Annotated in this window: 48 protein-coding genes and 1 pseudogene (1 of these 49 only partly in view); 19 read left to right on the forward strand and 30 right to left on the reverse strand. The window is 72.8% G+C overall.

Features of this window, described 5'->3' with window-relative positions; all coding sequences use genetic code 11:
* Positions 1-189 carry the 3' portion of an ABC transporter permease gene (locus HFV08_RS10730; protein WP_168538227.1) on the forward strand. It extends 1422 nt beyond the left edge of the window, so 189 of the gene's 1611 nt are visible here — the last part of the coding sequence; the start codon falls outside the window, past its left edge; its stop codon occupies positions 187-189.
* A 251-nt stretch (positions 190-440) separates the two neighbouring features.
* Here HFV08_RS10730 and HFV08_RS10735 read toward each other — a convergent pair whose 3' ends face one another.
* From HFV08_RS10735 to HFV08_RS10755, 5 genes are all read right to left on the reverse strand, one after another.
* On the reverse strand, positions 441-1679 hold the full coding sequence (locus tag HFV08_RS10735) for a cytochrome P450 (RefSeq protein ID WP_168538228.1): 1239 nt from the start codon (positions 1677-1679) through the stop codon (positions 441-443).
* Between the two features lie 170 nt (positions 1680-1849).
* Positions 1850-2878, reverse strand: coding sequence for an alpha/beta hydrolase (locus tag HFV08_RS10740; RefSeq protein WP_168538229.1), 1029 nt, complete (start codon positions 2876-2878; stop codon positions 1850-1852).
* Between the two features lie 452 nt (positions 2879-3330).
* Positions 3331-4758: a kynureninase gene (locus HFV08_RS10745; protein ID WP_168538230.1), complete on the reverse strand. Its 1428-nt coding sequence runs from the start codon at positions 4756-4758 to the stop codon at positions 3331-3333.
* A gap of 34 nt (positions 4759-4792) precedes the next feature.
* On the reverse strand, positions 4793-5617 hold the full coding sequence (locus HFV08_RS10750; RefSeq protein ID WP_312885527.1) for a tryptophan 2,3-dioxygenase family protein: 825 nt from the start codon (positions 5615-5617) through the stop codon (positions 4793-4795).
* A gap of 605 nt (positions 5618-6222) precedes the next feature.
* On the reverse strand, positions 6223-6636 hold the full coding sequence (locus tag HFV08_RS10755) for a DUF3151 domain-containing protein (protein ID WP_168538232.1): 414 nt from the start codon (positions 6634-6636) through the stop codon (positions 6223-6225).
* Between the two features lie 94 nt (positions 6637-6730).
* Between HFV08_RS10755 and HFV08_RS10760 the strand changes: the two genes are divergently transcribed.
* Both HFV08_RS10760 and HFV08_RS10765 read left to right on the forward strand, forming a co-directional pair.
* A complete protein-coding gene (locus HFV08_RS10760) occupies positions 6731-6988 on the forward strand; it encodes a type II toxin-antitoxin system Phd/YefM family antitoxin (protein WP_168538234.1) in 258 nt (85 codons plus the stop codon).
* Positions 6985-7416: a PIN domain-containing protein gene (locus HFV08_RS10765; protein ID WP_168538239.1), complete on the forward strand. Its 432-nt coding sequence runs from the start codon at positions 6985-6987 to the stop codon at positions 7414-7416. Before HFV08_RS10760 ends, HFV08_RS10765 begins: the two co-directional genes overlap by 4 nt.
* A 112-nt stretch (positions 7417-7528) precedes the next feature.
* On the opposite strand, the gene fbaA is transcribed toward HFV08_RS10765, so the two are convergent.
* The 6 genes from fbaA to HFV08_RS10795 all read right to left on the reverse strand — a co-directional run bounded on the left by fbaA (position 7529) and on the right by HFV08_RS10795 (position 14289).
* Positions 7529-8560, reverse strand: a complete 1032-nt coding sequence (gene fbaA / locus HFV08_RS10770) for a class II fructose-bisphosphate aldolase (RefSeq protein ID WP_040250390.1) — start codon at positions 8558-8560, stop codon at positions 7529-7531.
* Positions 8561-8762: 202 nt separating this feature from the next.
* On the reverse strand, positions 8763-9311 hold the full coding sequence (gene pyrE / locus HFV08_RS10775) for an orotate phosphoribosyltransferase (RefSeq protein ID WP_040250393.1): 549 nt from the start codon (positions 9309-9311) through the stop codon (positions 8763-8765).
* A gap of 119 nt (positions 9312-9430) precedes the next feature.
* Complete coding sequence (locus HFV08_RS10780; RefSeq protein WP_312885507.1) at positions 9431-10243, reverse strand: aldose epimerase family protein; 813 nt, start codon at positions 10241-10243, stop codon at positions 9431-9433.
* Between the two features lie 273 nt (positions 10244-10516).
* The gene (locus HFV08_RS10785) at positions 10517-11656 is read right to left on the reverse strand and encodes an SRPBCC domain-containing protein (RefSeq protein ID WP_168538243.1); all 1140 of its coding nucleotides are present in this window, start codon (positions 11654-11656) and stop codon (positions 10517-10519) included.
* 251 nt (positions 11657-11907) lie between these two features.
* Positions 11908-13689 carry a polyamine aminopropyltransferase gene (locus tag HFV08_RS10790; RefSeq protein WP_168538244.1) on the reverse strand — a complete coding sequence of 594 codons (1782 nt, stop codon included), beginning with the start codon at positions 13687-13689 and terminating at the stop codon, positions 11908-11910.
* 81 nt (positions 13690-13770) lie between these two features.
* The gene (locus HFV08_RS10795) at positions 13771-14289 is read right to left on the reverse strand and encodes a DUF2617 family protein (protein ID WP_040250401.1); all 519 of its coding nucleotides are present in this window, start codon (positions 14287-14289) and stop codon (positions 13771-13773) included.
* Between the two features lie 1378 nt (positions 14290-15667).
* Between HFV08_RS10795 and HFV08_RS10805 the strand changes: the two genes are divergently transcribed.
* The gene (locus HFV08_RS10805; protein ID WP_168538245.1) at positions 15668-16834 is read left to right on the forward strand and encodes a pyridoxal phosphate-dependent aminotransferase; all 1167 of its coding nucleotides are present in this window, start codon (positions 15668-15670) and stop codon (positions 16832-16834) included.
* 101 nt (positions 16835-16935) lie between these two features.
* Here the strand turns inward: HFV08_RS10805 and HFV08_RS10810 are convergent, their stop codons facing one another.
* On the reverse strand, positions 16936-18417 hold the full coding sequence (locus HFV08_RS10810) for a 3-hydroxybutyrate oligomer hydrolase family protein (RefSeq protein WP_168538247.1): 1482 nt from the start codon (positions 18415-18417) through the stop codon (positions 16936-16938).
* A 73-nt stretch (positions 18418-18490) separates the two neighbouring features.
* Positions 18491-19797: pseudogene (locus HFV08_RS10815) on the reverse strand (extracellular catalytic domain type 1 short-chain-length polyhydroxyalkanoate depolymerase); the annotation flags it as partial.
* Positions 19798-20466: 669 nt separating this feature from the next.
* On the opposite strand from HFV08_RS10815, the gene HFV08_RS10820 reads away from it, so the two are divergent.
* On the forward strand, positions 20467-21537 hold the full coding sequence (locus HFV08_RS10820) for an esterase/lipase family protein (RefSeq protein ID WP_168538251.1): 1071 nt from the start codon (positions 20467-20469) through the stop codon (positions 21535-21537).
* Positions 21538-21654: 117 nt separating this feature from the next.
* Here HFV08_RS10820 and HFV08_RS10825 read toward each other — a convergent pair whose 3' ends face one another.
* Both HFV08_RS10825 and HFV08_RS10830 read right to left on the reverse strand, forming a co-directional pair.
* The gene (locus HFV08_RS10825) at positions 21655-22302 is read right to left on the reverse strand and encodes a fasciclin domain-containing protein (RefSeq protein WP_168538253.1); all 648 of its coding nucleotides are present in this window, start codon (positions 22300-22302) and stop codon (positions 21655-21657) included.
* A 119-nt stretch (positions 22303-22421) separates the two neighbouring features.
* Positions 22422-24074 carry a molybdopterin-dependent oxidoreductase gene (locus HFV08_RS10830; protein WP_168538524.1) on the reverse strand — a complete coding sequence of 551 codons (1653 nt, stop codon included), beginning with the start codon at positions 24072-24074 and terminating at the stop codon, positions 22422-22424.
* Positions 24075-24340: 266 nt separating this feature from the next.
* Here HFV08_RS10830 and HFV08_RS10835 point away from each other — a divergent pair, with 266 nt between their 5' ends.
* From HFV08_RS10835 to HFV08_RS10850, 4 genes are all read left to right on the forward strand, one after another.
* Positions 24341-25684, forward strand: a complete 1344-nt coding sequence (locus HFV08_RS10835) for an NAD(P)/FAD-dependent oxidoreductase (protein ID WP_168538255.1) — start codon at positions 24341-24343, stop codon at positions 25682-25684.
* Between the two features lie 50 nt (positions 25685-25734).
* Entirely contained in the window at positions 25735-26457 is a 723-nt protein-coding gene (locus HFV08_RS10840) for a DUF1365 domain-containing protein (protein ID WP_168538526.1), read from the forward strand.
* Positions 26458-26525: 68 nt separating this feature from the next.
* The gene (locus HFV08_RS10845) at positions 26526-27929 is read left to right on the forward strand and encodes a class I SAM-dependent methyltransferase (RefSeq protein ID WP_168538257.1); all 1404 of its coding nucleotides are present in this window, start codon (positions 26526-26528) and stop codon (positions 27927-27929) included.
* Positions 27926-28780, forward strand: a complete 855-nt coding sequence (locus HFV08_RS10850; RefSeq protein ID WP_376770601.1) for a DUF1295 domain-containing protein — start codon at positions 27926-27928, stop codon at positions 28778-28780. Before HFV08_RS10845 ends, HFV08_RS10850 begins: the two co-directional genes overlap by 4 nt.
* A 375-nt stretch (positions 28781-29155) precedes the next feature.
* Here the strand turns inward: HFV08_RS10850 and HFV08_RS10855 are convergent, their stop codons facing one another.
* From HFV08_RS10855 to clpB, 6 genes are all read right to left on the reverse strand, one after another.
* Positions 29156-29908 carry an anti-sigma factor gene (locus tag HFV08_RS10855; protein WP_168538259.1) on the reverse strand — a complete coding sequence of 251 codons (753 nt, stop codon included), beginning with the start codon at positions 29906-29908 and terminating at the stop codon, positions 29156-29158.
* Positions 29905-30429 carry a sigma-70 family RNA polymerase sigma factor gene (locus tag HFV08_RS10860; RefSeq protein ID WP_210430137.1) on the reverse strand — a complete coding sequence of 175 codons (525 nt, stop codon included), beginning with the start codon at positions 30427-30429 and terminating at the stop codon, positions 29905-29907. The genes HFV08_RS10855 and HFV08_RS10860 overlap by 4 nt, the downstream gene beginning before the upstream one ends.
* Positions 30430-30826: 397 nt before the next feature.
* Positions 30827-31390: a type III secretion system chaperone family protein gene (locus HFV08_RS10865; RefSeq protein ID WP_312885508.1), complete on the reverse strand. Its 564-nt coding sequence runs from the start codon at positions 31388-31390 to the stop codon at positions 30827-30829.
* A 224-nt stretch (positions 31391-31614) separates the two neighbouring features.
* Positions 31615-32130: a hypothetical protein gene (locus HFV08_RS10870; protein WP_168538261.1), complete on the reverse strand. Its 516-nt coding sequence runs from the start codon at positions 32128-32130 to the stop codon at positions 31615-31617.
* A gap of 103 nt (positions 32131-32233) precedes the next feature.
* The gene (locus tag HFV08_RS10875; protein WP_312885509.1) at positions 32234-32818 is read right to left on the reverse strand and encodes a hypothetical protein; all 585 of its coding nucleotides are present in this window, start codon (positions 32816-32818) and stop codon (positions 32234-32236) included.
* 135 nt (positions 32819-32953) lie between these two features.
* Positions 32954-35563, reverse strand: a complete 2610-nt coding sequence (clpB, locus tag HFV08_RS10880) for an ATP-dependent chaperone ClpB (RefSeq protein ID WP_168538263.1) — start codon at positions 35561-35563, stop codon at positions 32954-32956.
* A 184-nt stretch (positions 35564-35747) separates the two neighbouring features.
* On the opposite strand from clpB, the gene HFV08_RS10885 reads away from it, so the two are divergent.
* Positions 35748-36182 carry a pyridoxamine 5'-phosphate oxidase family protein gene (locus tag HFV08_RS10885; protein ID WP_168538265.1) on the forward strand — a complete coding sequence of 145 codons (435 nt, stop codon included), beginning with the start codon at positions 35748-35750 and terminating at the stop codon, positions 36180-36182.
* Between the two features lie 176 nt (positions 36183-36358).
* Here the strand turns inward: HFV08_RS10885 and HFV08_RS10890 are convergent, their stop codons facing one another.
* Positions 36359-36697: a Rieske (2Fe-2S) protein gene (locus tag HFV08_RS10890; RefSeq protein ID WP_168538267.1), complete on the reverse strand. Its 339-nt coding sequence runs from the start codon at positions 36695-36697 to the stop codon at positions 36359-36361.
* Positions 36698-37061: 364 nt separating this feature from the next.
* Here HFV08_RS10890 and HFV08_RS10895 point away from each other — a divergent pair, with 364 nt between their 5' ends.
* The 6 genes from HFV08_RS10895 (at position 37062) to HFV08_RS10920 (ending at position 43071) form a co-directional block, all read left to right on the forward strand.
* Positions 37062-38045, forward strand: a complete 984-nt coding sequence (locus HFV08_RS10895; protein WP_168538269.1) for a helix-turn-helix transcriptional regulator — start codon at positions 37062-37064, stop codon at positions 38043-38045.
* Between the two features lie 105 nt (positions 38046-38150).
* A complete protein-coding gene (locus HFV08_RS10900; RefSeq protein WP_168538271.1) occupies positions 38151-39125 on the forward strand; it encodes a helix-turn-helix transcriptional regulator in 975 nt (324 codons plus the stop codon).
* Positions 39126-39233: 108 nt separating this feature from the next.
* Complete coding sequence (locus tag HFV08_RS10905) at positions 39234-40208, forward strand: helix-turn-helix transcriptional regulator (RefSeq protein WP_168538273.1); 975 nt, start codon at positions 39234-39236, stop codon at positions 40206-40208.
* 99 nt (positions 40209-40307) lie between these two features.
* Positions 40308-41279, forward strand: coding sequence for a helix-turn-helix transcriptional regulator (locus HFV08_RS10910; protein WP_168538275.1), 972 nt, complete (start codon positions 40308-40310; stop codon positions 41277-41279).
* 71 nt (positions 41280-41350) lie between these two features.
* Positions 41351-42427: a helix-turn-helix transcriptional regulator gene (locus tag HFV08_RS10915; protein ID WP_168538277.1), complete on the forward strand. Its 1077-nt coding sequence runs from the start codon at positions 41351-41353 to the stop codon at positions 42425-42427.
* Between the two features lie 335 nt (positions 42428-42762).
* Complete coding sequence (locus tag HFV08_RS10920; protein ID WP_168538278.1) at positions 42763-43071, forward strand: helix-turn-helix domain-containing protein; 309 nt, start codon at positions 42763-42765, stop codon at positions 43069-43071.
* A 156-nt stretch (positions 43072-43227) separates the two neighbouring features.
* Here HFV08_RS10920 and HFV08_RS10925 read toward each other — a convergent pair whose 3' ends face one another.
* From HFV08_RS10925 to dnaK, 4 genes are read right to left on the reverse strand one after another with little or no spacing between them, the layout of a single operon-like run.
* Positions 43228-43692, reverse strand: a complete 465-nt coding sequence (locus HFV08_RS10925; protein WP_168538279.1) for a heat shock protein transcriptional repressor HspR — start codon at positions 43690-43692, stop codon at positions 43228-43230.
* Between the two features lie 2 nt (positions 43693-43694).
* Complete coding sequence (gene dnaJ / locus HFV08_RS10930; protein WP_168538280.1) at positions 43695-44876, reverse strand: molecular chaperone DnaJ; 1182 nt, start codon at positions 44874-44876, stop codon at positions 43695-43697.
* Positions 44877-44909: 33 nt separating this feature from the next.
* A complete protein-coding gene (grpE, locus tag HFV08_RS10935; RefSeq protein ID WP_168538281.1) occupies positions 44910-45623 on the reverse strand; it encodes a nucleotide exchange factor GrpE in 714 nt (237 codons plus the stop codon).
* Entirely contained in the window at positions 45620-47482 is a 1863-nt protein-coding gene (gene dnaK, locus HFV08_RS10940) for a molecular chaperone DnaK (protein WP_168538283.1), read from the reverse strand. The genes grpE and dnaK overlap by 4 nt, the downstream gene beginning before the upstream one ends.
* A 340-nt stretch (positions 47483-47822) precedes the next feature.
* Here dnaK and HFV08_RS10945 point away from each other — a divergent pair, with 340 nt between their 5' ends.
* Positions 47823-50117, forward strand: coding sequence for a (Fe-S)-binding protein (locus HFV08_RS10945; protein WP_168538285.1), 2295 nt, complete (start codon positions 47823-47825; stop codon positions 50115-50117).
* A 107-nt stretch (positions 50118-50224) separates the two neighbouring features.
* Here the strand turns inward: HFV08_RS10945 and HFV08_RS10950 are convergent, their stop codons facing one another.
* The gene (locus tag HFV08_RS10950) at positions 50225-50749 is read right to left on the reverse strand and encodes an SRPBCC family protein (protein ID WP_168538287.1); all 525 of its coding nucleotides are present in this window, start codon (positions 50747-50749) and stop codon (positions 50225-50227) included.
* Complete coding sequence (locus tag HFV08_RS10955) at positions 50737-51675, reverse strand: RNA polymerase sigma-70 factor (protein WP_168538289.1); 939 nt, start codon at positions 51673-51675, stop codon at positions 50737-50739. The genes HFV08_RS10950 and HFV08_RS10955 overlap by 13 nt, the downstream gene beginning before the upstream one ends.
* Before the next feature lie 297 nt (positions 51676-51972).
* Between HFV08_RS10955 and HFV08_RS10960 the strand changes: the two genes are divergently transcribed.
* Entirely contained in the window at positions 51973-53442 is a 1470-nt protein-coding gene (locus HFV08_RS10960) for an FG-GAP repeat domain-containing protein (RefSeq protein ID WP_168538291.1), read from the forward strand.
* A 37-nt stretch (positions 53443-53479) separates the two neighbouring features.
* Here HFV08_RS10960 and HFV08_RS10965 read toward each other — a convergent pair whose 3' ends face one another.
* Together HFV08_RS10965 and HFV08_RS10970 are read right to left on the reverse strand one after the other, a co-directional pair.
* The gene (locus HFV08_RS10965; protein WP_168538293.1) at positions 53480-53875 is read right to left on the reverse strand and encodes an Imm32 family immunity protein; all 396 of its coding nucleotides are present in this window, start codon (positions 53873-53875) and stop codon (positions 53480-53482) included.
* Between the two features lie 9 nt (positions 53876-53884).
* The gene (locus tag HFV08_RS10970) at positions 53885-54907 is read right to left on the reverse strand and encodes an alpha/beta fold hydrolase (RefSeq protein WP_168538295.1); all 1023 of its coding nucleotides are present in this window, start codon (positions 54905-54907) and stop codon (positions 53885-53887) included.
* 314 nt (positions 54908-55221) lie between these two features.
* On the opposite strand from HFV08_RS10970, the gene HFV08_RS10975 reads away from it, so the two are divergent.
* Positions 55222-56319: an SCO7460 family lipoprotein gene (locus HFV08_RS10975; protein WP_168538297.1), complete on the forward strand. Its 1098-nt coding sequence runs from the start codon at positions 55222-55224 to the stop codon at positions 56317-56319.
* Positions 56320-56683 lie beyond the last annotated feature (364 nt).

Consider the following 56683-nt stretch of genomic DNA (forward strand, 5'->3'; position numbering starts at 1 on the left):
GCGCTGGGCTGGATCGGCCCGGCGGCCGACCTGCCCCAGTCGGTCATGAACATCTCGCCCTTCGGCCACCTGCCGAAGCTGCCCGGTCCCGAGATGCACTGGACGCCCGTCGTGGTGCTCCTGGTCCTCTCGGTGGCCCTGGTCGCCGCGGGCCTCGCGGGCCTGCGCCGCCGGGACCAGATCTCCTAGTACATCTCCCCGTACGGGAGCGGATCTCCCCCCGCCGGACCCGTACGACCGGACCCCGTACCGGAGTCTCCCGCCACCGCGATCCGCGGCCGCCGGAGCTCCCAGAACCGCCCGTGACCAGGGACCCCCCGCCCTGGTCACGGGCTTCCGTCCCCTTCATCCCTCCCCCGAGGCGCCCCCGGTCCGTCCCAGGCCGGGGGCGCCGTGCGTGCACCGGCCCCGCCCCCAACCGGGGCTTCCCGTACGGCGGTTCAGACCGCCACCCGCAGTTCGCTCAGCCCGCGGATGACGAAGCCCGGCCTGCGGAGCGGCGGTGCGGCCAGGCTCAGCCGGGGCGCGCGGCGGAGCAGGGCACCGAAGGAGGCGGTGAGTTCGATACGGGCCAGGGGCGCGCCGAGGCAGTAGTGGATCCCGGCGCCGAAGCCGATGTGCGGGTTGTGGCGGCGGCCGAGGTCGAGGCGGTCGGGTGCGGCGAAGACCTCCGGGTCGCGGTTGGCGGAGCCGAAGAGGAGGGCGACCTCGCTGCCGCGCTCCAGGACGGTGCCGCCGATCTCGATGTCCTCCAGGACCCAGCGCTCGAAGAGCTGCAACGGGGTGTCGTGGCGCAGGAGTTCCTCGATCGCCGTGGGCAGCAGAGCGGGTTCGGCGCGCAGCCGGGCCAGCTCCGCGGGGTGGCGGAGCAGGGTCCACCAGCCGCCCGCGGTGCTGTTGACCGTGGCCTCGTGCCCGGCGTTGAGCAGCAGCGCGCAGGTGGAGATCATCTCCTGCTCGCTCAGTCTGCCCGGGGCCGCCTGCCGCTCCGCACCGCTGTCGTCGAGGTCCTCGTCGTGGGCGGCGATCAGCGCGGAGATCAGGTCCTCGCCGGGCCTGCCGCGCCGCTCGGCGATCAACTCCCGCAGATAGGACGAGAATTCGGCCGAGGCTTGCACCGCCCGCCGTGCCGTCTCCGGCCCCGGGTTCAGCTCGTACATCCCGCAGATGTCCGCCGACCAGGGCCGCAGCAGGTGCCGGTCGGCCTCGGGGATGCCGAGCATCTCGGCGATCACGGCGACCGGCAGCGGCTCCGCGAGGGCGCTCACCAGGTCGCCGCCGCCGCTCTCGACCAGATCCTCGACCAGTTCGGCGGCCAGCCGGTGCACATAGGGGACGAGCCGCTCGACCGTGCGCGGGGTGAAGGCCTTGGCGACCAGCCGCCGGATCCGGGTGTGCGCCGGGGCCTCCAGGTCGAGCAGTCCGTTGTCGTTGAGCAGATGGAAGGGCGCGTGCTCGGGCGGCGGCGGGGTGCGCCCGAACTCCTCGTGGCTGAAGCGGTGTTGGTAGGTGCGGCCGAGGCGCCGGTCGCGCAGCAGCGCGGAGACGTCGGCGTGCCGGGGCACCAGCCACTGCCCCGAGCCCTCGAACCAGTGCACCCGCCCGGCGGCGCGCAGCTCGGCGTAGGCGGGGTACGGGTCGGCGACGAACTGCGGGGACTCGGGCGCGAAGACGGACATGCGCCGACGGTAACCGCGCCGGGGAGGCAGGTGAACCGGCCGGGGCCTCCGTGTCGTGCCCACCGCCCTCCCTCACCCCCGGCGGCGTCCGGCCCCGCGCGTCCCGGAAGGGCTCGGCCGCGTCCCGGAAGGGCTCGACCGGCACCGGCCCGGTGTCCCGATGCCCTTGCTCACCAGGCCAGTTGGCGGATCTCCTCGGCCACCACCGCGCAGGCGTCCGCCGCGGGGTCGATGAGCGGGAAGTGCCCCACCTCGTCGAGCAGGGTCAGACCGACCGGCTCGCCCGCCTCCGCCGCCGCGTCCGCGTACGACTCGGAGACCGCGGCGGGCACCACGATGTCCTCCCGGCCGTGCACCAGCGTGGTGGCGATCCCGGTCGGCAGCAGTGAGTACGGGTCCGCGAGCCGCAGCCGCGCCGGGAACTCGTCCCGGGGACTGAGGAGTTGGCACACCGCCCCGGCGCACACATTGAGCTTGTCGGCCAGCGCGAGATCGGCGATCGGGGCGAGCGCCACCACCCCGCGCAGCGCGGGCGTGGTGGGCGCGTACCAGGACGAGTCCTTCGGCAGTACGTGGCGGGCGGCGCCCCACAGCGCGAGATGGCCGCCCGCCGAGTGGCCGGTCAGCACCAGGCGGCGGACATCGGCCTCCGGCAGGGCCGTGCGTGCCAGGTCGGGGAGTGCGTCCAGGGCGGCGGCCACATCGTCGAAGGTGTCCGGCCAGCGCCCGGCCCGCAGCCCGCCGCCGGGCGCGGCGGCGGCTCCGCGGCGGTACTCCACGTTCGCCACCGCGAGTCCGCGCCGGGCGAGGAAGTCGGCGAAGGGGCTGAGGTGGCCCCGGTCGTAGGGCGCCCGCCAGGCGCCGCCGTGCAGGGCGACCACCAGCGGGACCGGTCCCTCGACGGCGCCGCGGGGCGCGTAGAAGTCGATGACCTGCTCGGAGCCGCAGCCGTAGGCGGCAGTGGCGTCCGGGGGCACCGGCCGGTGCGCGAACGCCGCGCTCTCCTCGGCGGCGTCGCGGGCCGCGGCCGCCCGGCCGGCCTCCCCGGCCGCGCCGCCGCCGGGGCCTGTCGCGTCCTCCGCCTTCCAGGGGGCGGGACGGGCGGAGGTACGCCCCTCCGCGTAACGATCCGCCGCACGGGCGGCGCCGCCGCCGCGCCCGCCGGAGGCCTCCGGCGGATCGGCCTCGTCGTCCGGCATGGGCAACCTCTCCAAGGGCCGGGTGTCCGGAGCGGGTTCCTCCGGACAGCTGACAACTGACAACTGTTGATTATTGAACGGACGGTAGCAGCCCGCCCTCTGCGGTGATCGACGGATGCCGAAGCGGTTCCGGTTGCGTCGGCGGGGTGGGGGTTGCGGGGAGGGTCCGGCGGGGTGGCGGCCCGGCAGGTGGGGCGGCGCGGAGGCACGTGAGGGCCGCGGGAGGACCGCGGGAGAGCGTTTTCTCTCCTGCGGTCCTCCCCCATCCTCGTCAGGCGCGGCCCTCCCGCTCCTCCCGCTCCTGCCGTTCCTCCTCAGGGCTTCGGACTCAGGCAACTTCTCCTGTACGCAGCGGAGTCAGGTTCATACGTCCGGGAAGTGGGCCTTTGCCGACGGGAGTTGCGGCCCGACCTGGGCGGTTCACCTATGCCCTGCGCGTAGTTGACGTCCCCTCAGGCCAGTTCCTCCGCGAGTGCCCTGGCCGCCCGTTCCACCTCGGCGAAGCCGACGTACAGCGGGGTGAAACCGAAGCGCAGGACGTCCGGGTGGCGGAAGTCGCCGACCACCCCGCGGGCGATCAGGCGGCGCATGACCTCCCCGGCGTCCGGGCAGCGCAGGGCGACCTGGCTGCCGCGTTCGGCGTGCGCGAGCGGGGTCACGGTCTCCACCCGGCCCGGCGGGACGTACCCGGCGACGCACTCCAGGAAGAAGTCCGTGAGCCGGAGCGACTTGGCCCGCACCGCCTCGACCGAGACCCCCTCCCAGACGTCGAGCGCGGCCTCCAGCGCCAGCATCGACAGGATGTCCGGGGTGCCGACCCGGCCGCGCAGGGCGCCCTCGGCGGGCGCATACCGCGCCTGCATGCCGAAGGGTTCCGCGTGCGAGTTCCAGCCCGGCAGCGGGGAGTCGAACCGGGGCTGGTGCTCGCGGCGCACGTACAGGTACGCGGGCGAACCGGGGCCGCCGTTCAGGTACTTGTACGTACAGCCCACCGCGAGGTCCACGCCGTGCTCGTCCAGGCCGACCGGCAGCGCGCCCGCGCTGTGGCACAGGTCCCAGACGGCGAGCGCGCCCGCCTCGTGCACCGCGGCGGTCAGACCGGGCAGGTCGTGCAGCCGCCCGCTGCGGTAGTCGACGTGGTTGAGCAGCACCGCGGCCGTCCGCGGCCCGAGCGCCGCCCGGACCTCGCCCGGGTCGACCGGGCGCAGACGGCAACCGGTCATCCGCGCGGCGGACTCGGCGATGTACCCGTCGGTGGGGAAGGTCGTCGCGTCCACCAGGATCTCGTCCCGGACGGGGGGCGCGTCGAGGGCGGCGGACCCGTCCCGGGCGGGCGGGGCCGGGGAGTCGACTCCGTTGGCGCGCACGTCGGTTGACTGGCCCTCAACCTCCTTGTCCGGGGCGCCGGTTGACCGCTGCTCGCGTCCCTGGACCAGCCGTACCGCGCCGACCAGTGCCTTGAAGACGTTCACGCTCGTCGAGTCCCCGACCACGATCTGCCCGGGGGCGGCGCCGACCAGGGGCGCGATACGGTCCCCGAGGCGTTCGGGAGCGCTCCACCAGCCGCTCTCCTCCCAGGACCGGATCCGCAGCTCACCCCACTGGCGTGCCACCACATCGGCCACCCGCCCGGGCACCGAACGCGGCAGCGCGCCAAGGGAGTTGCCGTCCAGATAGACGGTCTCGTCGAGGACGAACAGCTCGCGGTACGCGGCGAGTTCGTCCACCGCGTCGAGCGCCGCGGCCCGCTCGGCAAGGCTCTCGACGGGGCTGCCACCGGGAGCGTGCGCCTCTCCCCTCCCGACCTCTCCGCTCCTGACCTCTCTGCTCTCGTCCGTGCTTGCGCCGACCTCGTCCGTGCTTGCGCCGACCGGGTTCATCCGGGTCCCTTTCCCTCCCGACACTGCTGCCCCCTCAGACACGGCTGCGCGCGGACCACAGTTCGGGGAAGACGTTCTTGGTGGCACGTTTCTCCAGCCAGGCGACGCCCGCCGAGCCACCGGTGCCGACCTTCGAGCCCATCGCGCGGCGGGTGGCGACCAGATGGTCGTTGCGCCAGCGCCAGACGAGTTCGGCGACATCGGTCAGCGCCTCGCCGAGCCGCTGCTCGGGCGCGCTCTCCTCACCGGAGTAGATCCGCGCCCAGATCTCCTCGACCTCGGGCGAGGACTGGTACTTGAGCCGCAGGTCGCGCTCCAGCACGGCGTCGGGCACGGGATGGCCGGCGCGGTGCAGGAAGCGCAACACCTCGTCGTACAGGCTGGGTTCGGCGAGCGCCTTCTCCAACTCGGCGTACACACGCGGGGATCCGCGGTGCGGCACGAGCATCGACGCGGACTTCTCGCCGAGCAGGAACTCCATCCGCCGGTACATCGCCGACTGGAAGCCCGAGCCCTCGCCGAGCGCGCTCCGGTAGGAGTTGAACTGCGCCGGGGTCAGCTGCGCGAGCGGCGTCCAGGAGGCGTTCAGCGCCTCCAGCTCGCGCACGCTGCGCTTGAGCGCGGCGATCGCGACGGGCAGGTCCTCACGGCGCAGCGCGCGTGAGGCGGTCTCCCACTCGTGCACGAGCACGGTGAACCACAGCTCCATGACCTGGGTCGTCACCAGGAAGACCATCTCTCCGGGATCCTCGGAGAGCGGGTGCTGCAAGTGGGTGAGGACGTCCGCCTGGACATAGTCCTCGTAGGGGGTGGTGTCCGCGAAGTCGAAGTTCGGCGCCTCGGGGTTGTCGGCGTCCACCGCTTCGGGGGCGTCACCGTGCGCTGCTTCAGGAGTCTCGCCGTGCGCCGCTTCGGGGATCCCGCCGTGCGCCGCTGCGGGGGTCCCGCCGTGGGGGTGTGCGGCTTCGGGGCCGTCGTGCCCGGTCGCGGGGCTGTGGGTGTGGACGGCTTCGGGGCTGGGGGTGTGCGCAGCTTCGGGGCCGTGGCCGTGCGCCGTGTCGGCGGCTTGCCCGGCGCCGGGGTGTGGGGCGCCGGAGTGCTCTGCGCTGGAATCCCGGGCTTCGCGGGTCCTGCCTGCGAGGCCCTCACCGCCGGGGGATCCGCCGCCGGGGCCGCCGTTCGCGGGGCCTCCGGGCTGCGCGCCCTCCGTGTCGAGATGCGGTGTCTCGTGGGACATTCGCTGTCTCCTCGGTACTGCTCCGGGTAGCGGTCCGCCCCTGCCATGTCGGCACGGGGGCCCCGGTCCCCACCGGGCATCCTCCGCAATCGTGCCCGGAAAAGGCAAGGCCCGCCTGGTCACACAGGGTGAGCCCTGCGTGACCAGGCGGGCGGGTGCCGCGGTGCGCGCTTCGGCCGGGGTCAGGGCCGCGGCCGAACCGGGCGGCTTCGGCTTCGGCTTCGGCTTCAGCCGAGGGTCTGGGCCGCGGCCGGCGAGGAGTCCTTCAGGAACTGGGTGCAGCGCTGGTGCTCCTCGCTCTCGCCGATCGCCTGGGCGGCGCGGGCGAGCCCGTGCAGGGCGCGCAGGAAGCCCCGGTTGGGCTCGTGCTCCCAGGGCACCGGCCCGTGGCCCTTCCAGCCGGCGCGGCGCAGGGCGTCGAGCCCGCGGTGGTAGCCGGTCCGCGCATAGGCGTACGACTCCACCACGCGCCCCGCCTCGAAGGCCTCGTCGGCCAGCTGCGCCCAGGCGAGCGAGGAGGTCGGGTACTTCGCCGCCACTTCGGTGGGCGGGGTGCCGCCGGCCAGCAGCTCACGCGGCTGCGGATCGTCGGGCAGCTCGGTCGGGGGCGGTCCCCCGAGCAGGTTCTCGTGAATTCCCATGGGTTCAAGTCTGGCAGGTGCGGGTGGGGTGGGGGCATGGGTGAGTTTCCCGGGGCCCCGGGCAGGGGTAGTAACCATGTACTACCCTGGAGTCATGGAAACTGCCACGGCTCGCGAGTTCAACCAGAACGCGTCAAGGATCCTCGCCGCCGCCGAGAACGGCGAGCGCGTCACGGTCACCAAGAACGGTCGGCCCGTGGCCATACTGTGCCCGGTCGGCCAGCGAGAGGTACCGCCCTATCCCGTCGACCCGATGGGCCCGGACGAGGCCGCGCCGGTCTTCACCGCCGCCGGTCCACCGGTCGACTGGAGCGGCGGACGCGGCGAGTACCTGGCCGGGTTCGGCCAGTGACCGACGTACTCATCGCGGACACCTCGGGGCTCTACTCCTTCTACGTCCAGTCCGAGCCGGATCACGCGGCCTGCCGCAAGGCGGTGGCCGAAGGCGCGCACCTCGTGATCAGTCCGCTGGTCCTCACCGAGCTCGACTACCTGCTGACCACGCGGATCGGCCCCGACGCCGCCCAGCAGGCGCTCTCCCACATCCGGGACGCCACCGGCCTGCGCCGCTATGCCGTACCCGAGGTGGAGGCGCACCTGGGCAAGGCGCTCAGCGTCATGCACCGCTACCCGCACATCCAACTGACCGACACGATGAACGTCGTACTGGCCGCCGAGTACCACACCGATGCCGTGCTGACCTTGGACCGGCGCCACTTCCACGCGATCCGACCACTGACCGGGCACCCGGCTTTCCGTCTGCTGCCCGACGACGTGTGAACCGGGGCCGGTGCCCCCGCTCGGGGGCACCGGCGCTCCCACGACACACCGGCGCAGGGCCCGGCCCCGCCGAAGCGGAACCGGGCCCTGGGACGCGCGGGAGAGCGCCGGACTACTTCAGGCGGGTGCCCGTGGAGCGCAGGTGGCCGCAGGCCTCGGTGACGCGCTTGGCCATGCCCGCCTCGGCGGACTTGCCCCAGCTGCGCGGGTCGTAGACCTTCTTCGAGCCGACCTCGCCGTCGACCTTCAGGACACCGTCGTAGTTGCGGAAGACGTGGTCCACGACCGGGCGGGTGAAGGCGTACTGGGTGTCGGTGTCGATGTTCATCTTGACGACGCCGTTCTCCAGGGCGGTGAGGATCTCCTGCTCGGTGGAGCCGGAGCCGCCGTGGAAGACGAAGTCGAAGGGCTGCGACCCCGCGGGCTTGCCGTACTTCGCGGCGACGCCCTCCTGGAGGTCCTTCAGGAGCTCGGGGCGGAGCACGACGTTGCCCGGCTTGTAGACGCCGTGGACGTTGCCGAAGGAGGCGGCGAGCAGGTACCGGCCCTTCTCGCCGAGGCCGAGGGCCTCGGCGGTGCGCAGGGCGTCGTCGACGGTGGTGTACAGCTCGTCGTTGATCTCGTGGGTGACGCCGTCCTCCTCGCCGCCGGTCGGGGTGATCTCGACCTCGAGGACGATCTTGGCGGCGCGGGCCTCGGCGAGCAGCTGCTCACCGATGCTCAGGTTGTCGGCGAGCGTCTCGGCGGAGCCGTCCCACATGTGCGACTGGAAGAGGGGCTCGGCGCCGTTCTTGACCCGCTCGGCGGAGATCGCGAGCAGCGGGCGGACGTAGCCGTCGAGCTTGTCCTTGGGGCAGTGGTCGGTGTGCAGCGCGACGTTCACGCCGTACTTCGCGGCCACGATGTGCGCGAACTCGGCGAGCGCCACCGCACCGGTGACCATGTCCTTCTTGTACTGGCCGCCGAGGAACTCCGCACCGCCCGTGGAGATCTGGATGATGCCGTCGCTCTCCGCCTCGGCGAAGCCGCGCAGCGCCGCGTGCAGGGTCTGCGTGGAGGTGACGTTGATGGCCGGGTAGGCGAACTTGCCTGCCTTTGCCCGGTCGAGCATCTCGTTGTAGACCTCGGGGGTTGCGATGGGCATCTGTCCGCTCCTTGATGGTGTGCGGGGTGTCTGTGGTACCGACCCTGATCCAGGGGAAGGCGACGGCGGCGCTGCCTGTCGTCCCGGTTCATCTTCGCAGACCGCCCGCCCGTCGTCCCCGCCGGTGCGGTGGGCGCCGTTCCGCTACGGGGCCGCCCGGCGCACTACCGACGGGTACGGCCGCGCGGCCGCGCTGACCGCCTCAGTCGAGCCCCAGCTCGTCCTTGGAGAAGGCGAAGAGGTACGGGACGCCGGCGCCCTCGGAGATCTTCTCGCCCGCACCGGTCGCCCGGTCCACGATGGTGGCCACCGCGACCACCTCGCCCCCCGCCTCCCGCACCGCCTCGACCGCGGTGAGCGGGGAGCCGCCGGTGGTGGAGGTGTCCTCGACGACGAGCACCCGGCGGCCCTCGATGCCGGGCCCCTCGACGCGGCGCTGCATGCCGTGCGCCTTGGCGGCCTTGCGCACCACGAAGGCGTCCAGGCTCCGGCCGCGCGCGGCGGCGGCGTGCAGCATGGCCCCGGCGACCGGGTCCGCGCCCATCGTCAGCCCGCCGACCGCCTCGTACTCCAGGTCCGCGGTCAGATCGAGCATCACCTGCCCGACCAGCGGGGCCGCCTCGCCGTCCAGGGTCACGCGGCGCAGGTCCACGTAGTAGTCCGCCTCCAGGCCGGAGGAGAGGGTCACCTTGCCGTGCACCACGGCCTTGTCCTTGATCTGCTGCAGCAGCGCGCCACGTACGTCACTCATGGGCGAAATCCTACGGGCCGCCTCCGGCACACCCCCGGTTGTCCACAGGCGCCCGGAAAACGGCCCCGCCCCGCAGAGTTATCCACAGGCCTGGCGCGCAGCCCCGATTCCCCGTAACCCTAGAGCCGTCGCCAGGACCAGGTCATGGACGTTTCGAGGGGGTCGATGGGTGTGACAAGGCGCGGCTCGGTGTTGATGCCATTGGGAGGACCGGTCTGCGGTTCCACGCAGACGGCGGCCTCCTGCTCGTCGAAGACGACGACCCACTGCTCGCGGCTGCTGACCTTGAGTTCGAGCTGCCCGGGCCAGGTCAGGGTGACATCGACACCGTCCGGCATACCGAAGCAGTCGTCCCAGGGACCCGGCGTCGGGTCCAGTCGCTTGCCGGTCGGCAGCTTGTCCTCACCCCGCTGCTCCTGCCAGGCGGGCGCGAAGTCCAGCCGCACGTCCTCGGTGTCCTTGCCGAGGTTGCGCAGAAACCACGGATGCCAGCCCGCCTGGGCGGGGAAGGAGTCGTCATAGGTCTCGATACCCATGGTGAAGGTCACCGCGCTGCCGTCCGCGGCGAGTTCGACCAGCTGGGTCACGGTCCCCGGATAGGGCCAGGGAGCGTGCGGATCGGCTAGTTCGTAGGTGAAGGTCGCGGTCGTGTCGCTGTGCCGGGCGGTGCGCCAGGGCAGGTTGCGACCGGTGCCGTGGATGGCGTGCGGCGGGGCGTTGAGCGGCATCCGGTGCTGGAGCCCGCCGTTGCGGAACTGCCCGTCCCGCATCCGGCCGCACCAGGGCACCATCGGGAAACAGCCGTAGCGCTCCCCCTGACGCAGCAGCTCCGTGCCGCCGATCCGCAGACTCTGCACCCGGCAGCCGTTGTCCGGCCGCACGGTCACCTCCGCGTCGCCCGCGGTCAGCGTGATGGCATCCCTACTACTCACGCAGCCGACCCTATGGGGTGCGGGGGTGGGGGGCATGCGATGGGGTGGGTGTGGGGGTGAGACGGGCGCGGGGTGGTGGGGCGGTGTGGTGGGTGGTGGGGCGGGGGGGGGGGAGGGCCCCCAGAAGCGGAAGTGGCCAAGGAAACTGCTCGCCGCATGGCCCCCGGCCAGCCCCGCCCGCGCATACCGCGCCCTCGGGCTGTCTCCTTCCACCTCAGACCGCCTCGGCCCCCTCGACTCGGCTCCTCGGCTCGGCTCCCTCGGCCCGCGAAGTCACCGCCGTCGGCGCAGGGCCCGCCCGACGACGATGGCCGAAGCCACCACCAGTGCGGCGGCGGGTGCCGCCCAGCGCAGAGTGGCGCCGGCCGCGAAGGAGTCGGGCGCGAGGACGGGGGCGTACCGGCCGCGCGGGGGTGCGTGGTCGACCTCCTCCGCGCTGCGGCCGATCATGGTGCGCCGGGCGTGGGCGGCCTCGGCCGGGGGTTCGGCGTGCTGCTCCGTGCCTGCCCCCGTCGTACCTTCGAGCGCCTCCTCGTCGAGGTCCTCGTCGCCGTACGGTTCCAGGGAAGGTGGCGGCACCTCGGCGTCGAACAGCGAGGAGGAGGACGGCGCCTCACCCGCAGCGGCGGCATCCCCTGATCCGGTATCTCCTGATCCGTCGCCCGCGGATCCCGAGCCCCCTGGCCCGGAGTCCTCGGACCCGGAGCCCTTGGACCCGGCGCTCTCGGCCCCCGAGCCCTCCGACCCAGACGAGTCCGCAGCCCCCGAAGAGTCCCCGGCCCCGCCCTCCTCAGCGCCCCGACCGCCCCGCCCGCCCCGCTCCACGCCCTCACCGGCAGCTCCGGTACCACTCGTAGTGCCGCCCTCGGGCGACCTCGCAGCGGAACCTTTCGGCGAGCCCGCCGAGCCGACGTCCTCCGGCGAGCCCGCGGTGCCGGTAGTGCCGGTACCCCGCCCCCCACTGCTCCCTCCACTGCTCTCCCCGCTGCCCTCCGCGCCCCGCCCCACGTTCTCCGCGAACCGTGTGAGCAGGCGGCGGAGGGCCGACTCCACGGTCTCGGCGGGGAGTTCGGTGAGGCGGCCGTCGGCGGTGCCGGTGCCGGAGAAGGTGAGGGTCGTGCCGCCCGGGGCCTCGGTGAGACTCAGGTCCAGGGTGAAGGAGACGGTGCCGGTGCCCCGGGCCTCGGTGGCCTCGCCCTGCGCGGTGAACGTGCCGTCGGCGCTCCCGTCGAGGCTCAGCCGACCGCGGTAGGTGACGCTGGTGTTGCCGAGGCGCAGCTTGAGCCGACCGGTGACCGGGGCGGCGCCCGCGTCCTGCTGCAGCCCGGGCACCGCGCGAGCCGCCCGTGCCGGGTCTGCGAGGGCCCCTCTCAGGGGTGCGGCGGGCAGCGGAACGAACACCTCATGCTCCATGTCGGCCGAGCCTACCCACGGCTCCCCTCCACATGCCCTCCCCGGAACCGAAACAACCGCCCCGGTTTTCGCCGCTCACCCCGCCCCACGACCCCACGGACACCTACCGGCACTCACCACCATCGAGCCCCACCCGCACCACCCGCCCCGCGCCCCTCACCCACCGCCGCCACCTGCGCGCACGCTCACCCGCACGCACACCTGCACCCGCACCCCGCGCCCCACACACCAAGCCCCACACACCGAGCCCCTCACCCCCCATACCGCGGATGCACCAACGTCGAAGGCCCCGGCGCCTCCGCACCCCGCCCCCGCTGGGCCGCCCGAGCCCCCTCCGCGAGGTCCGCCGAGTCCAGGGACCTCAGCCGCGGCCCCGCCGAGTCCAGCCCGAGGACAGGCGCCGTACGCCCGGCGAGGACGAACCCCCAGTCCCCGGCGGCCCGAGAACGGCCACGGCCAGCACCCACCCCCGACGCTGTTCCCGACCCCGACCCCGACCCCGACCCCGACCCCGACCCAGACCCCGCACCCTGACCAGCCACCGAACCCGCACCGGACCCCGCACCGGATCCCCCATCCGCACCCGCACCCGCACCCGCACCCAAAGCGGACCCACCCCCCGCCCCGACCCCCAACCCCCCAACCCGATAAGGCACCGTCCGCAGCCCCGCCGCGCGGATGCTCGCCTCGACGGTCCAGAAGCTGCGGGAGCCCGCGGCGAAGGGCCCGGCGTGGACGAGAAGGCGGCCGCGCGGGGCGAGGCGGCGTGCGGCGAGGCCGTAGAACTCCTGGGAGTGGAACTTCGCGCCCGCGGTGCCGCCGGGGCCGGGCAGATCCGAGACGATGACGTCGTACGTACGGGTGGTGGTGCGCAGCCGGGCGAAGGAGTCGCCGGTGCTGAGGTGGACGCGGGGGTCGCGGAGGGCGTGGCCGTTGAGGGCGCTCAGGGCGGGGTCGGTGCGGGCGAGGGCGGTGACGCCGGGGTCGGCCTCGACGATGTCCACGCGCCGGACGTCCCGGTGGCGCAGCACTTCGCGGGCGGCGAGGCCGTCACCGCCGCCGAGGATCAGGACGCGGGTGTGCGGGCCGTTCATGGCGGGGTGGACGAGGGCTTCGTGGTAGCGGCGTCCGTCGCGGGCGCTGGCCCGCAGGCGTCCGTCGAGGAAGAGGTCGAGGGGGCCGTCGGGTCCGCCGGTGAGGACGACTTCCTGCTGTCCGGTGCGCAGGGCGACGCGTACGCCGTCGCCGTAGACGGCTCTGCGGGCGGCGCGTTCGAAGTCGTCGACGAGGGCGGCGGCGGTGCCGAGGATCAGCAGGACGGCGAGGTTGGCGGCGAGCAGGGCGCGCCGGGCGCGGGGGCTGACGTCGCGGCGGAAGAGGCCGAGGACGAGGGCGGCGCCGGCGACGGCGTTGACGCTGCCGGTGAGGAGGGCGCCGGTGAGCTGGCCGAGGCGCGGCAGGAGGAGGAAGGGGAAGGCGAGTCCGCCGACGAGGGCGCCGACGTAGTCGGCGGCGAAGAGGTCGGCGACGGCGCCGCCCGCGTCCTGTCGCCGGATGCGCTGGATGAGCACCATGAGCAGGGGTACTTCGGCGCCGATGAGCAGGCCGATGGCGAGGGAGAAGGCGACGAGGAGCCAGCGGGAGCCTTCGGCCCAGGCGCCGCCCCAGCCGCCGGTCCAGGCGAAGACGGCGTAGAGGGCCATGGCGCTGAGGCCGCCGACGAGGGCGAGGAGGGCTTCGAGGGCGCCGAAGGCGACGGCGGCGCGGGGGCGGAGGCGTTTGGCGAGCAGGGAGCCGATGCCCATGGCGAAGACCATGACGGAGAGCACGACGGAGGCCTGGGTGACCGAGTCGCCGATCAAGTAGGAGGCGAGGGCGACGAGTTCGAGTTCGTAGACGAGTCCGCAGGCCGCGCAGACGAAGACGCCCGCGAGGACGAGGAGGCGTCCGGTCCGCTCCCGTACCGGCAGGGGGGCCGGGGTGCGGCCGCTCCTGTCGGGGCGGGGGCGGACGGCGGTGGGCGGTTCGATCACCCGGGGAACGCTACGTCACCGTCCGGGGCCGTCCGGTCACCCACACACGTGATTCCGGACAGCGCCTGGGCGAGGGGGTGTTCAGAGGGCGGCGGTGACGGGGGCGCCCACCCGGGTGCGGGTGGCGACGAGTTGACCGTCCTGCGGGTAGGCGTGCCAGGTGCGCCAGTGGACTTGGCCGTCGTGGCACTGGGCGAGGAGGGCGGTGAAGGCGTAGGGGCTGCCGGGGAAGACTCCGGCGAGGCCGTGCGGATGCTCGGAGACGAGGGCGATGAGTTCCTGGGCGCGGCCCGCGAACTGCCCCTGGGAGAGGGTCTCGACGCGGGCGGCGAATTCGTATTCGCGGTCGCCGATGCGCTTGGCGACACCGAGGGGTAAGGGGGTGCGGCTGCCCGGGATGCAGGCGACGGTCTCCGAGCAAATGCCTTCCTCCTGTTCGAGGATGACTTGGTGGGAGGCGCCGAGGAGTCGCAACTGGAGGCGGACGTTTGAGAGTTCAAGGTCGAGGGAGGCGAGCGCGGGCAGTGGTTCGCGCCCAAGGGCCCAGGCGAGGTCGTCCGCGCGCGTGTCTGAATAGGCGGTGTTCAGGGTCGTGAGCATGGGTCGGCTCCGCTAAGCACGCTGAGGAGTTGAGGCCGGCGCTTCCCGGCGTGGGGACCGCGGATCGGCCCGGAGAGGACCGGGAGATCGGTGGTGCCGGCTCGTGCCCACGAGTTGTTCCGAGGGCTGCGCTGACGCGTAGAGGGAATCATGAACTGCGCTGCCGCCACAGCGATTTTACCCAACTTCGTAGGATTTCCATCCCCCCGAGGGCTGCACAGTTCACCTGTTCTCCCGCCATGACGAAGCGCCCGCCGGATACGGTTCCCGACGGACGCTTCTTGTGGCCGGTTCGTTTCCCCCGTTCCCCCGTTCCCCCGTACCGGCCGTGTGCGGGCCCGCTCTCGCGCCGCGGGCCCGCGCGGGCCGGACCTGTCCCCCCTGCGCCGTCCGGCCCGGGCCGGGTGCTGCCCCGTGACGGCACCCGGTCGTCTGCGCGTGAGGCGGGAGGGCGCCTCACATGGTCCGGTGGATCTCCCCGCGGGATCCGGGCAGTCGCCCCGCCCGGTCCTGTGCCGCGGGAGTGCGGCCGGTCAGCCGCCGCCTCCGCCGCAGCCGCCGCCACCGCCGCCGCAGCCGCCTCCGCCGCCACCGCAGGAGGAGCCCCCGCCGCAGGACGAGCCGCCGCCGCACGAGGAGGAGCCTCCACCGCCGCAGACGTATCCACCGACGGCGCCGCCTCCGGCCGTGCCGCCTCCCACGCCACGGCGGCGGGAGCGGCGGCGCGAGGGGTCGTGCCCGTCCGCGTACCAGCTCTTTCCGGCCCCTCTGCGTGAGGAGACCTGCAGGGAGAGTGCGCCGATCACGACGAGTACCACGATCATCCCTCCGATGCTCCACAGCAGCATGGAAACCACCTCTTCCTTTCCCCCGTACCGGCCGGGAGGGCCGGTCCTTTCCTGCGCAGGCGATTCCGGCGGCCTTGCCACTTCCGACGACTTCGCCGCCACTTCTGACGCGTTCGCCTGCTTCGGCTTCCGCTTGTCAGTTCACTTCTGAGCGTCTTTCCCGCATTCCGGTTCCGGCGCTCCCCGCCCCTTCCCCTTCCGGTTCCGCTCGTGATTCCGCTTGTGCCGCGCGATAACGCCTTCTCCCGTGCTCCCGGTCCGCGGAGAACTGCCCGTCTCCGGGTTCCGGCGTACGGATCTTCTTTTCCGCGCGGCTGTCCCGAAGATTCCCGAAGGGGTGCGGTCTCAAAGGCGAGTTGAGGAACTCCAGAGGTTCGGCGGGGGAAACTGAGCTTTCCCAGAGCTTTCCCGGTTCGGTCGGGACGGGCGGCCGCGGGCGCCGGAGGCTGGCAGCATGAGGCGGGGCGGAGCCCCTGGCGAGGACGGATACGGGAACGGATACGAGGACGGTGCCGAGGATGGGTGGAGCGATGGGTGACAGGCCGCTGCTGAACCGGAGGCTGGCGGGGCACGGCTCCACGATCTTCGCGGAGATGTCGGCGCTGGCGGTGAAGACCGGGGCGATCAACCTGGGTCAGGGCTTCCCCGACACGGACGGCCCCGAGGAGGTCCGCGAGGCGGCGGTACGTGCCCTGCGCGACGGCCGCGGCAACCAGTACCCGCCCGGCCCCGGCGTCCCCGAGCTGCGCGCCGCGATCGCCGCACACCAACAGCGGTTCTACGGGCTGGACTTCGACCCCGACTCCGAGATCCTGGTGACCGCGGGGGCCACCGAGGCGATCGCCGCCTCGATGCTGGCCCTGCTCGAACCGGGCGACGAGGTCATCGCCTTCGAACCGTTCTACGACTCCTATGCCGCGAGCATCGCCATGGCCGGGGCCACCCGGGTCCCGCTGACCCTGCGCGCCCCCGATTTCCGCCCCGACCTGGACCGGCTGCGGGACGCGATCACCCCGCGCACCCGCCTGCTGCTGCTCAACTCCCCGCACAATCCGACCGGTATGGTCCTCACCCGCGAGGAGGCCCTGGCCCTCGCGGAGATCGCCGTGGCGCACGATCTCCTGGTGGTCACCGACGAGGTGTACGAGCACCTGGTCTTCGAGGGCGAGCACATCCCGCTGATCTCGCTGCCCGGCATGCGCGAGCGTACGGTGTCGATCTCCTCGGCGGGCAAGACCTTCTCGTTCACCGGCTGGAAGGTCGGCTGGGTGACCGCTTGCCCCGCTCTGGTGGCCGCCGTGCGGACCGCCAAGCAGTATCTGACCTTCGTCTCAGCCGGCCCCTTCCAGTACGCCGTCGCCGAGGCCCTGGCGCTGCCGGACTCCTACTTCACCGGCTTCCGCGAGGATCTGCGCGGCAAGCGGGACCTGCTGGCCGCGGGGCTGGCGCGGGCGGGCTTCGCGGTGCACCGCCCGCAGGGCACGTACTTCATCACGACCGATGTCTCACCGCTGGGCGAGAAGGACGGCGTGGCCTTCTGCCTCGCGCTGCCGGAGCGCTGCGGGGTGGTCGCCGTCCCCAACTCGGTCTTCCACGACGACCCGGAGGCGGGCCGCACCCAGGTCAGATTCGCCTTCTGCAAGCGCCACGAGACCTTGACGGATGCGGCGGAGCGCCTGGCGGGACTGGGGCGCTGAGGCAGGGTCGTACGAGCCGCTGGGGCACGGCCGTACGGACCGCTGGGCACGGCCGCCCGGACAGCCCGCGTGCTCCGAACGGCCTTGCCCCGCAGGCGGGTTCAGTGCGCCCCCGAGTCCCCCGCACCGTCCAGCGCGCACTCCCGCAGCAGCTCCCCCGGACCGGCCCCCGGCGGGCGCGGGACCGTGTGGCTCGGGGGTGGGGGTGTGCCGTGGCCGAGCCAGGTCTCCAGGGCGGTGAAGGCGGAGCGGTGGCAGGGCAGGAGGGGGCGGAGGCGGTCGGGGAAGGTGTCGGCGAGGGCGTCGGTGTGGGTGCCGTCCTCGATGCGGTAGTAGCGGTGCAGGGCGCCGCGCCCCGCCTGCTTCACCATCCGGGCGTAGACGTCGGAGTCCCGGCTGATGGGCAGCAGGACGTCGAGAGTGCCGTGCAGGGTCAGCAGGGGCTTGCCGAGGCGGCCGGTGAGGGCGATCCGCTGGACGGCGCGGTGGACCCGCGGGGGCCGGTCGGCGTAGGCGTAGTCGGCGTCGCAGTGCGGGGTGCCGGGGGTGCAGTACGGGGTGCCCGCCTCGGTGGCCCCGTCGTAGCCGGGGTCGAACTCCTCGCGGTAGACACGCTGGGTGAGGTCCCAGTAGTTCTGGTGGTGGTACGGCCACAGGAACTCCGAGCCGCGCGGCTGGCCCGCCGCGTACAGCGCCTCGCGGGCGCGCCCGGCACCCGGTCCGCCCGCCGCGTAGTCCGGGTAGTGGCGCAGTACGGGCGGCAGGAAGCCGAGGAGGTTCGGGCCCTCGGCGCGCCAGAGGGTGCCCTCCCAGTCGACGCCGCCGTCGTACAGCTCGGGGTGGTTCTCCAGCTGCCAGCGCACCAGGTAGCCGCCGTTGGAGAGGCCGGTGGCGAGGGTGCGGGACGGGGGCCTGCCGTAGCGCTGGGTGGTCAACGCCTTCGTGGCGCGGGTGAGTTGGGTCAGCCGGTGGTTCCATTCGGCGACCGCGTCGCCGGGGCGGCGGCCGTCGCGGTGGAAGGCGGCGCCGGTGTTGCCCTTGTCGGTGGCGGCGAAGGCGTAGCCGCGGGAGAGCACCCAGTCGGCGATGGCGCGGTCGTTGGCGTACTGCTCGCGGTTGCCGGGGGTGCCGGAGACGACGAGGCCGCCGTTCCAGCGGTCGGGCAGCCGGATCACGAACTGGGAGTCGTGGTTCCAGCCGTGGTTGGTGTTGGAGGTGGAGGTGTCGGGGAAGTAGCCGTCGATCTGGAGGCCGGGGACGCCGCGGGGCACGGCCAGGCCCGCGGGGGTCAGCCCGGCCCAGTCGGCGGGGTCGGTGTGCCCGGAGCCGGTGGTGCCCGCGGTGGTCAACTCGGCCAGGCAGGCGGTCTGTTGGTGCGCGGCGCCGGGGACGCGGAGCTGCCCCTGCCGCGCGCAGTGGGCGTCCGTCCGCGACTTCGCCGCGGCGCCCTCCCCCGCCGGTGCCGCGACGGAGGGCGGGGCGGCGACGGCCAGCGGCAGCCCGAGTGCGGCCACCGCGAGCAGGCACCGCAGGGCACGGGGGCGGCGGCGTGGCCGTCCTGCGGGAGTGCCGGGGAACGGCATACGGGCCTCCGGGGGCGAAGTGCGTACGGGGTACGGGGGTATGGGGAGACGTGCAGTACGGGTGTGAAGTGCCTTACAGCGACGGGAAGTTGCTTTTGCGTGCTGTCGGAAGGCGGTGTGGGGAGGGTGAGTTGTCCCTGGCCCTGAGCCGTTCGCTGCCGTCGGCCCAGCTCCAGCCCCATCCCCACCCCCTGCCTCTGCCGGTCGAGCGGGTGTTGACGGCGGACGCGCCGCCAACACCCGCTTGAGGACCGGCAGTTGAGGGACAGGCCAGGGCCGGGGAAAAGGTCAGGAGCCGCTCAGGCCGAAGAACTTGGCGATCCAGTGGCTGGAGCAGATCGAGGCCAGGAAGTATGGGGCGCCGGTGCTGCCGCACTGTTCGGCGCCGGTTCCGGGGTCGACGGGGGTGCCGTGACCGATGCCGGGCACCCGGTCGACCTCGACGGCGACCTTGCCGTCCGTACCCACGTACTCCTCCTGGCGGGTGGAGTTGGGGCCGATGCTGCCGACCCGGTCCGGGGTCTGGGAGAGGCCGTGCAGGGCCGTCCACTGGTCCCGGAGTTCGTCGGCGTTGCGCGGGGCGACGGTGGTGTCCTTCTCGCCGTGCCAGATGGCCACCCGGGGCCAGGGCCCGTTCCAGGAGGGGTTCGCCGCGCGGACCCGCTCGGCCCACTGCTCGGGGCTGAGGTCGACCCCCGGATTCATGCACAGGTACGGGCTGCTGTCCTTGGTGCACTCGTACGGGAGCCCGGCGACGACCGCGCCCGCGGAGAAGACGTCGGGGTAGGCGCCGAGCATCACCGAGGTCATGGCGCCCCCGGCGGAGAGCCCGGTGACGAAGACGCGGGAGGAGTCGGCCCCGTAGGCGGAGACGGCGTGCGCGGCCATCTGCCGGATCGAGGCGGCCTCGCCCTGGTCCCGGCGGTTGTCGGTGGCCTGGAACCAGTTGAAGCACTTGGTGAGGTTGTTGGCGGTGCTGGTCTCCGCGAGGACGAGCAGGAAGCCCTCGCGCTCGGCGAGTTCGGGCAGCCCGGAGTTGTCGGCGTAGACCTGCGCGTTCTGGGTGCAGCCGTGCAGGGCGACCACCACCGGCGGGTTCGCGGGCAGGTTCGCGGGCCGGTGGACGTACATGCTCAGCGCACCGGGATTGGCACCGAAGTCCGGCACCTTGGTCAGCTCGGCGGCCCGGTGACCGGCGGGCTGCGCACCGGCCGTGCCCGCGGCGGGAGTGGAGCCGCCCTGGGCCATCGGCGCGGGCGCGGCGGAGGCGGCCGGGGCGGCGAGCACCCCGCAGAGCACCAGCGCGGGCACGGCGAGCAGTCGGCGAACTGCCCTGCGGCGCAAGGGCAGTCGGGTCGGGCGGGATGCCCGGTCGCGCCCGGAGTGGAAGTTCGGCATGGCGGCTCCCTCGGTGGCGTGGCGTGCGGTGGCGGTGGCGGGCCCCGGGGCCCTGCCGTGGCCGGGGCGGGGCGGTCCCGGCTCCCGGAACCGTAGGAGCGGGGCCAGGGCAGCCGGTATGGGACCGTGCACCACAGCCGAGGCCGGGCCTGGGTGAGCACCGGGGGTTGCCCGGGACCGGAGGGCCTGATAGGCGCGCAGGGCACCGGAGTTGGGCGGGCGGCGGCCTCGCGGCAGACGACAGCCCTCGGCGGGCGACGGCCTCACGGCGAGCGACGGGCGGCGGCCTCGAGGCGTGGCGACGGCCTCGCGGCGAGCGACCGGCCGTCCCGGCAGTCGAGTCGACCCCCGGGCAGACCTCCGGCGGCCCCCGGACAGACCTCAGTCAGCGCTCAGGCAGACTCCGGGCACCCCCAGGCGGACCCGGAGGATCCGCATGCGGAGGTATGCGGCGAAGCGGCTGTCCGTCGGACGAAAAGAACTCCGGCGTGGCGCGGGTTCGCTTGAGTGGACCCGTGGCACCCCGGGCACCCCGCCGCCCCACCCACACCAGCACCGGCACCGGCACCGGCACCGGCATGACGCACCGACCGGCGCGGGCACCCCCGCGCGGTGCGGTACCCGCCGCACATCGAGAGAGGCACGGCTGACATGAAGACGCGCGCGATTCCCTTGCTCCTGGCGGCAGTTCTGGGCCTCGGCACCCTGACTCCGGCCGCCGCCCAGGCCGCGGCGGACCGGAACCCGGTGCCCCGCCCCGTACCCGGCTCCGCGGACTCCGTGAAGTCGGCGAAATCCGCGGAATCCGCGGACTCCACGGCCCCGACGAGCTCCGCGGACCCGGGCGGCCCGCCGCTGGAGACCCCCGTCGCGACGCTGGCCGCGAACCTCACGTGCTCGGCGGATCTGGCCGGCTCGGCGCGGACGCCGGTACTGCTGACCCCCGGCACCGTCGAGAGCGCCGACCAGGCCTGGAGCTGGGGCTATCAGAAGGTGCTGCGGGAGCGGGGGCACGCGGTCTGCGTGATCGAGGACCTGCCGGACTCCGGGACCACCGACATGCAGGTCACCGCGGAGTACGTGGTCTACGCGCTGCGCCGGATGCACGAGGTCAGCGGGCGCAAGGTCTCGGTGATCGGGCACAGCCAGGGCGGGCTGCTCAACGCCTGGGCGCTGCGGTTCTGGCCGGATCTCGCGGGCAAGGTCGACGACATCATCGGCCTCGGCGCCCCGCACAGCGGCGGCCTCTTCGGCGACCTCGCCTGCGTGGCCGGGCGGTGCCCCGACTCCGCCTGGCAGTTCAAGGCCTCCTCGGACTTCGTGCAGGCGCTGATCCGTGAACCGCTCGCCGCCGGGCCCTCGTTCACCTCGATCGGCTCCGACACCGACGAGGTCATCTTCCCGGCGCCCGGCGCCACCCGCTTCCCCGGTGCCGCCAACCTCCAGGTGCAGCAGCTCTGTCCGGGCCGCCTGGTCGGCCACATGGGGCAGCTCTTCGACGCGGGCGTGCATGCGCTGGTCACCGACGCCCTGGACCACGAGGGCCCCGCCGACCTCGACAGGGCCGACAGGGGCGGCTGTTCGCGCTACTGGTTCGAGGGGGTGGACGAGGCGAAGATGGCCGCGGGCATCCTCATCGTGAAGGACATCCTCGCCGCCTTCCTCGATGTGCGCTGGGTCGACAAGGAGCCCGCGCTCAAGGAGTACGCGGCCGAGGGCTGAACACCCCACGCCCGCACGGCGGTTACGGCAAGGGCCCCCGCCACCGGTCACACGGTGGCGGGGGCCCGTCCTGCATCCCGTCCCGGGCAGTGGTCGGGACGGGGGACCTGGGGGCGGTCAGCTCTTGGGCATCAGGACGGTGTCGATGATGTAGACGTTGGCGTTGGAGGTCTGGACGTTGCCGCAGACCACCTTCGAGGCGTCGTTGACCTCGTAGGACTCACCGGAGCCCGAGGTCTTCACCTTCGACTTCTCCAGGGTGGTGAAGTTGCCGTTGTCCATCTGGGTGGGCTTCAGGCGCTGCGGGACGACGTGGTAGGTCAGGATCTTGGTCAGCTGCTCCTTGTCGGCGAGCACCTTGTCCAGGTCGGCCTTCGGGATCTTCGCGAAGGCGTCGTTGGTCGGCGCGAACACCGTCAGGTTGTCGGTGTTGTTGAGGGTGTCGACCAGTCCGGCCTTCTTCACGGCGGTCACGAGGGTGGACAGCGCCGGGTTGTTGGAGGCGGCGGTGGCCACCGGGTCCTTCGACATGCCGTCGAAGGAGCCCTTGCCCGACTTCGGCACGGTGCCGCAGGCCGGGCCGAAGGGCTCGGACATCGCGGAGGTGTCGGAACCCTTGTCCGGCGAGGAGGGCTTGGCGGACGAGGACGAGTCCGACTTGGTGTCCTTGTCGTCGCTGTCGTCCGAACAGGCGGCCAGGGACAGGGGCAGCAGGGCGGCCGCGGTGACGGCGACGGCGACCTTGCTGAGACGGGGCTTGCGCATGGTGCTCTCCTTCAAACGGGTTTCGATCGTGAAACGGAAAAGGTTCAGGAAACGCCCGTACCGGCACGCAGGGGACGCGCGGGAGGTACGGGGTCGGCTCGGTCTTCTCGTGCGGGGGCTCATGGCACGGTGACCACCACCGAGTGCCAGCCGGTCGCGCCGTCGGGCACGGTGCCCTGGCGGCGGGAGGTCTGGGTGGCGCCCTCGCCGTCGGTCGCGCGGGCTTCGAGGGTGTGGTTGCCGGAGGTGGCCGGCCACTCCCAACTCCATTGGCGCCAGGTGTCCTTGTTGGCCTCGGTGGCCAGTTCGGCGCGCTGCCAGTCGCCGCCGTCCACCCGCACCTCGACCTTGGCGATGCCGCGGTGCTGCGCCCAGGCCACCCCGGCGACCGCGACGGTGCCCTTGCGTGGGGAGGAGAACGGCCGGGGGGTGTCGATCCGCGCCTGGGTCTTGATCGGCGCCTCGCGGGACCAGGACTTGCGCACCCAGTACGCGTCGAAGTCGTCGAAGGTGGTCAGTTCGAGTTCCTTCAGCCACTTGCAGGCCGAGACGTAGCCGTAGAGGCCGGGCACCAGCATGCGGACCGGGAAGCCGTGGTCGAAGGGGAGCGGTTCGCCGTTCATGCCGACGGCGAGCATCGCGTCCCGGCCGTCCATGACGGTGTCCACCGGGCTGCCCAGGGTCATCCCGTCGACCGACCTGGCGACCAGCTGGTTGGCCGGCCCGCCCTCGGACGGCGGCTTCACCCCGGCCTCCCGCAGCAGGTCCGCGAGGCGTACGCCGATCCAGCGGGCGGTACCCACGTACTTGCCGCCCACCTCGTTGGAGACGCAGGTCAGCGTGATGTCCCGCTCGATCAGCTCGCGGCGCAGCAGGTCCTGGTAGCCGATCTCCAACTCCCGGCGCACACCCTTGCCGTGCAGCCGCAGCCGCCAGCTGTCCGCGTCCACCTTCGGCACCACCAGGGCGGTGTCCACGCGGTAGAAGTCGCGGTTGGGGGTGACGAAGGGGAACATGCCCTTCACTCCGAGGTCGACGCCCTTCGGCAGCGGCCGGGCCGGGGAGGCGGGCCGGGGCAGCCGGATGGACTCGCGGGCGGCGGCGGCCTCCCGGTTGCCGGAGGCGTTCACCGCCCGGCCGCCCACTCCGGCGCCCGCCGAGACTGCCGCGGCGGCGGTGGCGAGCACCACGAACCTGCGCCGGTCGAAGGGGGCCGGGGTCCGGTCGGCAGCCGGGGTCTCACCGGCAGCCGGAGTCTCGTCGGCAGCCGGAGTCTCGTCGGCAGCCGGGGCCGTGCCCGCCGCGGCGGGCGTCCGGCGGAACGGCACCACCGGCGGCCACAGTCGCCGCGCGGAGAGCAGCGAGCCGAGGACGTACAGGAGCACCGCCCCGGCCAGCGCGCCCACCAGCGAGGGGACGAAGTCGGTGGTGCGGGCGGCGGGCCGGTTCGCCGCGGCGACGGAGCCGAGGATCCCGAAGGCCAGTACGCCGAGGGCTCCGAGGAGCGGGTAGGGCACCGACAGGGCGCCGATGACCAGGGCGAAGAGGGCCAGCAGGACGAGGATGCCGAGCTGGAGGACGAGTTTGTCGTTGGTGCCGAAGTTGCGGATCGCCCAGTCCTTGACCCCGGTCGGGGTGCGGTCGATGACCGCGCCGCCGACCGCGGTGACCGGGGAGGCCTCCGGGCGCAGCAGCGCCGAGACCAACTCGGCCACGCACAGGGCCGCGAAGGCCGCGAGCAGCCCGCTGACCGCGCCGAGAACGGCGCGCAGTGCCCGCTCGCGGCGGGGCAGCGCGCCGACGGTCTCGGCGTCGTGCTCCGGGTGTGCCTGGTCTTCGCTCACGTCAGGCCATTCGGGGCAGGGCGGCCCGCGGATTGGTCCCGCCTTCCGGGTTCATCCCTGCGGATGACTTTCGCGGAATCGACCAATCCGTGGCCCCTGCGGCTCCGAAGGACTGCCGAGGCAGGCGTGCTGCCGCCGGCCCCGATTCAGGGGCCCGGGGGCGGTGCGCGGTACGGCACGGAGGAAGGGGCACGATGACGGCGTCGTCAGACCAGACGCGGGCGCGGCGGGAGCCGGGGCCGCGGCCGGGCGGCACGGGCAGGCCGCGTACGGCGGTGATCGGCAGCGGGATAGCCGGGCTGAGCGCCGCGTACGTACTGTCCCGGTCCCACGACGTGACGCTGTACGAGGCGGACGACCGGCTCGGCGGCCACGCGCACACCCACGAGGTGACCGCGCGGGACGGGCGCGCGCACCGGGTCGACTCCGGTTTCATCGTGCACAACCGGCGCACCTATCCGCACTTCCTGCGGCTGCTCGGCGAACTGGGCGTCGCCACGCAGGAGTCGGAGATGAGCATGTCGGTGCGGTGCGAGGGCTGCGGCCTCGAATACGCGGGCGCGCGCGGCCCGCGGGGTCTCTTCGCGCAGCCGAGGAGCCTCGGCAATCCGCGCTTCCTGCGGATGCTGGCCGAGGTCCCGCGCTTCCACCGGGCCGCCCGGCGGCTGCTCGCCGACCGCTCCACGGCCGGGCCGGACGGGGCGGACGCCGGTCCGACGCTGGGCGAGTTCCTCGAACAGGGCGGTTTCTCCGCCTACTTCACGGCGCACTTCGCGACCCCGCTGGTCTCCTGCGTCTGGTCCTGCGACACCGCCACGGCCCGCCGCTACCCGGCCCGCTTCCTCTTCACCTTCCTGGAGCACCACGGCATGCTCTCGGTGGGCGACTCCCCCACCTGGCGCACCATCACCGGCGGTTCACGGGAGTACGTGGACCGGATCGCCAAGCAGCTCGGCTCGGTGCGCACCTCCACGCCGGTACGGGCGGTGCACCGGCACGCGGACGGCGTCGAGGTGGACACCGCGGGCGGCGAGCGGGCGGCGTACGACTCGGCGGTGATCGCCACCCACCCCGACCAGGCGCTGCGGCTGCTCGCCGAGCCCACCGAGGAGGAGCGGCGGGTCCTCGGCGCGCTGCCCTACACCGCCAACAGCACGCTGCTGCACACCGACGCCTCCCAGCTGCCGCGCGCCCCGGGCGCCCGCGCCTCCTGGAACTACCTGCTGCCCGACTGCACCGCGGGCAGCGACCGGGTGCGGGTCAGCTACGACATGACCCGCCTGCAGCAGCTGGACACCGAGGAGACCTATGTGGTCACCCTCGGCGGCGACGAACTCGTCGACCAGGAGCGCGTCTTGGCCCGGATGTCGTACGAACACCCGGTGCACACGCCGGAGTCGGTGGCCGCACGCGACGAACTGCCCGCGCTCGGCGGCCGGTCGCTCGCCTTCGCGGGCGCCTACGACGGCTGGGGCTTCCACGAGGACGGCTGCCGGTCGGGGGTCGCGGCGGCCCGGCGGCTGGGGGTGGAGTGGTGAGCGCCGCGGCCCGGGCCGCCGAGTCCGGCAAGCACACGGGCGAGGCGGTCGTGCCCGCGCTCTACCCGTGCACGATCACCCATGTCCGCACCGCGCCGGTACGCCACCGGTTGCGGCACCGCACGTACCTGTGGCTGATCGACCCGGACCACCCGCCGCGCCCGCGGGGCCCCTTCGGGATGCTGGCCCGCTTCGAGGGGCGGGACCACTTCGGCCCCTCGGCGGGCACCCTGCGGGCCAAACTGGACGCCTTCCTCGCCTCGCGCGGGGTGGATCTGGACGGCGGCCGGGTCCTGATGCTGGCGCACGCCCGCGTCCTCGGCTTCGTCTTCAACCCGCTCACCCTGTACTGGTGCCACCGCCCGGACGGCACCCTCAGCTGCGTGGTCGCCGAGGTGCACAACACCTACGGCGAGCGGCACTGCTATCTGCTGCACCCCGGCGAGGACCAAGTGGCCGAGGTGCACAAGGAGTTCTACGTCTCGCCGTTCTTCCCGGTGGACGGCTCCTACCGGATGCGGCTGCCCGAGCCCGGTGCCGCCCTCGATCTGACGATCCGTCTGGACCGTTCGGGAGAGCGGCCGTTCGTGGCCCGGGTGACCGGCGAACGCCGGCCCGCCTCCCGAAGTCACCTCGCCCGCCTGGCCGTTCGGCATCCGCTGTCCACGATCGCGGTCGCCCTCGCCATCCGGGTGCACGGTATCCGGCTCTTCCTGCGCGGCCTGCCGATCCGCAGCCGCCCGGCGCACCCGCCCCAGGAGGGCATGCGCTGACCACCGCCCCACCCGCTCGACCCGTTCGACCCGTTCGACCTGTACCCCGCACCAAGGAGTGACCCCCGGTGACCACCAGCGTTCGTACCCAGACCCCGCGGCAGCGGCCCCCCAGGGGCGCGGCGCCCCGCCTCGGCGCCCTCGTGGAGAAGGCGCTCGGCGGCCCCCTGCCCCTGCGGCTGCGCGCCTGGGACGGCAGCGAGTACGGCCCCGGCGGCGGCCCGGTCGTCGTGCTGCGCTCCCGGCGCGCCCTGCGCCGCCTGCTCTGGGAGCCCGGTGAACTCGGCCTGGCCGAGGCCTATGTGACCGGCGAGATCGATGTCGAGGGCGACCTCGCTCAGGGCCTGCGGCTGATGTGGCGGGCGGCCCGGGAGGGCGCCCTGCACCCGCCGAAGCTGGGGCTCGGCGACCGCGCGGGCGCCCTCGCCTCGGCCGCCCGCCTCGGCGCGCTCGGCCCCCGGCCGCCCGTCCCGGCCTCCCGGGCCCGGCTCAGCGGCGCGCTGCACAGCACCACCCGCGACCGCGCCGCGATCAGCCACCACTACGACCTCTCCAACGACTTCTACCGGCTGCTCCTCGACGAGACCATGGCCTACTCCTGCGGCTACTGGGCCGAGGGCACCGCGGACCCCGAGGACGGCGACACCGCCGAGGCCGGCCGCCTCGCCCAGCGCGCCAAGCTCGAACTCATCTGCCGCAAGCTGGACTTGGGGCCCGGCAGCCGACTGCTCGACATCGGCTGCGGCTGGGGCTCGCTCACCCTGTACGCGGCGGCCGAGCACGGCGTGAAGGTCACCGCGGTCACCCTCGCCGCCGAGCAGGCCGCCCACGTCGCGGCCGAGGTCGCCGCCCGCGGCCTCGGCGAACTGGTCGACGTCGAGTGCCGCCACTGGCGCGACATCACCGGCGGCGGCTACGACGCGGTGGCCACCGTGGAGATGGGCGAACACGTCGGCGACGCCGAGTACCCGCAGTTCACCGCCGCCCTGCACGGCCTCGTACGGCCCGGCGGGCGGGTCTTCGTGCAGCAGATGTCGCGGGGTTCGGTCGCCCCCGGCGGCGGCGCCTTCATCGAGACGTACATCGCGCCGGACATGCACATGCGCCCCCTCGGCGAGACCATCGGCCTCCTGGAGGGCGCGGACCTGGAGGTGGTCTCGGTGCAGTCGCTGCGCGAGCACTACGTCCGCACGGTCGGGGTCTGGCACCGCACCCTGGAGGAGCGCTGGGCCGAGTTCACCGCCCTCCTCGGCGAGGAGACCGCCCGCGTCTGGCGGCTCTACCTGGTCGGCGGCGCCCTCGCCTTCGCGGAGGGCCGGATGGGCGTGGACCAGATCGTCTGCGTCCGCCGCGCGGCGGACGGCGCCAGCGGGCTGCCCGCCGACCCGGTCCGCTGGTACACGGTGGGCGGCACGGACACCGGGAACGCCGGGTTCACCGCGGGCGGCCCGGACACCGGGGACGCCGCGTGACGGGCCCGGCCGGAACCGCGCTCACCGTCACCGCGGGCGGCGGGGACTCCTTCCCCTGGTCCGTCTTCGGGCAGGGGCTCGCGGTGGCCGCGGGCGCCGCGCTCCTGGTGATGCTCGCGACCTTCGCGGTGGCGCTGCGCCTCGGGGTGCACCGGGTGGTCGACGTCGCCTGGGGTGCCGCCTTCGCCGCGGTCGCGCTCGCCGCCTGGGCCCACGCCGCGGGCCGGGGCGAGGGCGACGGGGTGCGCCAGGCCCTGGTCGCCGCGCTGACCTGCGTCTGGGGGCTGCGCCTTGCCGTCCACATCGCCCGGCGCGGCCGGGGCCACGGCGAGGACCCCCGCTACGCGAAGATGCTCGCCAAGGCGCCCGGCAGCCCCGCCCTGTACGCCCTGCGGAAGGTGTACCTGCTCCAGGGCGCCCTGGTCTGGCTGATCTCGCTGCCGGTGCAGGCGGCGATGCTGCTGCCCGGCCTCCCCGGCCCGGTGGCCTGGGCGGGCACCGCGGTGTGGGCGCTCGGCCTCTTCTTCGAGGCGGTCGGCGACCACCAGCTCGCCCGCTTCAAGGCCGACCCGGCCCACCGCGGCCGCCTCATGGACCGCGGCCTGTGGAGCTGGACCCGGCACCCCAACTACTTCGGCGACTTCTGCGTCTGGTGGGGCCTGTTCCTGTGCGCCTCGGAGCAGGTGCCGGTGGCCGCGGCGGTCCTGGTCTCCCCCGTGGTGATGAGCCTGCTGCTCACCGTCGGCAGCGGCAAGCGCCTCCTGGAACAGCACATGGCCGAACGCCCCGGCTACCCCGAGTACGCCGCCCGCACCAGCGGCTTCTTCCCCCGGCCGCCGCGGCGGGGGTGAGGGGCGGGGCGGGGCCGGGCGCGGGAGGGTCTGGGATCTGAGGTCTGGGATCCGCGCCGCCTCGGCCTCGCGCGGATGTGGCTCGCCTCGCGCGGATGCGGCTCGCCGCGGGCGGATGCGGCTCGCCGCGGGCGGGCGTGGGGGCGGGCCTCCGTATCCGGTGCCTTCGTACGCGGTGTGCCCGTACCCGGTGGTGAACGGCGGCGGGCCCGCCCGGCGGTGAACGGCGGCGGGCCCCGCCCGGCGGTGAACAGCAGCGGGCCCGGTCCGGGGCGGGTGTCCGGACCGGGCCCGCGGTCGTACGCGGCGCGCCGGGAGGCGGGGCGCTCGCCGGAAGGCGGGACGCTCGCCGGAAGGCAGGGCGCTCGCCGGGGCTCAGGCGGGCAGTTCCATCAGCGCCACCGGGTCCGAGGTCGGCTGCTTCGAGCCGCCCGCGGGTTCGACCGTGATGCCCATGCCCGAGGCGTCGCCGATCCGGCCGGCCATCAGCACGGTGTCCGCGGTCCGGTCCGAGTCGATCAGCCCGGCCGGGCGCATCGCACCGTGGTCGTCGAACCAGAGCTGGTACACCTTGCCCTCCGCCGGACGGGCCAGCCCCGCGCCCACGAAGACCGCCTTGTCCCGGCTGCGGGAGACCACCACGGTGCCGCTCGCACCGTCCCCGATCCGCGCCGAGGTGGTCCGCGCGTCCGGCGCCCCGAGCACCTCGGCCACCGCGTCCGCCCGGTCCTGCGCCTGCCGGGCCTCCTCGCGGGCCTGGTCGGCGCGGTCGTACTGCCAGACCGCCACCCCGCCGAGCCCGGCCGCCGCCGCGAGGCAGGCGGCGAGCACGAGGCGGGAGAGCCTGCGGGCCCGCCCCGGGACGGACGCGTGGTGCACCGGGTGCCCGTGGCCCGGGACCTCCTGGCGCACCTGCGCGACGGTGCGCAGGACCGCCTCCTTCATGGCGGGCGGCGGGGTGACGGTCACGGCCAGTCCCAGGCGTCCGGCCGTGGCCGCCAGCTCCTTCACCTCCTGCGCGCAGGCCTCGCAGTCCGAGAGGTGGTGCTCGAAGGCCTCCCGCTCGTCCTCGGGCAGGGCGTGCAGGGCGTACGCGCCGGTCAGCGTGTGCAGATCCGCGACGGTCATGCCGTCACCCCCAGGCAGTCGCGCAGGCGGATGAGACCGTCCCGCAGACGGGTCTTGACGGTGCCGAGCGGCACGGTGAGCAGTTCGGCGACCTCGCGATAGGTCAGCCCGCGGTAGTACGCCAACGACACGGACTGGCGCTGGAGTTCGGTCAGCGAGCGCATACAGCGCCGCACCTGCTCGCGTTCCAACCGCGCCTCGACCTGCTCGGCCACCTCGTCGAAGGCGGGCGTACGGTCCAGGAGCGCGGCACGCTGCTCCCGGTCGGTGGCGGCCTGCGCCGAACGCACCCGGTCCACGGCACGGCGGTGTGCCATCGTCAGGACCCAGTTCATGGCGCTGCCCCGGTTCTCGCGGTAGGCGGCGGCGGTCCGCCACACCTCCACGAGGACTTCCTGGGCGACCTCCTCGGACTGCGCCGGATCGCGCAGCACACTGCGGACCAGGCCCAGTACCGGGCCGCAGACCGCGTCGTACACGGCCCCGAAGGCCTCCTGGTCCCCGCGGGCGACCAGACCCATCTGCTCCTCGAGGCTGGGCCCCGGGGCCGAGGGGACTCCAAGACGTGCTGGTTCTCTCACGCGGTGCCCTCCAGGACGACGGCTCTGCCGAGCGGCGGCAGAGGACGGATACACGACTGATTCGGAGCCCGAGGCCCGGTGGATTGGTCCCGGACCGTCCCCTCCGCCCCGCCCATCCTCCGACACCGGCGACCGCCCGCCACGCACCCACCGGAGCCCGCCCCGTCGCGCCCCCACGGGCACCGGAGCCCGGCCCCTCGCGCCCCACACACACCGGAGCCCGGCCCCGCACCGGTGTCCACCGGTGCCCGGGCCGGGCTTCCTGATGCCGCTCCTGGCACCGCGCCCGCCGCGCCGCCCGGCTAGGCGTACGCGGCGTACGCGGCGTACCGCTCGCTCAGGTGTTGTCCTGCTCGCCGCTTCCGGCGGCCGGGCCGTCCTCGCCCGCCTCACCGTCCTCGCCGCTCACGGACTTCTCCAGGCCGAGCTGCTCGACGAGCCAGCGGTCGAACTCGATCGCCGCGCGCACCCAGCTGACCGTGGAGGAGACGAAGTGCTCCAGGGCGACACCGGTGCCGATCAGCATCTGCGCCTCGCCGATGAGGCGGACGGTGCCGTCGTCGTGGGTGTGGCTGTAGACCTTGGGCCACAGGGTGCGGCGGTTCCAGTCGTCGGCGGCCTCCAGGAGCTGCTGCTTGTCCTCGATCTGGTGCGGCCGGTCGTAGAACGTCCGCACCGAGAAGACCTGCTGCTCCGCCTCACCGCGGAACATGAAGTACGTACGGAAGTCCTCCCACGGGGCGGCGAGGTCGCCCTCCTCGTCGGTGACGTACTTCAGCTCCATCTGTTCGAGGAGCTGCTTGACGAGGTCCTGGTCCGGGACGACGGGCCCCGCCGGACCTCCGGACTGCGGCTCTGGCTGTCCCCCGAAGTTCGGAATCGAGGAGGGGTCGATGGTCACCGTGTTCTTCCCTTCATACGGATCCCGCCATCCTCCCCCATCCCGGCCGGGTACTGGCAACCCCCGCCGAGCCGCGCGCCGCACCGAGCGGCGGTATTCAGCTCTCAGCGTGTTCGGGGGCGGGGGCGGGCTTCCCCGCCGCTGCCGGACCCGCGCCACCCCGGGCTCCGATGGCCGCGGAAGAGAAGTCACCGAAGGACAGGCAGGCGCCTCGCAGCTCGGCCTCACTCCTCATCCGGACCTCTTTCCGACCGGAAGCACCGTGAGTACACGTCCACCTCGATCAGGGCCTCGTGCCCGTCGAGCCCCTTGAGCCAGGTGATCTCGGCCTGGCTGCGTGTCCTCAGATGGACCGCCAGAATCTGCATGTTCTTGTTCCGGCTGCCGTCCTCACCGACCTTCACCACCTTCCAGCCGCGCCGGGGAAGATCCTCACGAAGGTGCGCCATGCCCTGCTCCAGCACCTCGTTTCCCACGCCGTACGCCGACCAGGGGTGCGTGACCCGATACAGCTTCCCCGACTCCTCACCCGCGGACTCGCAACGATCCGCGTACGGGCCCGACTCGGTGGCTCTGGCCTTGATGCGCAGGGTGTCGCGGACCGTGCTGGACAGCTTCGCGATCTCGGACTCGACCGCCTGGACGGACCGGGACTTCGGCTCGTGGCCCGACGAGTTCTCGCTCGTCCCGGCGGAAGAACAACCTGCTGTCAGGGCGAGCCCGGCCGCGACGAGCAGCACTGCCCCGGCGGACGATCCCCGACCGGGACGGGACGGCTCGTTCCCCCGCAACGACAACTGCCTGCCTTCCGTCATGGGTGCCTGAGCGCGGCCCGGGTGTGCGTCAGCCCTCCGTCGAGAGGTCGGTTCCCTCCGGAGCCCGGTAGCAGCGCGAACCGACGTCGACGCTGATCAGCGGCTTCAGGCCGTTCGACCTCTTCCTGGCCCATTCGATCGTCACGGTGTGATGGCTCCTGGTGTGCACGGCCACGATCTCGGGGTTCTTGGCGAGCGACTCCGTCTCGCCGTCCTTCGTGATCTTCCAGCCCCACCGGGGGAGCTGCTCCCGAAGATTCCGCATGGCCTCGTCGAACGTCCCTTCCCGAAGGTCGTACACCGACCAGGGATGGGCCACCGAGTAGTACTTCTTCATCTCGGGATCGACGGCTCCGCATGGGCCGGTCATGGCCCCGGAGTCCGTGGTGCGGCCCTTGACACCCATCGCGTCCAGAAGCTTGCTGGACATCTCGTTCACTTCCCGCTCCGCCTCTTCGGCCGCGCGCACCCTGGGCTCGTAGCCGAGCTTCTCGGTGTCGGTCCGCGCCGATGAGCAGCCTGTCGGCAGAACGGTGAGGGCAACTGCGCCCAGCAACAAGGACATACGGCGAAGCTCCGGCGGCCGCACTCCTCGGAGAAACGCGACGTTCACCGGTCCCTCCCCTCGTCGCCCCCGGGCCCGAGAGCACAACAGCCCCCAACCCTACTGACGCTCAAGGAAGTTGACCGGCCAGGGCCCGCCCCGCACGACTCCCCGCGCGGGAGCAGGCCCGTCCGGACCGGCAGCTCAGAGGCTCTTGCCCCCACCCCCCGTGCCCGCCCCGACGATCAGACCCCCCGGCCCCGCGTCGTCCACCCGTACCGTGTCGCCGTCCTTGACCTCGCCGGAGAGGATCTCCTTGGCGAGGCGGTCGCCGATGGCGGTCTGGACGAGGCGGCGCAGTGGGCGGGCGCCGTAGGCCGGGTCGTTGCCCTCGCGGGCGAGCCAGGCGAGGGCGGCGTCGGTGACCTCCAGGGTGAGCCTGCGGTCGGCGAGTCTGCGGGCGAGGCGGTCGACCTGGAGGCGGGCGATGCGGGTCAGCTCCTCCTGGGTGAGCGCGGCGAAGACGACCAGGTCGTCCAGGCGGTTGAGGAACTCCGGCTTGAAGGAGGAGCGGACGACCTCCAGGACCTGTCCCCGCTTCTCGGCCTCGGAGAGCGTCGGGTCGACGAGGTACTGGCTGCCGAGGTTGGAGGTGAGGATCAGGATGGTGTTGCGGAAGTCGACGGTGCGGCCCTGACCGTCCGTCAGGCGGCCGTCGTCCAGGACCTGGAGGAGGACGTCGAAGACCTCGGGGTGCGCCTTCTCCACCTCGTCGAGCAGCACCACCGAGTACGGGCGCCTGCGTACCGCCTCGGTGAGCTGGCCGCCCTCCTCGTAGCCGACGTAGCCGGGCGGGGCGCCGACCAGGCGGGCCACGCTGTGCTTCTCGCCGTACTCGCTCATGTCGATGCGGACCATGGCGCGTTCGTCGTCGAAGAGGAAGTCGGCGAGAGCCTTGGCGAGTTCGGTCTTTCCGACGCCGGTCGGGCCGAGGAAGAGGAAGGAGCCGGTGGGGCGGTCCGGATCGGCGATTCCGGCCCGGGTGCGGCGTACCGCGTCGGAGACCGCGCGCACCGCCTCGCCCTGCCCGATCAGCCGCTTGCCCAACTCCTCCTCCATGCGCAGGAGTTTCTGGGTCTCGCCCTCCAGGAGGCGTCCGGCCGGGATGCCGGTCCAGGAGCCGACCACGTCCGCGATGTCGTCGGGGCCGACCTCCTCCTTGACCATGGTGTCCGCGGCGGCCTCCTCCTCGGCGGCCGAGGCCTCCTCCAAGTCCCGCTCCACGGCCGGGATCTCGCCGTAGAGGAGCTTGGAGGCGGTGTCGAAGTCGCCGTCGCGCTGGGCGCGTTCGGCCTGGCCGCGCAGTCCGTCGAGCTTCTCCTTCAGCTCACCGACCCGGTTGAGGGACTGCTTCTCCTTCTCCCAGCGGGCGCCGAGCCCGCGCAACTCCTCCTCCTTGTCGGCGAGATCGCGCCGCAGCCGCTCCAGGCGCTCGATGCTCGCCTTGTCGGTCTCCTTGCTGAGGGCCAGCTCCTCCATCTTCAACCGGTCGACGGCGCGCTGGAGTTCGTCGATCTCGACGGGCGAGGAGTCGATCTCCATCCGCAGCCGGGAGGCCGCCTCGTCGACCAGGTCGATGGCCTTGTCGGGCAGGAAGCGGGAGGTGATGTACCGGTCGGAGAGCGCGGCCGCGGCGACCAGCGCGCTGTCCGCGATCTGCACCTTGTGGTGGGCCTCGTAGCGGCCCTTGAGCCCGCGCAGGATGGCGATGGAGTCGGCCACGCTGGGTTCGGCGACCAGGACCTGCTGGAAGCGGCGCTCCAGGGCCGGGTCCTTCTCGATCCGCTCGCGGTACTCGTCCAGGGTGGTCGCGCCGACCATGCGCAGCTCGCCGCGGGCCAGCATGGGCTTGAGCATGTTGCCCGCGTCCATCGAGGAGTCGCCGCCCGCGCCCGCGCCGACGACGGTGTGCAGCTCGTCGATGAAGGTGATGATCTGCCCGTCGCTGTCCTTGATCTCGCCGAGGACGGTCTTCAGCCGCTCCTCGAACTCGCCGCGGTACTTGGCCCCGGCCACCATCGCGCCGAGGTCCAGCGAGACCAGCCGCTTGTTCTTCAGCGACTCGGGCACGTCGCCCTTCACGATCCGCTGCGCGAGGCCCTCCACGACGGCGGTCTTGCCGACGCCGGGCTCACCGATGAGCACCGGGTTGTTCTTGGTGCGGCGGGACAGCACCTGCACCACGCGCCGGATCTCCTGGTCCCGCCCGATGACCGGGTCGAGCCTGCCCTCGCGGGCGGCGGCGGTGAAATCGGTGCCGAACTTCTCCAGGGCCTTGTAGCTGCCCTCCGGATCGGGCGTCGTCACCCGTCGTCCTCCCCTGCTCTTCTGGAATGCGGCCAGCAGCTTCTTCTCACTCGCACCCTGCTCGGTGAGTACGTCCCCGGCGCGGCCGCCCTTGCCGGCGATACCGATCAGCAGATGCTCCGTCGACAGGTACTCGTCGCCGAGCTCCCCGGCCTGCCGGTCCGCCTCGGCGAGTACGGCGAGCAGCTCCCGGTCGGGCCCCGGCGGGGCCACCGTGGAACCGGTGACGCTCGGCAGCTGCCCGAGCAGGCGCTCGGCGCCCTCGCGTACCGCCGCCTGGTCGGCCTCGACGGCGGTGAGCAGGTCGGTGATGTTCTCGTTGGCCCGCCCCGCGAGCAGCGCGAGGAGCAGATGCGCCGGGGTCAGGTCGGCGTGGCCGTCCGCCACGGCACGGCTGCTGGCCGCGTTGATCGCGTCCCGGCTTCTGTTGGTCAGCTCGGCGTCCACTGTCCTGTTTCCTCCTCGGGGCTCGCACCGCTCCAGGCCGCCCGGACCAGTATTCATTACTGACTGGTCCAGGGTACACAAAGTTGAGCGGGTTCCACTCAAGAATGAGGAGTGAGGTTCTGAGGGCGCGAGGAAGGGAGGGGGGTGCGGTTGCGTGTCCGGGCCCCCGCAGTAGGTTCGCCGCATGGCCACCGACCCCCGCGACCCGGGCGAGAGCTACCTCGCCTTCTGGCGCGAGCCGCTCCAGTGCACCCTGACCACCCTGCGGCCGGACGGCACCCCCCACTCGGTGCCGGTGAACGTGACGTACGATCCGGCGGCCGGGATCGCCCGCGTCCTCGCCGGCCGGACCAGTACGAAGGTCCGCAACATCCTGGCCGGGCAGCGGGCCGCCGGGGCGCCGGACGGGACGCCCGCCGGGGCCCCGGTCTCGGTGAGCCAGCACGCCAGGGGCGGACGCTGGGCGACCCTGGAGGGCCGGGCGGTGATCCGTACCGACCCGGGGGCGGTGGCGGACGGCGAGCGGCGCTCCACGGAGCGGTACGGGCGCACGCCCCGGGAGAACCCCGAGCGCGTGGTGATCGAGATCCACCTGACCCGGGCGATGGGGCGGGCCTGAGGCGCCGGGCACCGCGGCCCGGCCCGCCCGCCCGCACGAGGCGTCACGGCGCCCGTACGGCATCGCCCCGTCCCGAGCCGTGCGCGCAGACGCGAGCGGCGCCACCGTGTTCAGGTCACGGTGGCGCCGCTGCGGGGGGAAGTGCCTGCGCGATCTACGACGACGGGGGAATCGCGTCAGGCACTGCGGGGGGTGGCCGGGATGGCTTGGCTCGTGTTCAGGTGTTCCGGCTCGGAGAGCCGGTTGTCGCGCCGGTCGAAGTTCACGAAGATCATTCCGTACCGCACCGCACACCGCACGGGCTGGGGAGCCCCTCGCGGCCTGCGCAGCAGGCGGAACGCGCGTACTTCTTCCTCCTCGTCACGGGTCACGACGACCGGTTCACCGAAGACGGTGACCGTGAGCGTGTCGCCGGGGTGGGGGACCGCCGTGGCGAGGTCGACGAAGTGCCACCCGAGACGGTAGGCCGAGGCCATCTCGCGCCGGAAGGAACTGTCGTCCGGGGGGGTGGTCATGCGATCGTGGGGGACGTAGAGCTGTTTGGGAGAGTGTTCCAGGAGACGTCACCGGCGACATCGTCGGTGCCCTTCTCCTGTACGGCCCTCCCCTGGGGCCCGGGGGTGTTCCACGAAACGTCATCGGCGACGACCACTGCGCTGTTCCAGGAGACGTCCCCGGGTGCGGCGGCAGCGAACGCGACCAGGGCGAAGCCCACAGCAAGCACTGAGCGAAGCATCTTTCGGGACATAGTCGGCTTCGTCCTCACTTGATCGGTTCCTCTCCCCCGCACCCTCATGACGATGGCGCATACCGGCACGTTGAGGCCACAGAACCAATGCATCATGTTCCTGTAGGTTCAGGACCCTGGGGGGTGAAGAATTGGCAACAAAAGAGGCAAAGGCGACACATCCGCACTCGGTGACCGCCCTGTGCGACGAAGGGGCACGTCTTTATGCCGCGGCGCTGAGCGCGGGACGGATCAGCCGGTCGGAGGTGGGATCGGCGTCCTGCCTGCTGGAACTCGCACTGCTGCGCCCGGATCCGGACGACGGGAACTGGCTGCGCCCGCTGGCCCCTTCGGCGGCGCTGGCGCAGCGGCTGCATCCGCTGGAGCGCGAGATCCAGGAGCGGCGGCGCCTGTCCATCGAACTCGCTGACGCTTTCGAGCCGTTCATGGCGATCACCGCGCAGGAGCCGGCGACCACGCACGCGATCACGATCCTGGAAGGCTTCCAGACCATCAACGCGACGCTGGACGTCGCCACGGCCGAGTGCAAGGAGGAGATCCTCACCGTCCAGCCCGGCGGCGTACGGGACTTCGACTCGCTCTCCCAGTCGCTGGAGCGCATCGAGGAGCCGCTGAGCCGGGGCGTGCGCATGCGGACCCTCTACCAGCACACCGTGCGGCACGGCCCCGGGATCTACGCGTACGTGGAGCGGATCGGGACCGACCGGATCGAGATCCGCACGCTCGAAGAGCTCGTCGACCGCATGATCATCTTCGACCGCACCATGGCGATCATCCCCGCGCGCCGCGACCGGCGGGTCGCCCTGGAGCTCCGGCACCCCGGTCTCGTGGACTACCTGGCGTCGGTGTTCGACCAGTTCTGGCAGCAGGCCACCCCGCTGACGGAGGAGCCGCCGTACCCCTCCGCGCCCGACGGCATCACCGGGGTGCAGCGCTCCATCGCCAAGCTCCTGATCGAGGGCTATGTGGACGAGGCCATCGCCCGCCGCCTCGGCATGAACGTCCGCACCTGCCGCGCCCACATCGCCAAACTGGCCGCCGCGCTCGGCAGCGGGAGCCGGGCCCAACTCGGTTTTCTGATCGCAAAGTCAGGAGTCCTGGACCAGGAGCAGTAGCCGGGTCTCTGTACTATGCACGGCCGGGAGTGGACGAGGGCAAGCGGTTACCACCCGACTCCGCTCCCTCCCCGCCCCCACGTGGCCGACCAGGGGATCCGCAGCATGACCCACGAGCACCCGCCCCACCCCGTCGAGAAGCTGTGCGAGGCGGGCCTTCGCGTCTACGCACAGGCGCTCCGCGAGGGCCACGTCGCCGTCGAGGACGCCGAGGCCGCGCCCTGCCTGACCCGGTTCGGCCTGCTTCATCCGGACTTCGAGGACAGCCGCTGGCTGAAGCCCGCGCCCCCGGCCGTGCTGCTGCCCCGGCTGCTGCGCGGCATCGAGGACGAGGTCGCCCGCCACCGCAGGCGCGAGCGCGAACTCGCGGAGATCTTCGAGCCGTTGATGGCCCTGGACGCCGACCGCTCGCCCGCCGCGCAGTCCTCGGCGCTGACCGTGCTCAGCGGCACCGGCCCGATCAACGCGGCCATCCAGCACGTGATGGCCGAGGCCACCCAGGAGATCCTGACCATCCAGCCGGGCGGCGCCCGTTCGGCCGCCGCGCTCGCCGAGTCCTACGCGCAGGAGCAGGCCATGCTGGACCGGGGCGCCCGGATGCGCACCCTCTACCAGCACACCACCCGCTACGCGCACGCCGTACTGGACCACTTCGGCCGCCTGCGCGGCGACGTCGAGGCGCGCACCCTGAGCGAGGTCACCGACCGGCTGGTGGTCATCGACCGCTCGGTGGCCTTCATTCCGGCCAACGCCGAGCGCACCCTGGCCCTGGAGATACGTCACCCCTCGGTGATCGCCTACCTCACCACCACCTTCGAGCGGCAGTGGAATCTGGCCACCCCGCTGTTCCCGACCGCCGCCCAGCAGCCCCAGGAGAACGGTGTCACCGCCCGCCAGCGCGCCATCGCCGCCCTGCTCGTGGAGGGCGAGACCGACGCCCGGATCGCCGAGCGGCTCGGCATGAACGTCCGCACCTGCCGCGCCCACATCGCCAAACTGGCCGCCACCCTCGGCAGCGCGAACCGGGCCCAACTCGGCTTCCTCATCGGCCGGTCCCAGATCCTCGACCAGGAGCAGTGACGCCCGCGAGGGCCCTCGCGGACCGTCTTCGCGGAAAGCCTGCACGGGGCAACGACACCGGGCAGAGTGACCGGTCCAGACGCCTCCTCCCTCACGAAAGGCAGGGCGTTGTCCACGACGCACCACCCTCACGGCATCGACGAACTGTGCGAGCCCGGCGCCGCGCTCTACGCGCGTGCACTGCGCGCCGGGCGGCTGCCGCACGCGGCGGTGGAGTCCGCGCCCTGCCTGCTCGACATGGGCCTGCTCCAGCCCGATGTGGCCGACGCCGGGCTGCTGCTGCCCACCCCGCCCGCGGTCGCCCTGCCCCGGCTGCTGCACACCATCGAGGAGGACGTGACCCTGCGGCGGCAGAAGGAGGCGGCCCTCGCGGAAGCGTTCTCCCCCCTGCTGGCGCTGGACGCCGACCACCGGGCGCCCGCCGGGGACTCCTCGATCACCGCGCTCAAGGGCCTGGAGAGCCTCAGGAAGGCCGCCTCGCGAGCGGCCGCGGAGACCCGGGAGGAGGTGCTGGCCATCCGGCGCGGCAAGCGCTACGCGGAGTCGCTGGACGAGCGGCGCGGCATCGACGTCGGGGTGCTCAAGCGCGGCGGCCGGCTGCGCACCCTCTACCAGCACACCTCGCGCCACTCCCCCGTCGTCTCCGCGCACTTCGAGCGGCTCGGCGCGTACGACTTCCAGGCGCGCAGCCTGGACCACATACCCGAGCGGCTGGCCATCTTCGACCGCAAGGTGGCCTTCGTCCCGTCCGCCGAGGACCCGGACCTGGCGGTGGAGGTGCGCCACCCCACGCTGGTCTCCTACCTGGTGTCGATGTACCAGGAGCTGTGGCGCTCGGCCGTGCCGCTGTTCCCGCGCAAGGCGCACCTGCCGGCCCCCGAGGGGTTCACCGCCCGGCAGCGCGCCATCGCCCGGCTGCTCGTGGAGGGCCAGACCGACGCCAGGATCGCCGAGCGGCTCGGCATGAACGTGCGCACCTGCCGCACCCACATCGGCAATCTCGCCACCACCCTCGGCAGCTCCAACCGGGCCCAACTCGGCTATCTCATCGGGAAATCCGGCATGCTCGACGACCCGGAGTGAACGAGGCGGAACCGCTCCCCGCACTTCCCTCCTGCCACCCCCGCGACAGGAGTCCACGGGGCATCGGCAGAGAACGCTTTCCCGCCCGAAAGGCGCCGCGTGCACCAGACAGTCCATCCCCACGACCTCGACGAACTGTGCGCGCCGGGCGCCGAGTTGTACGCCCGTGCGCTCCAGGAGGGCCGCATCCGCACCGCGGTGGCCGAGGCCGCGCCCTGCCTGGTGGACGGCGCCCTGCTCCAGCCCGACGTCCGCGACACCGACTGGCTGCTGCCCACCCCGCCCTCCGTCGCGCTGCCCCGGCTGCTGCGCGGCATCGAGGACGGCATCGCGGCGCAGCGGCGGCGCGAGTCCCGCCTCACCGAGCAGTTCGCGCCGCTGCTCCAGCTGCACAGCTCCCAGCAGGCCGACCAGGACACCGCCGCGATCACCGTCCTGGAGGGCATCCCCCGGGTCAGATCCGCCCTCGCGCACGCCGTACGCGCCTGCGCCGAGGAGGCGCTCTCGCTGCAGCCCGGCTCCGAGGTGCCCGCGGAGATCGCCCGCTCGCGCCCGTACGAGCAGGACATCCTCAGCCGCGGCGGCACCATCCGCACCCTCTACGAGCACAGCCACCGCCATCTGCCGCTGGTGCTCGACCACTTCGCCTCGCTCACCGGGGACGTGCAGGTCCGCACCCTGGACGAGGTCAGCGAGCAACTCCTCGTCTTCGACCGGGCGGTGGCCTTCCTGCCGGCCAACTCCGCGCGCACGGTGGCCCTGGAGATCCGCCACCCCGCGCTGATCGACTACCTCGTCCTCAGCTTCGAGCGCCTGTGGCGCCTGGCCACCCCCATGCACCCGGTGATCGCGCCGCTGCCCGCCACCGACGGTGTCACGGACCGCCAGCGCGCCATCGCCGCCCTGCTCGTCGAGGGCGAGACCGACGACCGGATCGCCGAGCGCCTCGGCCTGAACGTCCGCACCTGCCGCACCCACATCGCCCATCTCGCCACCATCCTCGGCAGCTCCAACCGGGCCCAACTCGGCTACCTCATCGGCCGATCGGGCATCCTGGACGGCCCCGCATGAACGACCAGAATCCCCATACCCCCTCCGCGCCCAGAACTTCAGGAAAGGCTGTGAACCCGGGAAGTGGCCCCATGACCGGAAGCGACCCGGCAGCCCCCCTGCCCGAGACGGCGGCGCACGGCCACGACCCGGCCGAGCTGTGCCCCGAGGGCGCACAGCTCTACGGGCGGGCGCTGCGCGAGGGCCGGGTGACGCGGGAGGCCGCGGCGCGCGTGCCCTGCCTGGCCGAGGCGCGGCTGCTCGCGGCCGACCCCGAGGACCCGGGCGCCCTGCGGCCCACGCCGCCCGCGGTCGCGCTGCCCCGGCTGCTGCTCGACGTCTCGTACGGCATCGCCGACCGGCGGGGGCAGGCGGAGCGGCTGGCCGCGGAGTTCGCCCCGCTGATGGCGCTCGGCAGCAAGGGGCACCGGCCCGGGAGCACCGGGGCCGCCGCGACCGGCGGGGACAGCGCGACCGGCGGGGACACCGCGGCCGCCGGGCACGCCGCGCCCGCCCCCGCGCTGACCGTGCACGAGGGCTTCGAGCGGATCAACGCGGCCATCGAGGAGGCGGTCGGCGAGGCCCGCACCGAGCTGCTCTCCATCCAGCCGGGCGGCACCCGGGCCCCGGCGACGCTGGCCCAGGCCCTGGCCCGGGACCGCGAGCTGCTCGCCCGGGGCGCCCGGATGCGCACCCTGTACCAGCACACCGCGCGCCACGACCCGAGCGTGCACGACTACTACGCGCTCCTGGAGGGGGACGCCGAGGTGCGCACCCTGGACGAGGTGACCGAGCGGCTGGTGATGTTCGACCGGCGGGTGGCGTTCATCCCGGCGAGCAAGGACCGCACCGTCGCCCTGGAGGTCCGCCACCGGACGCTGCTCGACTACTTCGTGATGACCTTCGAGCGGCTGTGGCGGCTGGCGACGCCGATGTACCCGGCGAGCGAGTCGGTGCCCTCGGCGGACGGCATCACCGCCCGGCAGCGCGCCATCGCCGCCCTCCTCGTCGAGGGCGAGACCGACGACCGGATCGCCGAGCGCCTCGGCCTGAACGTCCGCACCTGCCGGGCGCACATCGCGCGGCTCGCGGCCGTCCTCGGCAGCCGGAGCCGGGCCCAACTCGGCTACCTCATCGACCGATCGGGGATCCTCGACCAGCGCCCGTGACGCCGTCCGCGCCCGCCCGGCCGGAGCCCCCGCCCAGCTCAACAGCCCCGCCGGAGCCGCGTGACGGCCTGTGTCCCGCCTCACTTCCGTACCCCTGAAAGGACATTTGCGCGTTTTACCGCCCTATGCCACCCCTCCTGTCGCTGCGCTGCAAAAAGATGACCGTGGTGTGACAGGTGGGTGCACTGCATGGTGGAGGACGACGACGACCGTGACGCAGGACGACTGCCGCGCGCCCGCAGCCTGCGTCGCTGTGGGCGGGCCGGATTCAGGGACGGCCCGCCCGGGGAAAGCGCGCCTCTCGCGCGACAGCACTCCGGGGAGTGGGAGCACAGATGGGAAGACCAGAAGCACACATCGATCCGTCCCAGGGACCTCTGCAGCGTTTCGCGAACGATCTGCGCACGGTACGGCGCAAGGCGGGCAGCCCCTCGTACGAGAGCCTCGCGAGCCGGGCGAACTACTCGGGCACCACGCTGGCCGCCGCCGCCCGCGGCATCCAGCTGCCCAGCCTGGAGGTCACGCTCGCCTATGTGAGCGCCTGCGGCGCCAACCCGCAGCCCTGGGTGGGCCATTGGCACCGCACCCGGGCCGCCCTCGCCCAGCGCGGGGACGTCCACGAGAAGGTCCGCGTACGGGCCTGAACCGGCCACGGGGTCCGGATGCCGCGCGGACACGAAGTCCCGGACCCCGCGTACGCACACGACAGGTCCGGGAGGCGCACTCCGCCTCCCGGACCTGTGGTGTACCGGTGCTGTTCCCGTACCGGTGCCGGATCCGCTCCGGTGCCGGTGCCCCGCTCAGCCCTGCCGCTTGGGCTTCGGCCGCCAGACCACCAGGGCGCTGGACTGCTGCTGCTGGTACGGCACCAGGTCGCGGCGGTAGGAGGCGTGCACGGCCGCCTCGCGCTGCTGCATCGCCGCCGCCGCGCCCTCGACCGCGGCCGAGAGCTCGGCCACCCGGGACTGGAGGGCGGCGACCTGGTTCTCCAGCTCGATGATCCGCTTGATGCCCGCCAGGTTGATGCCCTCGTCCTGGGAGAGGGCCTGCACCTGGCGCAGCAGCTCGATGTCGCGGGCGGAGTAGCGGCGGCCGCGGCCCGCGGTCCGGTTCGGGGAGACCAGGCCGAGGCGGTCGTACTGGCGCAGGGTCTGCGGGTGCAGGCCCGAGAGCTGGGCGGCCACCGAGATGACGTAGACCGGGGTCTCGTCGGTCAGTTCGTACGCCCTGCCACTGAATGAGTTGTGCCGACGGCGGCCGTCCATCCTCATGCTCCCTTCGCGGCCTGGAAGAGTTCTGCCCGCGGATCCTCGTCCGCACTCGCCTCGCGGTAGGCCTCCAGGGCGTCCCGCGCCTTGCCGGTGACGTCCTCGGGCACCACGACCTCGACCGTGACCAGCAGATCGCCCCGGGTGCCGTCGGCCCGGGCCGCGCCCTTGCCGCGGGCGCGCATGGTGCGGCCGTTGGGCGTGCCGGGCGGCAGCTTCAGGGTGACCGGGGGCCCGCCGAGGGTGGGCACCTTGACCTCGCCGCCGAGCGCCGCCTCCGGGAAGGTGACGGGCACCGTGACGGTGAGGTTGTCGCCCTTGCGGCCGAAGACCGGGTGCGCGTCGACGTGCACGACCACGTACAGGTCACCGGCCGGGCCGCCGCGTTCGCCGGGGGAGCCCTTGCCGCGCAGCCGGATCCGCTGCCCGTCGCTGACGCCCGCCGGGATGCGGACCTGCATGGTGCGCGAGGACTTGGCGCGCCCGCTGCCCTTGCAGACCTCGCAGGGCGTCTCGGCGAGCAGCCCGCGGCCCTTGCAGTCCGGGCACGGATCGGTCAGCGAGAAACCGCCGCCGGAGCCGCGCGCCACCTGCCCGGTGCCGACGCAGGTCGGGCACACCCGGGGGGTGCCGTTCTTGTCGCCGGTGCCCGAACAGGCCTTGCAGGGCTGCTGGCTGGACATCCGCAAGGGGACGGTCGCGCCGTCCACGGCCTCGGTGAAGCTGAGCGTGACCTCGGACTCGATGTCCTGGCCCCGGCGCGGCTGGGTACGGCCGCCCGCCCCCGCGCCGCCCCGGTTGAACAGACCGCCGAAGACATCGCCGAGGCCGCCGCCGAAGCCGCCCGCGCCCTGGCCCTGCGCACCCCCGCCGAAGAGGTCGCCGAGGTCGAAGTTGAACGAGCCGCCGCCGCCCGCGCCCGGCCCCGGGCGGAATCCGCCGCTGCCGAACAGGGCGCGCGCCTCGTCGTACTCCTTGCGCTTCTTGGGGTCGCCGAGGATGTCGTTCGCCTCGGAGATCTCCTTGAAGCGCTCCTCCGCCTTGGTGTTGCCGGTGTTGGCGTCGGGGTGGTTCTCCCGGGCCAGCTTGCGGTAGGCCTTCTTGATCTCGGCGTCGGTGGCGTCCTTGGGGACGCCGAGAACCTTGTAGTAGTCCTTCTCGATGAAGTCCTTGGTGCTCATCCCCGGCGTCCCTCCTCTCCTGCACGGATGGCGTCAGCCCTCGTCCGGGCCACCGCTCTCCGTTCCTTTGGCCTGCTCGCCGTCGGCGCCCGCGTCCTCGGCGCCCTTGCCCTGCTCGGCGCCGTCCTTCTCGGCGGCCTGCGCCCCGGGCTGGGGCTCGGCCACCGCCACCCGCGCGGGGCGGATGGTGCGTTCGCCGAAGCGGTACCCCGGCTGAAGGATGGCCACGCAGGTCGTCTCGGTGACGTCCGGCGCGTAGCTGTGCATCAGGGCCTCGTGGATCGTCGGGTCGAAGGGCTCGCCCTCCTTGCCGAAGTGCTGGAGCCCCATCTTCGCGGCGACGGCCTCCAGCGACTCGGCGACCGACTTGAAGCCGCCGACCAGCTCGCCGTGCTCGCGCGCCCGCCCGATGTCGTCGAGCACCGGGAGCAGCTCGCCGAGGAGGTTCGCCACGGCGATCTCCTTGACGGTGACCCGGTCCCGCTCCACCCGGCGGCGGTAGTTCTGGTACTCCGCCTGGAGGCGCTGGAGGTCGGCGGTGCGCTCGCCGAGGGCGGTGCGCACCTGGTCGAGCTGGGCGATCAGTCCCGCGTCCCCGGCCGGGGCCGACGCGCCCTCAGGAGAGGGAACGCCGGCCTTCGGCTCGGCACCGGCCGCTTCAGGGGTGTCCTCAGAGCCCTTGGCGGCGGTGCCTTCGGAGACGTCAGGCTCGTTGTTCTCGTCGAAGCCCGGGGTCTCCTCGGTCACGCGGCACCGTCCTTGCCCGGCTTCTCGTCGTCGACGATCTCGGCGTCCACGACGTCGTCCGCGTCGGCGGGGCCGCCCTGGGCGCCACCGGGGGCGGCACCGTCGGGACCGGGGCCACCGGCCGCCTGGGCGTCCGCGTACAGGGCCTGGCCGAGCTTCTGCGAGACCGCGGCGACCTTCTCGGTGGCGGTGCGGATCTCGGCGGTGTCCTCGCCCTTGAGCTTCTCCTTCAGCTCGCCGAGCGCCTCCTCGACCTCGGTCTTCACCTCACCGGGGACCTTGTCCTCGTTGTCCTTGAGGAACTTCTCGGTCTGGTAGACGAGCTGCTCGCCCTGGTTGCGGGACTCGGCGGCCTCACGGCGCTTCTGGTCCTCGTCGGCGTACTGCTCCGCCTCTTGGCGCATCCGGTCGACCTCGTCCTTCGGCAGCGAGGAGCCGCCGGTGACGGTCATCTTCTGCTCCTTGCCCGTCCCGAGGTCCTTCGCGGTGACGTGCATGATGCCGTTGGCGTCGATGTCGAAGGAGACCTCGATCTGCGGGACGCCGCGGGGCGCCGGCGGCAGACCGGTCAGCTCGAACATCCCGAGCTTCTTGTTGTACGCCGCGATCTCGCGCTCGCCCTGGTAGACCTGGATCTGCACGGACGGCTGGTTGTCCTCGGCCGTGGTGAAGATCTCGGAGCGCTTGGTCGGGATCGTGGTGTTGCGCTCGATCAGCTTGGTCATGATGCCGCCCTTGGTCTCGATACCGAGGGACAGCGGGGTGACGTCGAGCAGCAGGACGTCCTTGACCTCGCCCTTGAGCACACCGGCCTGCAGGGCGGCGCCGATGGCGACGACCTCGTCCGGGTTGACGCCCTTGTTGGCCTCCTTGCCGCCGGTCAGCTCCTTGACCAGTTCGGCGACGGCGGGCATCCGGGTGGAGCCGCCGACCAGGACCACGTGGTCGATCTCGGAGAGCTGGATGCCCGCGTCCTTGATGACGTTGTGGAAGGGCGTCTTGCAGCGCTCCAGGAGGTCGGAGGTGAGCTGCTGGAACTGTGCGCGGGTGAGCTTCTCGTCCAGGTGCAGCGGGCCCTCGGCGGAGGCCGTGATGTAGGGCAGGTTGATGTTGGTCTCGGTGGACGAGGACAGCTCGATCTTGGCCTTCTCGGCCGCCTCGCGCAGGCGCTGGAGCGCCATCTTGTCCTTGCCGAGGTCGACGCCGTGGCCGTTGTTGAACTGCTTGACCAGGTAGTCGACGATGCGCTGGTCCCAGTCGTCACCACCGAGGTGGTTGTCACCGTTGGTGGCCTTCACCTCGACCACGCCGTCGCCGATCTCCAGGAGCGAGACGTCGAAGGTGCCGCCGCCGAGGTCGAAGACGAGAATGGTCTGGTCGTCCTTGTCGAGCCCGTAGGCCAGGGCGGCCGCGGTGGGCTCGTTGACGATGCGCAGGACGTTGAGGCCCGCGATCTCACCGGCCTCCTTGGTGGCCTGCCGCTCGGAGTCGTTGAAGTACGCCGGGACGGTGATGACCGCGTCGGTGACCTTCTCGCCGAGGTAGGACTCCGCGTCGCGCTTCAGCTTCTGGAGCACGAAGGCGGAGATCTGCTGCGGGTTGAAGCCCTTGTCGTCGATGTCGACGCGCCAGTCGGTGCCCATGTGACGCTTGACGGACCGGATGGTCCGGTCGACGTTCGTGACCGCCTGACGCTTCGCGACCTCGCCGACGAGCACCTCACCGTTCTTGGCGAAGGCGACGACGGACGGCGTGGTCCTGGCGCCCTCGGCGTTGGTGATGACGGTGGGCTCACCGCCCTCCAGAACGCTGACGACCGAGTTCGTCGTGCCCAGGTCGATGCCGACCGCACGTGCCATTTTTGATTCCTCCAGCTGACTTGAGTGGAACGGACTCAAGAGTGCACCACGAAGGCGCATCCGTCAACAGAGCTGAGTCGAGGCCACTCAACTTTTATCCCGGCCTTACGGGCAAGGTGCCGCCCGCACCAGGCTCGCACCCTCTCCGGAGACCCACTCCACCCAGCCGCTCCGGCCCCCGCCCGCCGATCTGACGCCACGCCAGGAGAGGCTTGCCTCAGCGACACAGATCACCGCGCCGCTGGCTACAGTGCGGCGGAACATGTAGGTAATCTCGGAGCGGACAGATAAGTTACCGCTTAGTAAGCGACCGCCCCGCGCAGGTACGAGGAGCCCTTCCATGCAACTCGCCGCGATCATCGTGTCGACGGTCCTCAGCGTGATCGGTGTTGCCCTCTTCGGCCGCGCCATCGCCCATTTCGTGCGCTTCTTCAAGCTCGGCTCACCCCTGCCCGAGCAGGCGAACCGCCTGGACAACCCCTGGACCCGCAGCGTCACGCTGACCCGGGAGTTCCTCGCGCACACGCGGATGAACCGCTGGGGCATCGTGGGCTTCGCCCACTGGTTCGTGGCGATCGGCTTCCTCACGCTGCCGCCGACCATCGTCAACGCCTTCGGCCAGCTCTTCGAGGCCGACTGGACCCTGCCGGTCCTCGGCGGCTTCCTGCCGTACGAGATGTACATCGAGTTCATCGGCACGATGACCTCGGTCGGCATCCTGGCGCTGATCGTGATCCGGCTCCTCAACCTGCCGGGCCGCGCGGGCCGCAAGTCCCGCTTCACCGGCTCCACCGGCTGGCAGGCGTACTTCGTCGAGTACGTGATCCTCGTCATCGGCCTGGCGATCATGGTCCTGCGCGGCCTCGAAGGCGCCCTGCACCACGTGGACCACTACGAGGCCGCCTACTTCGCCTCGTACCCCCTGGTCGCGCTCTTCGACGGCCTGGACGTCTCCACGCTCCAGACGCTCACCTACTTCTTCGCCATGATCAAGCTCGGCACGACCATGATCTGGATGATCACGGTCAGCACGAACCTGGACATGAGCGTGGCCTGGCACCGCTTCCTGGCCTTCCCCAACATCTGGTTCAAGCGCAACGCCGACGGCGCCGTCTCGCTCGGCGCACTGCAGCCGATGACCTCCGGCGGCAAGGCGATCGACTTCGAGGACCCGGGCGAGGACGACCAGTTCGGCGTCTCGCAGATCGAGCACTTCTCCTGGAAGGGCCTGCTCGACTTCTCCACCTGCACCGAGTGCGGCCGCTGCCAGTCGCAGTGCCCCGCCTGGAACACCGGCAAGCCCCTCTCCCCCAAGCTCCTCATCATGTCGCTGCGCGACCACTCCCACGCCAAGGCGCCCTACCTGCTCGCGGGCGGCGGCAAGACGATGGAGGGCGAGGAGAAGGCCTCCGAGGAGCAGCTCAAGGACGTCCCCGCCGCCGCGCTCGCCGAGGCCGAGCGCCCGCTGATCGGCACCGCCGAGCCCGTATCCGACAGTGGCTTCGCCACGGGCGGCGTCATCGACCCCGACGTGCTGTGGTCCTGCACCACCTGCGGCGCCTGCGTCGAGCAGTGCCCGGTGGACATCGAGCACATCGACCACATCGTCGACATGCGCCGCTACCAGGTCATGATCGAGTCCAGCTTCCCCTCCGAGGCGGGCACGATGCTCAAGAACCTGGAGAAGAAGGGCAACCCCTGGGGCCTGGCGAAGAAGCAGCGCCTGGAGTGGACCAAGGAGGTCGACTTCGAGATCCCGATCGTCGGCAAGGACATCGAGGACCTCACCGAGGTCGAGTACCTGTACTGGGTCGGCTGCGCCGGCGCCCTGGAGGACCGCGCGAAGAAGACCACCAAGGCCTTCGCGGAGCTGCTGCACATCGCGGGCGTGAAGTTCGCCATCATGGGCGGCGACGAGAAGTGCACCGGCGACTCCCCCCGCCGCCTGGGCAACGAACCCCTCTTCCAGGAACTGGCCATGGAGAACGTGGCCACGCTGAACATGGCCTTCGGCGAGGACGACGAGGACCCGGAGACCAAGAAGCCCAGGTCCGCGAAGAAGATCGTCGCGACCTGCCCGCACTGCCTCAACACCCTGGGCAACGAGTACCCCCAGCTCGGCGGCGACTACGAGGTCATCCACCACACCCAGCTGCTCCAGCACCTCATCGACGAGGGCAAGCTCGTCCCCGTCACCCCGGTCGAGGGCCTGATCACCTACCACGACCCCTGCTACCTGGGCCGCCACAACAAGATCTACACCCCGCCGCGCGAGATCATCGGCCGGGTCCCGGGCCTGCGCAACGAGGAGATGCACCGCCACAAGGAGCGCGGCTTCTGCTGCGGCGCCGGCGGCGCCCGGATGTGGATGGAAGAGCGCATCGGCAAGCGCATCAACAACGAACGCGTCGACGAGGCACTGTCGTTGAACCCCGACATCGTCTCCACCGCCTGCCCCTTCTGCCTGGTCATGCTGACCGACTCCGTCAACGGCAAGAAGAACGACGGCGCGGCCAAGGAGTCCATCCAGGTCGTGGACGTGGCCCAGCTCCTCCTGGACTCGGTGAAGACCCCGGCCGACCCCTCCGGCGAACCCGCCGAGGAGACCGAACCGGAGCCCGAGCCGGTCAAGTAGCCAGCAGGCGCCGAGCCGCACGCGAGCGCCAAGCAGCAAGTACGCAGCACGAGTTGAGGGCCGGGTCCGCCGCAAGGCAGCCCCGGCCCTCTCCGCGTACGGCCCCCTCAGCCGCGCGTGCCCCCACCGCCGGTGCCGCCCCCCGGACGCGCGGCGCTCCCCGGGCGCGCGGCGTCCCCCGTGCCCGCGGCCCCGCCCGTGAGCGCGGCGTCCGCGGCGTCGAGGATCCGGCCGAACACCCGGACCAGCAGCGGCTTCACGAGGTGCCGGGTGAGCAAGGCACCGAAGGGCAGGCGCACTTGGGCCGTCGTCGTCCACACCACCCGCGTACCGCCCGGGACTTCGGCGAAGGTCAGTCGGCCGCCTCCGTGGCGGGCCGGCGGGAAGCAGCGCTCCACGACGTAGTCGAAGTCGTGGGGCGGGTGGTAGGCGGTGACGCGTTCGCGGAACCAGCCGACGAGCCAGGTGTGCAGGCGCACCGCGCCGACCCCGTAGGGCGCTCCCTCGCCGGGCCGGGCCAGGCGGGCGCGGAGCACCAGCGGGCTGCGGGTGTAGTTGCCGGTGGTCGCGAGCCACTGGAAGACCTCGTCGGCCGGGGCGGCGATCACCCGCTCCGCGGTCATCGTCTCCATGGGTGCTCCTTCTCTCGGGTGAGCGCGACGGGGGCCTCGGCCGCCGTCAGCTTGTCGGGGTTGCGGATGGCGAACAGGCCCCGTACGAGGCCGTCCTCGATGTCGATCGTCAGCACGGTGTCGAGGCGGGTGCCGGAGTGGAAGAGGACCGAGGGCATCGCGTTGTGGGTGCCCGGCTCGGCGCGCATGGAGCGCATTTCGCCCGCCGCCAGGCCGACCAGGAAGCGGGCGACCCGCTCCCGTCCGACCAGCGGCCGGGGCGCCGCGGCGGCCTTCCCGCCGCCGTCGGAGATCTGCACCACGTCCGGGGCCATCAGCTCCATCAGGCCCCGTACGTCGCCGGAGTGGGCGGCGGCGAGGAAGCGCCCGGCGATCTCGGCGGCGGCGCGGGAGTCGGTGCGGTGGCGCCTGCGGCGGGCGCGGACATGGGACCGGGCCCGGTGCGCGATCTGCCGGACGGCGGGCTGCGTCCGGCCCGTCATCTCGGCGATCTCGGGGTACTCGTAGCCGAAGACGTCCCGCAGCACGAAGACCGCCCGCTCGTCCGGGCCCAGGCTTTCGAGCACCAGCAGCATCGCCGTGGAGACCGACTCGGCGAGCAGCACGTCCTCGCTCGCGTCCGGCTCGGTGCACAGCGGCTCGGGCAGCCAGCTGCCGACGTACTCCTCGCGCCGCCGCCGGACCGTACGGAGCTGGTTGAGCGCCTGCCGGGTGGCGATCCGGGCGAGGTAGGCGCGGGGGTGCGCGATCTCCCGGTGGCCGAGGCGGCTCCAGCGCAGATAGCTCTCCTGGACCACGTCCTCGGCGTCGGCGGCGCTGCCGGTGATCTCGTAGGCGAGGGTGAACAGCAGCGGCCGGTGGGCGGCGAAGACCTCGTCGGCCTCGTCCCGGCCCCGGCTGCCGCCCTGGCCCTGCGGACCGGTCATCTCGGCTCCTCCGCTCGGTTCGGTTCTCCCCGGTACACCCATCGGACACCGCCCGCCGGACGGCTGTGACAGGCCGCGAGGTGGCCTCGCTCACAGAGCGGCACGGCGGCGCGGTCTGTGGCCGAGTGAGGCCGAGTGAGCCATCTGGCACCCCGCACCCGTACCGCCCCGGGCCGTACGAGAGCATCATGTGCCCGTCACGTCACAGGAGCCGCACAAGCGGGGGTGGCGGGTCGGAGCAGAGACACACGGCGGTGGCGCGGGCCCGGGACGGCCCGGGCAAGGGTGGGGTGGACCATGGGCGGCGCGAGTACGGACGGCTCGGCGAGGACGCCGGACGGGCCGGAGGGCCAGGGTGCGGGGGCCGGTGCGCGGGCGGGGCGGAGCAGGAGCCGCCGCCTGCCGGCGCTCGGCGCGGTCGCGGGCTGCGCGCTGCTGCTCGCGGCCTGCGGCGGGGGCGGCGGCGAGGAGGGCGCCCGGGGCGGCCCGGCCCCGTCCGCGCGCAAGGCGCCCGCGGTGCGCCCGGTGCCCGCGGGCAAGGGCAGCAAGACCGAGAGCGACTTCAACGGCGACGGCGCCCGCGACCTCGTCCTCAACGACCTGGTGAAGGCCGACTCCCACGGCGACGACACGGGGATCGGGATCGTCTACGGGTCCGCCTCCGCGGAGGGCTCCGGATCCGAGGCCACCGACGCGCCCGACGACGAGAAGGCCGGAGCGGGGACCGGCGGAGCTGACGACGCGAACGGCGGCGGACTGCGCCCCGCCGTACGGCAGTTGCTGACCCCGGCCGCCCAAGCCGCCCGGGTGAAAGGCGAGTTGCCCGCCACCTTCGACGCGGAGGCGGTCTGCGACCTGGACCGGGACGGCTTCAGCGATCTGGTGGTCTCCACCGACCCGCCCTACGACGGCCAAGGCCGCCCCCCGGTACCGCTGCAACTCCTCTTCGGCTCGCCGAAGGGCCTGACCGGCAAGGCAGTTGTGCTGCGCATCCCGGACCGCGCCCGCTACGGCAACGACTGGCCGGACCAGCCGGTCTGCGGCGACTTCGACGGCGACGGCACCGCCGACCTCGTGGTGCACGCCACCGGGGGGCGGCTCAGCTTCCTGCGCGGACCGTTCAGCCGCGCGGGCGCCCCCCGCGCCGCGGGCAAGGCGCTGCGCTCCCCCGGCAGCGTGCCGACCGGGCCCGCCGCCGACATCGACGGCGACGGCTACGACGACCTCCTGGTCCGCGCGGGCGGCCAGAACTCCGCCTCCTCCGTGGTCCTCGGCTCCGCGAAGGGCCCGAACACCACCGGCGTCCTCCTCCCGGCGGGCACCGGCGCCGTCTTCGGCGACTTCGGCCGCGGCAAGGGCACCGACGCGGCGATCGGCACCCCCACCGCCGTCGCCCTGCGCTACGAGATCCCCGGCACCCGCCGCGGCACCCTCGACCTGCCCGGCACCGAACTGCACGCCGCGGACTTCGACGGCGACGGCACCGACGACCTCGTCACGGGCGGCAAGCGGATCCGTATCCTCCCGGGCGGCCCCAAGGGCCTGACCACCACCGACGCCGTCACCGTACGGCCCCCGGCCTCCGGCGGGACCCGCGTCCTGGAGACCGCCGACTTCGACGGCGACGGCCGCGCGGACCTGGTGCTGCGGACCGTACGCGGGGACGCGGCGGACACGATCGCGGTCTACCCGGGACGCGAGGACGGGCTGGTTGCCGAGCGGCCCGAAGTCACCTTCTCCACTTCGGAGTTCCTGGGGATGGAGTGAGGGGATGAGGTGAGGTGGGTGCGCCTGCCCGAGGAGTTCACGAAGTCTCGGCGAGGAATGCGACAATCAACATCTGCGACTCCGGAGCAAGATACACATGCTCCGGAAAGTACTCCAGGTGCAAATGCTCGGAAGGGTCGGCCTCCCGCGCGAAATCCTCGATGTTGGCCGCAAGAATCCGACGGGATTCGCGCCCTCCGTTGATCTCGGCGTATGCCGCACCATCCGGTACTCCGACGATCACGGGCCCTTCGGCATCTTCCCACCGGATGGCCTCCAGCGAACTGCTGTAGGGCGCCGGGTCCGCCGGGCGTGAGAGTCTGACTTCTCCACCCGGTCCGGCCAGTGCACGCCCCAGGGCGAGCAACTCTTCCCGTACACCCGCGAGTTCCATCTCACCCGTTCCGTCCTGCACCAGGAGTTGCACGGTCACCTCTCACTTCTAGGGCCAGTGATCTCCCGGACGGATGGTCGCGGGGTCGATTGCCGTATGCGGATCGGCCAGGGGCCGGATCGCACGGTCCGGCCGTTGATCTGCGATCAGCCGGATCTCCTCGGCGACGAGGTCCGGTTCGGTGAGTGTCACGTAGTGCCCCGAGCGGGCGGCGATCACGTGCTTGCCGCGGGGGGAGCGTTCGGCGTTGCGGGCGTGTGCTTCGTTGGCGGCGCGGCGGGTGGTCTGGTTCATGCCGGCGCCGGTGAGACCGCCGGAGACGACCGTGACCGGGATGTCGCCCAACTCCGGTGGCGCGTCACGGAACTGGCGAAGTTCGTCGAGGAAGGTGCGGGCCTGCGCGCGGTGGGTTCTGATCACGTCGACGGAGAAGCCGTCGCTCCTGATGTCGCGGCGCGCGTCCTCGGGCAGCGGCTTGGCGACGAAGCCGTAGGCGACGCCGAGCAGGCGGAGGCGCGCAAGGAGGAGGTTGATCGCGATGGCCACCCGCTCCGCCCGGCGGAACGTGGCTCCGAACAGCAACTCCGCACCCTCGTCGGTCGGGTCGACGAGGACCAGGCCCCGGATCCGGTCCAGGCGCCCGGCTGCGGCGAGGCGTACGAGCGGGCCGCCCGCGCTGTGTCCGACGAGTACGTACGGTCCGGGTCCGAAGTGGTCGAGCAGGTCCTGCAGGTCGTCCGCCATGCGGCGCATCGTCCGGGAGTCGGGGTCGACGGGGCTGCGGCCGAGTCCGGAGCGGTCGTAGACCACGGCCCGCGCCCACTTGCCGACGGCCGGCTGCACCAGCGCCCAGGAGGAGCGGGTGGCCGCGGCACCGGCCTCGAAGACGACGGTGGGGGCGCCGGTACCGCCCGCCTCCTCGCCCTCACTCTTGCCGTCGTTCTCGCCCTCGCTGCCGGTGTCCGCGCCGGGCCCCGGCAGCACCATGGCGTGCAGCCTGCGCCCGTCCCGGGTGGGCACCCACTCGCTGCGTCCCTGAACGTGCCCTGCCGCGCTGGTGGTTGAGGACATGCGCCGTTCCTTCCCCCGTCGGGTCGCCTGCCCGCCGCTCGTCGCTCGCCGCCCGCCGCACCTCGAAAGCCGGGCGATCACAAGCCGGTTGAGCTAGTTAGGGTAACCTAACTTCTTTCAATGGGGGTGTGGGGAGCGGCTGTTCCCCCTCCCCCGGCCCCCCGGCTCCCCGGCTCCCCGGCTCCCCGGCTCCCCCGTCTGAGTAGCCGACCCGGGTACGCGTACTCATCCCGCCCCGCCCGCGCCTTCCTACGCTCACCAGCAGTACGACAGCGCGTGCCAAGCGGTGGCACGGCGGCAGGGGGAGGCCTTCGATGAGCTGGATCCGGGCGCGGAGGAGAGCGAGACCGGCGGCGCGGCACGGGGTGGCGCTGACCGCGCTGGCGCTGCTCGTCGGCGGCTGCGGGCTGCTGAGCACCGAGGAGGACCGCAACCGGGCCGAGGAACTCGCCGAGCAGGTCTACCCGGGCGAGCTGCGGGTGGTGGGCGCGCGCACCCTCTTCCCCGCGGACTCCGGCTCCGAGATCACCTTCGCGCTGCGGGACGACCCCGAGGCCTTCGTACGGCTGCGGGTGGACGCGGAGCGGGACCGCTGCGAGGGCGGCGCCCCCTGCGCCCGGGCACTGCGCGAGGCGCGGGCCCGCGGAGAGGCCGCGGCGGCCGAATGGCGGCTGCTGCGAGGGGAGTTGGAGCACTGCGGCTACGAGGTGCACGCGGTGCGGGTCACCCGGGACGCGGTGGCCGAGCCGTGGATCTCGGCCCCGCTCAGCAACCGGAACCTCACCGGGGTGCTCGACCGCCTCGGCGGCTGCCTGGAGCGCTACTCCCGCGCCCTGCCGCCCGCGGCGCGCACCGGCCGTACCGCGGTCAACATCAACATCGCCGCACCCGAGGCGGTGCGGTCGCTGCCCCGCGGCAAGCAGGGCGACCCCGTACTGCTGCGGAAATCCTCGACGAAGCTGCTCGCCGCGCTCGCCTCGGGCCCGTACCACGCGGTCTCCTACGCCTGGCGCGACGGCGCCGTCCTCCCCGGCTCCGGCACCCCGCGTCGGGTGCTGCCGTTCGAGGACAACCAGGAGTTCGTCCGCGCCGTGCACACCTCCACCACCCGCTGGCTGCGGCGCACCCACCCGCAGGCACAGGTGGTGGAGGGCTACAGCGGCATCTGGTCCCTGCTGCCGGGCCGCCTCGACCGGCAGCGCGGCTACGTCCTGTACTGCGAGGGCCCCGAGTCGCACCCGGGCCACCGGAGCACCGGGGGCACCCGTTCACCCCGGGCCGACCGCTGCCTCGGCAACCACGCCCTGGTCGTCACCGTGGACCTGCGGGGCAACCTCCTGGACGAGCCCCGCGTGGAACACGACGTCCGCGAGGGCCGCGGACCGCTGAACCTCCCGCCACTGGACGGCTGAGAACCGCGAGCGCGGGGACGACTGAAGCCGCGAGCACCGGACGGACCGGACGGAACGGACGGACCGGACGGACCGGATGCACGTGACAGCTGGGCCGGACGGGCCGGGCTCCCGCCACAGCCGGATCGGACGGGCCGGACGCACGCGCCAGACGGACCGGACGGGCCGGACGCACACCACAGCCGCGCCGGGGACCGAGGCCGCAGCCCGACCCCGCAATCCGACCCCACAGCCCGACCCCGCAGGCCGACCCCGCAGGCAAGAAGACCGAGAAGGCCGCCCCCGGCTCCTCCCCACGGCCCCCTCCCCGGCTGTCCGCCCCCTAGGGGATGTCACAGCTGGGCCGCAAAGACCCCCCGCTTTC

Source organism: Streptomyces physcomitrii (assembly GCF_012273655.1).
Taxonomy (GTDB): domain Bacteria; phylum Actinomycetota; class Actinomycetes; order Streptomycetales; family Streptomycetaceae; genus Streptomyces; species Streptomyces physcomitrii.

Excerpts from the sequence above, each read along its gene's own strand:
- HFV08_RS10735 (WP_168538228.1), bottom strand. The coding sequence starts at position 1,679 with ATGTCCGTCTTCGCGCCCGAGTCCCCGCAGTTCGTCGCCGACCCGTAC.
- HFV08_RS10740 (WP_168538229.1), bottom strand. The coding sequence starts at position 2,878 with ATGCCGGACGACGAGGCCGATCCGCCGGAGGCCTCCGGCGGGCGCGGC.
- HFV08_RS10745 (WP_168538230.1), bottom strand. The coding sequence starts at position 4,758 with ATGAACCCGGTCGGCGCAAGCACGGACGAGGTCGGCGCAAGCACGGAC.
- HFV08_RS10755 (WP_168538232.1), bottom strand. The coding sequence starts at position 6,636 with ATGGGAATTCACGAGAACCTGCTCGGGGGACCGCCCCCGACCGAGCTG.
- HFV08_RS10760 (WP_168538234.1), top strand. The coding sequence starts at position 6,731 with ATGGAAACTGCCACGGCTCGCGAGTTCAACCAGAACGCGTCAAGGATC.
- fbaA (WP_040250390.1), bottom strand. The coding sequence starts at position 8,560 with ATGCCCATCGCAACCCCCGAGGTCTACAACGAGATGCTCGACCGGGCA.
- pyrE (WP_040250393.1), bottom strand. The coding sequence starts at position 9,311 with ATGAGTGACGTACGTGGCGCGCTGCTGCAGCAGATCAAGGACAAGGCC.
- HFV08_RS10785 (WP_168538243.1), bottom strand. The coding sequence starts at position 11,656 with ATGGAGCATGAGGTGTTCGTTCCGCTGCCCGCCGCACCCCTGAGAGGG.
- HFV08_RS10795 (WP_040250401.1), bottom strand. The coding sequence starts at position 14,289 with ATGCTCACGACCCTGAACACCGCCTATTCAGACACGCGCGCGGACGAC.
- HFV08_RS10805 (WP_168538245.1), top strand. The coding sequence starts at position 15,668 with ATGGGTGACAGGCCGCTGCTGAACCGGAGGCTGGCGGGGCACGGCTCC.
- HFV08_RS10810 (WP_168538247.1), bottom strand. The coding sequence starts at position 18,417 with ATGCCGTTCCCCGGCACTCCCGCAGGACGGCCACGCCGCCGCCCCCGT.
- HFV08_RS10820 (WP_168538251.1), top strand. The coding sequence starts at position 20,467 with ATGAAGACGCGCGCGATTCCCTTGCTCCTGGCGGCAGTTCTGGGCCTC.
- HFV08_RS10825 (WP_168538253.1), bottom strand. The coding sequence starts at position 22,302 with ATGCGCAAGCCCCGTCTCAGCAAGGTCGCCGTCGCCGTCACCGCGGCC.
- HFV08_RS10835 (WP_168538255.1), top strand. The coding sequence starts at position 24,341 with ATGACGGCGTCGTCAGACCAGACGCGGGCGCGGCGGGAGCCGGGGCCG.
- HFV08_RS10855 (WP_168538259.1), bottom strand. The coding sequence starts at position 29,908 with ATGACCGTCGCGGATCTGCACACGCTGACCGGCGCGTACGCCCTGCAC.
- HFV08_RS10860 (WP_210430137.1), bottom strand. The coding sequence starts at position 30,429 with ATGGGTCTGGTCGCCCGCGGGGACCAGGAGGCCTTCGGGGCCGTGTAC.
- HFV08_RS10885 (WP_168538265.1), top strand. The coding sequence starts at position 35,748 with ATGGCCACCGACCCCCGCGACCCGGGCGAGAGCTACCTCGCCTTCTGG.
- HFV08_RS10890 (WP_168538267.1), bottom strand. The coding sequence starts at position 36,697 with ATGACCACCCCCCCGGACGACAGTTCCTTCCGGCGCGAGATGGCCTCG.
- HFV08_RS10900 (WP_168538271.1), top strand. The coding sequence starts at position 38,151 with ATGACCCACGAGCACCCGCCCCACCCCGTCGAGAAGCTGTGCGAGGCG.
- HFV08_RS10915 (WP_168538277.1), top strand. The coding sequence starts at position 41,351 with ATGACCGGAAGCGACCCGGCAGCCCCCCTGCCCGAGACGGCGGCGCAC.
- HFV08_RS10920 (WP_168538278.1), top strand. The coding sequence starts at position 42,763 with ATGGGAAGACCAGAAGCACACATCGATCCGTCCCAGGGACCTCTGCAG.
- HFV08_RS10925 (WP_168538279.1), bottom strand. The coding sequence starts at position 43,692 with ATGGACGGCCGCCGTCGGCACAACTCATTCAGTGGCAGGGCGTACGAA.
- dnaJ (WP_168538280.1), bottom strand. The coding sequence starts at position 44,876 with ATGAGCACCAAGGACTTCATCGAGAAGGACTACTACAAGGTTCTCGGC.
- dnaK (WP_168538283.1), bottom strand. The coding sequence starts at position 47,482 with ATGGCACGTGCGGTCGGCATCGACCTGGGCACGACGAACTCGGTCGTC.
- HFV08_RS10945 (WP_168538285.1), top strand. The coding sequence starts at position 47,823 with ATGCAACTCGCCGCGATCATCGTGTCGACGGTCCTCAGCGTGATCGGT.
- HFV08_RS10950 (WP_168538287.1), bottom strand. The coding sequence starts at position 50,749 with ATGGAGACGATGACCGCGGAGCGGGTGATCGCCGCCCCGGCCGACGAG.
- HFV08_RS10955 (WP_168538289.1), bottom strand. The coding sequence starts at position 51,675 with ATGACCGGTCCGCAGGGCCAGGGCGGCAGCCGGGGCCGGGACGAGGCC.
- HFV08_RS10960 (WP_168538291.1), top strand. The coding sequence starts at position 51,973 with ATGGGCGGCGCGAGTACGGACGGCTCGGCGAGGACGCCGGACGGGCCG.
- HFV08_RS10970 (WP_168538295.1), bottom strand. The coding sequence starts at position 54,907 with ATGTCCTCAACCACCAGCGCGGCAGGGCACGTTCAGGGACGCAGCGAG.
- HFV08_RS10975 (WP_168538297.1), top strand. The coding sequence starts at position 55,222 with ATGAGCTGGATCCGGGCGCGGAGGAGAGCGAGACCGGCGGCGCGGCAC.